Below are 54,853 nucleotides of genomic sequence, written 5' to 3'. Positions count from 1 at the left end.
TTCATAGTGTTTCGGTGGTCATAGCGTGAGGGAAACGCCCGGTTACATTCCGAACCCGGAAGCTAAGCCTTACAGCGCCGATGGTACTGCAGGGGGGACCCTGTGGGAGAGTAGGACACCGCCGAACTCCTTTTGAAGAAAGGCCCACACCTCAAGGTGTGGGCCTTTCTGTGTTTCGGGTTCGTTTTTCAAGGGGGCGCCTCGCGCCTCCTTTTTTTGTTTACAGGCGTCCGGCTGCTTTCAGTGCCAGATATGCGTCGGCCAATGCAGGAGCCAGGTCGTCAGGTGTTGCGTCGACGACAGTGACTCCGTGCCGGCGGAGCTGTTCTGCCGTGCGCTGGCGTTCCGTCTGGGCCTGTGCGGCGGCTGCGGCTTCGTAGATCGCGTCGGTGTCTCCGCGGGCTGTGGCCATGTGGGCGATGTGCGGGTCGGCGACGGAGGCCAGGAGGACCGTATGGCGCTGGGTGAGCTGGGGGAGGACGGGCAGCAGGCCTTCCTCGATCGGTGCGGCGTCGAGGCTGGTGAGCAGCACGATCAGGGAGCGGCGAGGGGCCGTGCGGAGGGCTGTGGCCGTGAGGCCTCGGGCGTTGGTTTCGACGAGCTCGGGTTCGAGGGGGGCCATCGCGTTGACCAGGGAGGGGAGGAGGTCGTTCGCTGTTCGGCCCTGGACCAGGGTGCGTACTCTGCGGTCGTAGGCGAGGAGGTCCACGCGGTCGCCGGCGCGGGATGCGAGGGCGGCCAGGAGGAGGGCCGCGTCCATGGAGGCGTCGAGGCGGGGGGCGTCGCCGACGCGGCCTGCTGAGGTGCGGCCGGTGTCGAGGACGACGAGGATGTGGCGGTCGCGTTCGGGGCGCCAGGTGCGTACGGCGACCGAGGTCTGGCGGGCGGTGGCTCGCCAGTCGATGGAGCGGGTGTCGTCACCGGGGACGTACTCGCGCAGGCTGTCGAATTCCGTGCCCTCGCCGCGGGTGAGGACGCTGGTGCGGCCGTCGAGTTCGCGCAGGCGGGCGAGCTTGGAGGGGAGGTGCTTGCGGCTGGTGAACGGGGGCAGGACGCGGACCGTCCAAGGGACTTTGTGGGTGCCTTGGCGGGCGAACAGCCGGAGGGGGCCGTAGGAGCGAATCGTCACTCGGTCGGCCTGGCGGTCGCCTCGGCGAGTGGGGCGTAGGCGGGTGGTGAGGCGGCGGCGTTCGCCGGCGGGGACCGTGAGACGGTGGCGGGAGGCCTCGATCTCCGTGCCGGGCTGCCAGCTGCTGGGGGGCCAGGCGTCGCGGATGTGGGCGCGGAGCGGGCGGCCGGACGGGTTGGTGACCGTGAGGGTCACGTCGGCCGTCTCGCCCAGGCGGGCGGAGGTGTCGCCGGAGCGGGTCAGGCCGAGTCGTCGTACGGGAGCCGCAAGGGCGAAGTCGCAGGCGCAGGCCACCGCCAAGGGGGCGTTGACCGCGAGGATGCCTGCCCAGCCGGGTTCCCAGATGCCGATCGGCACGGAACCCAGGGCCGCGAGGAGTGCGGCGCGTCCGGTGAGGGCCATCAGCGGGGGACCGGGACGTGGGAGAGGATCGCGTTGATGACGGAGTCGGCCGTCACGCCCTCCATCTCGGCTTCCGGGCGGAGCTGTACGCGGTGGCGGAGGGTGGGGAGGGCCAGGGCCTTCACGTCGTCGGGGATGACGTAGTCGCGGCCGGTGAGCCATGCCCACGCGCGCGAGGTGGCCAGGAGGGCTGTGGCGCCGCGCGGGGAGACGCCCAGGGTGAGGGACGGGGACTCGCGGGTGGCGCGGCAGATGTCGACGACGTAGGCGGTGATCTCGGGGGAGATCGTGGTCTTGGCGACTGCCGCGCGCGCGGCTTCGAGGTCGGCCGGGCCTGCCACGGGGCGTACGCCGGCGGCCTTGAGGTCGCGGGGGTTGAAGCCCTCGGCGTGGCGGGTGAGGACGTCGATCTCGTCCTGGCGGGAGGGGAGCGGGATCGTCAGCTTGAGGAGGAAACGGTCCAGCTGTGCCTCGGGGAGGGGGTAGGTGCCCTCGTACTCCACCGGGTTCTGGGTCGCGGCGACCAGGAACGGGTCGGGGAGGAGGCGCGGGGTGCCGTCGACCGTGACCTGGCGCTCCTCCATGGCCTCCAGGAGGGACGACTGGGTCTTGGGCGGGGTGCGGTTGATTTCGTCGGCCAGGAGGAGGTTGGTGAAGACCGGGCCGGGCTGGAAGGAGAACTCCGCGCTGCGGGTGTCGTAGACCAGGGAGCCGGTCACGTCACTCGGCATGAGGTCCGGGGTGAACTGGACGCGCTTGGTGTCGAGTTCCAGTGCGGATGCGAGGGCGCGGACGAGCAACGTTTTGGCGACCCCAGGGACTCCTTCTAGTAGGACGTGTCCGCGGCAGAGGAGGGCGACGACAAGACCGGTCACGGCGGGGTCCTGGCCGACCACGGCTTTGGCGATCTCGGCGCGCAGGGCTTCCAGGGAGGCCCGGGCGGTGTCCGGGGCCCCGGTGGTCCCGGCGTTGTCAGTGGTCGGGTCCATCATGAACGGCGTACCTCTCTTTCGAGGGCGTCTAGTTGGTCGGCCAGGGCGACGAGGGCTGTGTCGTCGCCGGGCGGCGGGCCGAAGAGGAGGGAGTGCAGGGACTGTCCGTCGCCGTCGTTGTGGAGATGGGCGGACAGGGCGGGGAGCAGGGCTTCGGGCGCGTGCGCCTGGGTGACGGGGACGCCTACGAGGGGGGCGAGGCGGGTGCGGGTGGTGGAGCGAAGAGCGGTGGCCGCGCGGTCGCGGGCGTTGGCCTTGCGGTAGAGGCGGGCGCGGCCTTCGACGGTTTCTGAGGCGCGGATCGCGACGGGGAGTTTCTCGGGCACGAGGGGGCCCAGCCGGCGTGCCCGCCACAGGGCGGCGAGTGCTGCCGCGATGAAGAGCTGGAGTGTGCCCCAGAGCCAGCCCGAGGGGAGCAGGTCGAGGAAGTCCTTCTCCTCGTCCGGGTTGGTCGCGGAGGTGTCGGAGAGCGAGGGGAGGTACCAGACCAGATGGGGGCGGGAGCCGAGGAGTTGGAGGGCGAGCGCGGCGTTGCCCTGCTCGTCGAGGGTGTCGTTGCGGAGGATGTCGGGCGCGCCGAGCACGACGGTGTCGCCGTCCCCGGAGGCCGCCGGGACACGCACCAGGGTGGGCAGGCGGTCGCTGGGGTAGCACTCGTCGTTGCCGGGGTGGGTGACGGTGTAGCGGATGCCTCCGGTGTCGGCGCTGCCCGCGCGCCGGGCGGCCGGGAAGGCGCAGTCGGGGGAGAGCGTCGAGTCGAGGCTGGTGGCGGGGTCTGCGACCACTCCGGGGGCCAGGCGCTCGACGGACCAGCTGCCGGGGGCGACCAGGACGGTGCGGCCGTCGGAGCCGATCGTCGAGGAGTGCAGCTGGGTCTGCTGGCGGTCCGTCAGGAGGTCGGGCACGGCGACCAGGAGCGTGGTGTCCGGGCCGGCTGCGGCGCGTGCCTCGTTCAGGGTGGTGACCACGCGTGTGTCGACGCCCCGCTCGGCGAGGAGTTCGGCGACGGCGCGGCTGCCGTAGGGGTCGGCGGAGCGCGGGTCGAGGTTGCCGTGGCGTTCGGTGGATCGGATCGCCGCGATCGCCACGGCCGCGGCGAGAAGGAGCACGAGAGCGAGTACGACGCCTCGCGCGCGGGTCCACACCTGGCGGGCGGTGGGCGAGGCCGAGGTGGTGGGGAGCGTGGCCTCGTTGGTCATTCGGCGGCTCCCGGGCGGGCGTCCTGGTCCGCGCTGTGGCTGCCGCTCGTGGCGCTGGTGCTGTTCGCGAGCAGGGGCTTGGTGCGTTCCAGGTCGTGGTCGAGTTCGGCGATGCGGTGGTACGACGGCTCGGACGCGGCCCGGCCGCCGTATGTGACGTCGTCGAAGTCCCGGGCGGCGGAGCGCAGTCGGTCCGCGTGGGAGGGCAGGGCGCGGCCCGCTTCCGCCGCGGCCTCGTCCGCGGTGCGGCCCGGGCGTATGTCGAGGAGGGTGCGTTCCTCCAGGGAGCGGACTATGGCGCGCATGCGCTCCTGGACGGCCTGGTTCCAGTGGCCCTGGGCGGCGTGGGCCTCGGCTGCGGCGCGGTGGTCGGCGGCGCTGCGGGGGCGGTCGTCGAACAGGGCGGCGGAGGAGGTGGCGCCGCGGTGGGGGGTGCCCAGGCGCCACCACAGCGCGCCGGCGACCAGGAGGACGGCCAGGATCACGACGACCAGGCCGAGCGGTCCTCCAGGGGTCGCGGACGCGGCGGTGTTGAACAGCTTGTCGACCCAGTCCCAGAAGGCGTTGAGGGCGCGCTGGAACCAGCTGGGGTCGTTCTCGTGGTACATCCGCTTGGACAGCTCGCGGCGGGCCGCCTCCCGCGCGGGGTCGCGCGGGATCGTCACCGGCGGCTCGTCGGACGACCGTGCCAGTGACAGCACCGAGATGCCGTCGGCGCGCAGCATGGTGAGCACTCCCCCCGGCACGTTCACCGCATCAGCTCCCGGGGGCGGGGTCGGTGCCGTAGCCCTGGACGCCTGCCGCGCGGGCCAGTTCGAGGTCGAGGGCCTCGCGGCGGATGCGCTGGTCGATGTAGAGGAGCACGGTGACGCCGGCCGTGATCGGGAAGGTGATCATGGAGCCGATCACCGAGCCGATGCCGCTGACGATGAGGAACGTCCAGCCGAGGTCGCCGGTGCCTTCGACGAAGCCGCCGACGCCTTCGCCGCTCAGTGCCGCGGCGAGGAAGGTGAAGGGGAGGACGACGATCGCGGCGACGATGTTCGCGATGATCGTGGCCAGCAGCTGGATGCCCAGGACCCGCCACCAGGAGCCGCGGACCAGCTTGACGGAGCGGCTCATCGACTTCACGATGCTCTGCTTCTCCAGCATCAGCGCGGGCGAGGCCAGCGAGAAGCGGATCATCAGCCACACCGCGACGACGGCGGCGCCGACGATGCCGAGGACGGCGAGGGCGATGCCGCCGCCGTTCGAGCCCGAGGCGGCGACGAGGATGCCGGGCAGGGCGCCCACGAGGATCACGCCGAAGGTGATGAGCAGCAGCAGGAAGATCAGGCCGAACAGCTTGGGCACCTGCGGGCGGGCGTCACGCCAGGCCTCGGAGGTGGTGACGGGCTTGCCGAGTACGGCCCGGCTGGTGACGGTCGTGAGCAGCGCGGTCGCGGCGACGGTGCCGATCAGGGAGATCAGGAAGACGACGCTGGTGCCGACCAGGGTCTCGCCCAGGGCGCGGCTCAGTTCCTCGGCGCTGGCGCTGGGGTCGTTGAGGGCCTCGGTGCCGGCGCTGTCGTTCAGGACGAAGCCCTGGAGCAGGATGACGAGGACCTGGGTCACGACCGCGACGGTCAGCGAGATGCCGAGGACCGTGCGCCAGTAGGTGCGCATGGTGGAGACGGCGCCGTCGAGGATCTCGCCCACGCCGAGCGGGCGCAGCGGGATCACACCGGGCTTGGCCGCGGGCGGGGGGCCGCCCCAGCCGCCGTAGCCGGGGTGGCCGTAGCCGCCGCCCCAGCCGGGGGGAGGGTTGTGGCCGCCGGGCGGGCGGGCGGGGGGCTGGGAGCCCCAGCCCGGGCCGGGAGGCGGGGGCGGCGGGGCCTGTGGGGGAGCCGCGGGGCCTGCGGGCGCGGACCACTGGCCGGGTGGCGGCTGTTCCTGGGACCACTTCGGGCCGGTGTCCTGCGGGGCGTCCTCCGGCTGCTGAGCGGTGTTCGCGTCGGCGGGCTCGGTGGGACCGGACGTGCCGGGCTCGTGTCCTTCGGACGGGGCGGATCCGGGCGAGGCCCAGCCCGGAGTGTCTTTCATCGTCGCTCCTTCACGGTGCCCGTCCGCGGTCGCGGCGGCAGGTTGGCAGCCATCGTGCCATGGGGTGGTCACCGAAGGACCAGCCGCGGTATGGGCTGCACACCTTCAATAGTCCGCCGGACAAGGGGCAGACTGACCGCATGGCTGATCAGTACGCGCAATCCGGCGAGGACAGCAAGCCCACCGAGATACCGGCGATCCGCTGGGAGGAGCCACCCGAAGGTCCCGTACTGGTGCTTCTCGACCAGACGAGGCTGCCGGCCGAGGAGGTCGAACTGGTCTGTACGGACGCGTCCGCGCTGGTGGAGGCGATCCGTTCGCTCGCCGTGCGCGGGGCGCCGCTGCTCGGGATCGCGGGGGCATACGGGGTCGCGCTCGCCGCCGCGCGTGGGTTCGACGTGGACGAGGCGGCGGCCGTACTGGCGGGCGCGCGTCCCACCGCGGTGAACCTCGCCGTGGGGGTGCGCAGAGCCCAGGCCGCGTACCGGGCCGAGCTCGGCAGGGCCGGCGATCAGGAGCGGGCGGCCGGGGCGGCGCTGGCGGCGGCGCGCGGGCTGCACCAGGAGGACGCCGCGGCCAGTGCCGCGATGGCCGAGCGTGGGCTGGCGCTGCTGGACGAGCTGCTGCCGGGCGGCGGGCACCGGGTCCTGACGCACTGCAACACCGGTTCGCTGGTGTCGGGCGGTGAGGGGACGGCGTTCGCGGTGGCGCTGGCGGCTCATCGCGCGGGGCGGCTGCGGCGGCTGTGGGTCGACGAGACGCGTCCGTTGTTGCAGGGCGCCCGGCTGACGGCGTACGAGGCGGCGCGCAGCGGGATGGCGTACACCCTGCTGACCGACAACGCGGCGGGCTCGCTGTTCGCGGCCGGGGAGGTGGATGCGGTGCTGATCGGGGCGGACCGGATCGCGGCCGACGGGTCGGTGGCGAACAAGGTGGGGAGCTATCCGCTCGCGGTGCTCGCCCGGTACCACCATGTGCCGTTCATCGTGGTGGCGCCCTTGACCACGGTGGACCAGGAGACGCCGGACGGTGCGGCGATCGAGGTGGAGCAGCGGGCCGGGCACGAGGTGACCGAGATCGCGGCGCCCCAGGTTCCGGTGGCGGGAGCGGAGGCGGGTGGCGGGATTCCGGTGGCGCCGCTGGGGACGCAGGCGTACAACCCGGCGTTCGACGTGACACCACCCGAACTGGTGACCGCGATCGTCACGGAGGAGGGAGTGGTGTCGCCGGTGACGACCGAGGCTCTCGCCGAGCTGTGCGCCAGGGCCCGGCAGGTGACAATCAGCTGATCCGGGTGCGGAGGCCACGCGACTCGCCTGACATCGACGGCTGACACCCACGGCGGCTGCCGAGGGCAGACAGTGACTGCCCGGTACGACTAAGGTCACTGGCCGGTGACCTATCTCACCACTGCCTTCGCCACTGTTATGAGAATGGGATGCTCTCGCCCTGATCAACGCCAACGGCCCCTCTGCCTGCGACGATGCGCGAGGCGAGGGGCCGTGACATCAGTTGGTGACATCAAGCGGCGGTTTTCAGGCTCGATGCAGCCTCCAGTTCGCGGAGCCGCGCCGGTTGCCGGAGCAGCCGGTCAAGCTGGCCGACAGCCTCGATGACGTCCGGGTCCAGAGCCTCAGCGTAGATGTCCAAGGTGGTCGCGATCCGGCTGTGCCGGAGGATCGCTTTGATGATCCTCGGATGCACACGGAGGTGGACCAGGAGCGTGCCGACGGACTTGCGCAGTCCCTTCGGGTTCATCTTGCCGAGCCCTTCCTTCGTGATGATCCGTTGCAGCACGAGAAAGAGGTGCGGCGCGGTGAGCGGACGGCCGGTGCGGGTGATGAACACGTGCGCGTCAGGGTCCTCGAACCAGAAGCGCCCTCGGCTGATCGCTCGCTCGCGGAGCCAGGCGGTGCGCATCCGGGTCCAACGCAGGGGAGCGATGCACTGAGCGGGCAGTGGTAGAGGTGCCTTCGACGTCTCGGTCTTGAGTTCCGCATCATCAATCGTGCCCGCGCTGCTGCGCTGGCGTTGCTGTTCCACCCACACGATCCGGTTGTCCAGGTCAAGGTTCTCCCAGCGCAGGCCGCACACCTCAGCACGGCGCAGGCCCAGAAGACAGATCAACAGGAAGGCCGGGAAGTACGGGCTGAGCCGACGAGCCGCCGCCAGGAAGCGGAGCACCGTCACCGCATCCCAGCTCTTGCCGCTGTCCGTGGACGCGCGGACGTGCACGAGCTTGGCGACGTTCCGGGTCACCCCGATGTCTTCGACCATCGCGGCCGTGAGCGCTGCCGAGAGGACCCGAAGAGCCCGCTTGGCGGTCTTGGCACCTTGCTCGTCTACGAGCGCCTGCATGGCCCCTCGCAGCTCCCTGACACCGAGCTTGAGCATCACCTTCGAGCCGAGACGTGGACGCAGGTGGTTACGTACGGCCGTCTCGTACGCCCGGTAGCTGTTCGGGGCGAGGTTGGGCTTCACGATGATCTCAAGCCAGTAGTCGAACCACTGACCAAGCGTCATGTCCCGCGTGGGCGTCGGGATGCCGCCGTTGGCACGATCGATCAGCTCTCGGCGCTTTCGGTCGCACTCCTCGAAGGTCTTGCCGTACGCGAACTTCCGCTTCGTGGTGCCGTCCGGCTGAGGGACGTACACCGCTGCCTGGTAGCGGCCATCAGCCCGCTTCGTGACCGTGCCCGCGCCATTCGGGTTCCGCTTGCGAGGGGGCATCAGGCTGCCTCCTCAAGTCGGGTGCGGATGTAGTCCTGAAGCGCGCTCTCGGGGATCCGGCGGCACCGTCCCTCGGTGAACGAGGCGAGCCGCTTCGAGCGGATCAGGTCGTAGACCTTGCTCCGGCCGTACTTCAGCCGCGTCATGACCTCCGGCACGGTCAGCAGCTCTACAGGGGCAGTTGTCATGCGGCCGCCCCTTCGAGTTCGAGCAGGGCGGGTAGTTCGTCGCGGGCGGTCTCGCGGTTGTGTTGGATGTCGCGGCGGATGTTGGCGGCGAGCCAGGATTCGCCGGGGGTGTGTCCGTGACCGGCGTAGGCCCAGTGCGCGAGGATGCGCGTGGTTGCCTCGGGGCTGTCGTCGGGGTCGGGCAGTCCGAGGGCTTGGCGTTGTTGTGCGGCGCGGTAGTCGGCGCGGACCTGCCGGAGGGCGCCCAACGTGGTCGAGTAGCGGCGGGACTTGGTGGAGAAGTGCCCGCGGAAGCCGAGCATGTGGGCCCAGTCGAGGAGCTTGCGTTCGGGGTAGAGCCGGTGGAGGTCGAGGCAGGCTTCGATCAGGCGGCGGGGGTGGTCCGGGACGCCGAGGAGCACGAGGGCTTCTTTGTTGCCGACGCGGCGGTCGACGGTGCCGGTGGTCTCGGCGGCTTTGGTGGCGTACTTGGCGACGTAGGAGGCAACGGCGGCTTCGGTGATCTCCTCGCCGTGGCCGAAGGCGCCGATGGGCTGTACGTCGAGCTGGGTGCCCCACCGCAGGGTGCGGGCCGGTTGGTCACCGGCCCGGGGGATGTCGACCGTGACACGGGCGGCGGCAGCCTCGATTGCGTCGGTGAGCAGGGTGAGGGTGGCCCAGGCTGGGGGCGAGTCGTCGGGCCCGTCCGGTCCGTCGAAGCGGATCACGGCGTGGAAGTGCACGGCGCCGCGTTTCTGGTATTCGGCGACCTTGCCGAAGGAGACACGAGACTGTTCACGGGCGGCTTTCTGGGTGAGTCCGGCCCGCTTGGCGATCTCGCGGCGGAGGTAGATCGTGAAGTAGCGCCACAGTTCGGAGGCGTGGTTGTTCCACAGCACCGCGCCCGCGTAGTCGTACGAGGCGGGGTTGAGCGGGGTGCCGAGTTCGGGAGCGTCCTCACGGTGCCGGGCCCCGCAGCGGCACGGCCTGTTGCCGGGCCGGTTGTGGACGGGTCCGAAGGAGGGTGCGGTGAGGGTGGCGAACACCCTCGGGTGGTCCCGCACGGTGGGCGGGGTGCCCTTGGCGGGGTCGCCGACGAGTCCGGCGCGGATGAGGTGGTAGGTGTCTCCGGCGTAGGTCCAGGCGCACGAGGGGCAGCGTGAGGCCCGCCGGTTGCCGCACGCGATCCGGAGGCGTCCACCGGGCTCGGTGTCCGTGGAGTAGGTGTGCAGGGCCTGCCCGGTGGCCCGGTCGCGGGTGACCGTCGAGCCCTGAAGGTGGATGGGGTCGGCGCAGCCGCCGGTGCGGCGGATCTGGTCTTGGATGCGGTCGAAGCCAGGGTGCCCGGCCAGCCTCAGCACGTCGGTGAGGGTGGCCGGGTCCAGGCCCGCCATGGTGGCGGTGTCGGTCAACGCGATCACTTCCCCGCGCGAGTGAGGGAGGCGGGGGCGTGGTGCGCGTGGCCGGTGCCCTGGCAGACGGGGCAGACGACGCGCAGCAGGACGCGGGAGCCGTCGACGCGGCGAGCGCCGGTGGTGATCGAGACGACCGGGAAGTCGTCGCAGTTGCGGCAGATCGGGCGGTTCGCAAGGCGAACAGGCATGATGGACGGAGCCCTTTCGGATCGGGAGATCTGGAAGCGGTTCAGGGCCGTCCGGGGCGGCGGAAACTTGGCGGTTGAGGCCGCCCCGGAGGGCTTCACTTGAAACGTCGGCGCGTTGAACGGGCCGGGTGCTTGCGCGGCGCGCGGGAGCGCCTGCGGGTGCCCGCGCGGGATAACTCCCGCTTCTTCTTGGCGCCCCGGTTGATCGTGTAGCTGAGTCCGCCCGTGGCCGAGAGGACCGCGACCGCGGACGCGGCAACGATCTGAGCGACGAACGCGATCACCAGCAGCACGACCACGGCCGAGGTGGCGACGACCAGGGTCAGGACGATCGGGCCCTTGTAGGAGCGCGGGGCTTCCTGCACGATCACGACCTTGCGCAAGTCGGAGCCGGGCGGGATGCGCCGGTAGACGTCGGCGGGGATATGACCGGCCTGAAGCTGGTCCTCGGGGAACTCCATGAGTCCAGTCCTCCCGGTCAGCCGGTGCAGCGGTGGGTGCGGGCGGCGAGTTCGGCCGCCGAACGGTCGCGGTGTTCGGTGGAGAACCCGCAGTTCGGGGCGGTGCATGCGGCGGTGTGCCGGGTCTGGCCGCGTCCGTTGTTGTAGGTGCCGACCCGGACCGGGCCGATACGGATCACGTCGTAGAAGCGGTTCGGTCGCACGGGTGAACCTCCTTATGTGTCAGGCGAGTTGGGCGACGATTGCTCCGGCGAGGGATTCGGGGACGCCGAGCCGGGCGCGCAGGGTGGCGGTGTCGATCTCACTGCCGGTCCGCGAGCGGTGATCGGCAGCGATCTTCCGGGCGTGATCCACCAGCGCCGGAGGCACCACCGGGGCCGGAGCTGCTTCGGGCAGGGCCGGGGTCGGCTCGGGAATGGTGATCTCGGGGGCCGGGGCGGACGGCTCGGGGCGGTCGAGGTCGACGACCGGCGCGGGCCGGGAGACCGGCTCAGGTGCCAACTCCGCTGTGAGGGCGGCGGGTTGGTGGGCGAGGAGAGTGCCGCCGAGGAAGGCCAGCGCGGGCCATCCGGCGACGAGGATGCGCAGCCAGGCCGGAACGTGGTCGAGGTCGAGGAGCCCGGCGGTGGCGATGTTCGCGCCGAGCGAGGCGACCAGGGCGATAAGGAACCAGAACCAGGCCAGCGTCGAGCGCTCGGTCCGCAGCCGTCGCCACACCGCGACCAGCAGCAGGTCGACGGAGATGGGGTAGGCCCAGGCCTTCCATCCGGTCTGTCCGGCAGCGGCGGCGAGGTCGTGCAGGTGGGCGAAGGACAACGCACCGGCGATCACGGCCTGAACAAGCACAGCGTCCACGTGGATCTTGCGGGACACGGGTCTTCACCTCCCTCTCAGAGGTCGGGCCGGGGGCGGGGCGGGGAATCGGTTCTCCGGCCGCCCGGCCCCGGCGAGTTCAGTCGGCGGCGGGGATCTCGCCGGAGCCCAGGCAGCCCAGGCAGATACCGGTCTGCTGTCCGGCGACCCGCTGCTTGCGGCCGACACGGACCGGGCGGGAAACCTCACCCGTGCCCTTGCAGGGCTCGCACGGCCGGGACTTGGCCTTGGGGTTGGGCTTGATGGTCTTGCGCGGTGCCATGGGCGAACTCCGCTCGATTTTCGGCATGGCTCGGGTAGGGACCCGGCGCGAGGTGGTCGCGCCAACCACGTTTCAAACGGGGGGAGTTACTCCGTGACCGGCTGGGGTCGTACCCGCGGCGGAGAAGCGGGCCGGGGCGGTACGGCGAGCTGGTCGACCGGCCGGAACGGGGCCAGGAACGGCAGCTCCGGGACGAGGTCGGCGAACGCGCGACAGACCGCGGCGGCTTCGTCGGGGGTGGTTTCCGGGGTGCGGATGCGGGACCAGCCGCCGGAGGTGTCTCCGGCCACCGCGACCCCGGGGCGGTCCGGAGCGATCGTGGTCACCGCGATGACCGCGTCGGGGGCGATGTCACCCAGGCCCATTTCAGCGGTCTGCTTGTCGTTGACCCGGTGCACCACCCGGCCGGTGAGCTGGGCTCGCAGGGCGGTGGCGCCCTTGCCGAGGTCGGAGCCGAAGCGCTGCCCGCAGACCTCCAGGTAGATGCCGACCGCGCGGGCCATCTGCCCGAGCCGCACCAGTTGCATGACCGTCTTGTCGCGGGCCGGTTCGTCCTTCTTCGAGGTCACGAAGAACAGTTCCGCGATCTCGTCGACCAGGACCACCAACGGCACCGGCCGCAGATCCGCAGGCAGCTCCCACAGATCCGAGACCTGATGCAGGGCCAGGAGATCGAAACGCTCTTCCATCTCACCGATCAGCGCGTCGATCAGCCGTCCGGCATCCTCCGGGCTCGTCACCAGCGCCGACAGCCGCGAGGCATAGCGGCCCTGCTCGACACCGCGCTTGCAGTCGATACCGATCAGGCCCACCGGCAACTGCGCCAGCCCCTTGATCAGGTTGCGCTGATACACCGACTTGCCGGACTGATTCGCCCCCAGCGTCAGCGCGTGCGGCACCTTGCGGTAGTCCCGCTCGAAGACCGTGCCGTCCTCCCGCAACGCGACCGGGACCACCAGGTCACGCGGGGTGGCCTTGCGCGGCAGCCGGACCCGGCTCAGGACGTCCCAACCGGTCATCCGCAGCTCGACATGGCCGGGCTTGGTCTCCGTCACGGTCACCGACCGCACCCCGAACGCGTGCCGCAACCGCTCCGACGACGCGGCGATGTCGGCAGGCTCCAGACCGGCCGGCAGACGCAGGGTGATGTGCAGACCGGTCGAGGTCGGGCGGACGCGCCGGATCTTCGGCGGGACCGGCCGCACCTCGCTGCGGGCCACGTTGCGCTTGACGAACGCGCGGAACCCGGACGGCTGCACGGTCAGCCCGCACACGTCCATCGTCGAGTTGTAGTTCCAGGCGAACCGGCCCCACGTGAGAGGCATCCCCACGAGCGACCAGTACACGCGCGGCGCACGGGCTTTGGCGTAGCCGAGACCACCGGCCCCGGCCGCAGCCCCGGCCAGCTCGATACAGGTGACCAGGTCGGCCATGATCAGGCCCCCAGCGGGGTGATCGCGACCGCACGGAAGCTGATGCCGTGCCGCTTCTGGCCGTTGAACTCGCTCTCCCAGTCCCGCGCCTTCAGCCCCGTCACCGCCACCGGCGTCCCCGGCATCATGCCCTCGGGGTAACCGGTCTCGGGGATCGTGACCTGGTAGAGGTTGCCCTCCCCCTCGTCCGAGACGAGCAGACCCACCGTCGACAGACCCACGTCCGGCCTGTCACGGTCCATCGCCCGCTCACCGGTCCGCTTGTTGATCACCTTCGGTTCCGGGGCGGTCGCGACGAACACCACAGCGGTCGAAAGGTCGATCTTGAAGACAGCCATGCGAATGCTCCCAAAGAGCCGGGTACGGGAAGCGGATTCAACCTCCCTAGGGAGATTGAACTCCAACCTCCCTAGGGAGGTCAAGAGGCTGTGCGGGATCGTCATCCCTCCAGGAGCTCCCGGGGCAGCAAAAAGGCCCACCGAAGTGGGCCCTACTGTTCCGCCGTTCAGTTTCTGACTAGGCGTCAGCTCCCAAATGAGTAGCGCAGCGCATAGGCGCCAGCGTCAAGGAACATCTGGTTCACCTCAACCGCCCTGCCGTCCGAGGTGTACGCCGTCCGACAGATCTCGATCAGGGGCGTACCGGGAAGAATCGCCAGCCGCGCCACTTCGTTGGAGTTGGGCATGCGCGCACGTAGATCCTCGCTGAAGTGCACAGGCTCAGCACCCAACTCGGCCAAGCGCTTGTAGGTTCCCCCCGGCCCCGTGTCGGGCTCTGCGATACGCGAGTCGCGCGTCAGGTCGGCGGGAAGGTAGGACACCGCCATCTGCACCGGCTCGCCATCCACGAGGAACAGGCGGCTACGCACGATGACGCGTGCACCTTCGTCGAGCCCCAGAACGCGAGCGACCCAGCGAGGCGCGTCCTCTTCACTCACTTCGACATCCGCCACGGTCATGGGTCGCTCGCCGACGTCAGCCGACCAGATTGATTTCCCGGCCGCCCACTGATCACGAGAAAGGCGCTTGGTTGCATCCCGCAGGATCGGCCTGAACTCCCGGACGTAAGTCCCAGAGCCGGGGCGCGAGACCGCCGCCCCCTCTGCAATCAGCAGCTTCAGTGCGCCACTCGCTGTCATCTTGGCTACGCCGTACTCCCTGACGAGCGCGGGTTCACCGGGTAGCCGAGCGCCAGGCCCAAACTCACCGTCGTTGATCCGTGCCCGCAGGTCGTCGGCGATCTGCCGCGCGTCGGCAGGCATTGATCAACCTCCAGTTCCCTAGGGTGGTTCCAGGCTAGTGGGTACCCACTAGGCGCGCGAACCCACGCCGGACGCTGAAGCCGAGCTGTTACAGGTTTCTCTACCTCATCAAGCCCCGCCGTTCCGGCGGGGGAGGGGGTGATCCCTCGGCGCAGCCTGGATGATCCGGCACAGCTCCAGCCGTCGCGCACTTGGGATAACAGGAGCCGACAGCAACCGTAAGGTTCCTCGGCTTCACCACGCTTCACAGCCCCTCAGGGCTTGAGCCTCCGTCCCTCTTCGGGCACCGGTCCTTTGGTGATGTTGGTCCAGGGTGGGGGCTCTTGGCCGTTCGGCCATCCGGTCGCTGTGTCCCGTCCGGCTTTCCGGCCGCCACTGCGTTGATCACACACCACCGGCCCGCACCGCGGGCCGCCGCGCGGCTCGGGGGCTCGGGGCTCCGCTCCTGCCTTCGGCCCGCGCGCCCCGGCCCCCGGCCCCGCGGCACCTCAAAGTTGCCACGGGGTGATCACGCTTTCCGCTCTGGCCCCGCCACGGGCCGACGCACCGGACCGAGCCTGATCCCCACCCATGACCCACAGCCACCAGGCCCAACCCGAGCAGAGGAAGACGGCACAGCCCCACGCGGCGATGTCGCTTGGTCCGCCACGGACCAACCGACGCACTGGGATCCAAAAGCAGGTGCGCGACGGCTGGAGCTGTGCCGGATCATGCAGGCCACGGGTGGAGGGATCGTAGGTGGCTGGGGAGGTCGGTGTAGCGACTTTAGGCAGCCACTTTGGGGGGAGCCTCGAAGATCATGGCCCCAACGTCGTGCTTTAACGGGCAGGTCCACAGACTGCCCGACGCGCCGGAAGCTTACGGGGCCATGATCACTCCCCCCAAAGCAGCTCCAGCCCAAAGTCGCTACACCGACCGCGTGGGCAGCGATCAGGTCTCACCTTCGAAGCTTAAGTACGGGCCCCGACGGAGCCGCCTTGAGTTTCAAATCATAGGCTGAAGGGCCTCTTTGCCTGCGAAGTTGTCCTTCGGGAGGGGAGTGAGGCACAATCAACGCACTCACGCGACCGCAACGGCGGGTGGGTTCAGCGTGACACTTCTGGCCTGTCGCCAAGTGAAGGTCGCTGAAGGCTAGTTGATGTGAAGGCGGTGCTAGAGTGTCGCCGCGCAACAACTGAAAAGTGACATGCCAAAGGAGCGCTCGCCACCTACCACAGCTGCAAGCGCCCAATGGCTAGGCAATCAACCCTCTATGCCAAGAAGTGAGGCCCTGTTGATCAAGAAGGAAGATTGGACCGTACCCACCCCGGCATTGCATCGCAATGCTCAGGACGGACTAGAAGGTAACGCCGACCTTGCGCGAGGCGCAAGTGCGTCGTCTAGGCGGCGGCGGGCCCTCTGGGACATCACGGCCCTGATTGCTGCCATCTCGCCAGTCATAGCGGCAGTGATCAATAAGCTGTGACGTGATGGGTGAGGGGCATCTGTGTCCCTCACCCGTACGTCCGGCAGACCCTTCCATCGGTCGTCGTGCTGACATCCGTTAGTGACATCAACGCCAGCGGACGGGGGCAGACAGTGACACTCCCATACGACTATCGTCACAGGTCGGTGACCTGTCTCACCTGTACCTTCGCCACTGTTATGAGAATGGGATGATGTCGTTTATGAAGGGACGAGTCCTTGTCGTCGACGACGACACCGCACTTGCCGAGATGCTGGGCATCGTGCTGCGTGGTGAAGGTTTTGAGCCGTCTTTCGTAGCGGACGGTGACAAGGCGCTGGCCGCGTTCCGTGAGGCCAAGCCGGATCTGGTGCTGCTGGACCTGATGCTGCCCGGAAGGGACGGCATCGAGGTGTGCCGGCTGATCAGGGCCGAGTCCGGGGTGCCGATCGTGATGCTGACGGCCAAGAGCGACACGGTCGACGTCGTCGTAGGGCTGGAGTCAGGCGCCGACGACTACATCGTGAAGCCGTTCAAGCCGAAGGAGCTCGTGGCCCGGATCAGGGCGCGGCTCAGGAGGTCGGAGGAGCCGGCTCCCGAGCAGCTCGCCATCGGTGACCTGGTCATCGACGTCGCGGGTCACTCGGTGAAGCGGGACGGGCAGTCGATCGCGTTGACGCCGCTGGAGTTCGACCTGCTGGTCGCGCTCGCGCGCAAGCCGTGGCAGGTGTTCACGCGCGAGGTGCTGCTGGAGCAGGTGTGGGGCTACCGGCACGCCGCCGACACCCGGCTCGTCAATGTGCATGTGCAGCGGCTGCGCTCCAAGGTCGAGAAGGACCCGGAGCGGCCGGAAATCGTGGTGACCGTCCGTGGTGTGGGATACAAGGCAGGACCCAGCTGACATGTCCGGAGACAGTGCCGCTTCGTCGCCCGGGCGGACCGGGGCGGGTGCGGGGCGGCCTGTCGGACGGGCGTCGGCGGGCTCCCGCTGGGGACGTCTCCTCGAGGGCGGGCTGCTCCAGGGCGGAGTCCAGGGCAGCCCGGTCCTGAGGCTGTTCATGCGCTGGGTGCGCCGTCCGATGCTGCCCGTGATGCGGCTGTGGCGGCGCAACATCCAGCTCAAGGTCGTCGTCACGACCCTGCTCATGTCGCTCGGTGTGGTGCTCCTGCTGGGCTTCGTCGTCATCGGCCAGGTGCGCAACGGCCTCCTCGACGCCAAGGTGAAGGCCTCGCAGAGCCAGGCCACCGGCGGTTTCGCGGTGGCCAAGCAGAAGTCGGACGAGGCCGCGGCCGGGACCGACGACACGTCCCCGGCGGACGGCCAGTCCGACCAGAACGTCATCGAGTGGATGAGCAACCTCGTCTACTCGCTCTCCAGCGGCGGCCAGGGCGCCTTCGACGTGGTCACCCTGCCCGTCGGCGGGGACAGCGGGAGCGGGCGCGGGCCGCGTGCCTCCGGTGACGTCGATCCGACGGCCAGCGTCCCCGAGGCGCTGCGCGAGAAGATCGACGACAGTACGACGGCCGCCCAGAGCTACACCCGCATCGTCTACGACGCCGACCAGGAGTCCCAGCCGGCCCTGGTCATCGGCAAGCAGGTCAACGACCCCAACGGCGACCCGTACCAGCTGTACTACCTCTTCCCGCTCACCCAGGAGGAGAAGTCGCTCAGCCTGGTCAAGGGCACCCTGGCGACCGCCGGGCTCTTCGTCGTCGTACTCCTCGGGGCCATCGCCTGGCTCGTGGTGCGTCAGGTCGTCACGCCGGTGCGGATGGCGGCCGGGATCGCCGAGCGGCTGTCCGCGGGGCGGCTCCAGGAGCGGATGAAGGTCACCGGTGAGGACGACATCGCGCGGCTCGGTGAGGCCTTCAACAAGATGGCGCAGAACCTCCAGCTGAAGATCCAGCAGCTGGAGGACCTGTCGCGGATGCAGCGGCGGTTCGTGTCGGACGTGTCGCACGAGCTCAGGACGCCGCTGACGACCGTACGGATGGCGGCTGACGTCATCCATGACGCGCGCGAGGACTTCGATCCGATGACCGCGCGGTCGGCCGAACTGCTCGCCGACCAGCTGGACCGGTTCGAGACGCTGCTGGCGGATCTGCTGGAGATCAGCCGGTTCGACGCGGGTGCGGCGGCGCTGGAGGCGGAGCCGATAGACCTCAGGGAGGTCGTACGGCGGGTGGTCGGCGGGGCCGCGCCGCTGGCCGAGCGCAAGGGTACGACGGTCCGGATCGTCGGCGATCAGCAGCCCGTCGTCGCCGAGGCCGATGCCCGGCGGGTGGAGCGGGTGCTGCGCAATCTCGTCGTCAACGCCGTGGAGCACGGCGAGGGCAAGGACGTCGTCGTCAAGCTGGCCTCGGCGGGCGGCGCGGTCGCCATCGCGGTGCGCGACTACGGCGTAGGACTGAAGCCGGGCGAGGCCACGCGCGTGTTCAGCCGCTTCTGGCGGGCCGACCCGGCACGCGCGCGTACCACCGGCGGTACGGGCCTCGGGCTGTCCATCGCCCTGGAGGACGCGCGGCTGCACGGCGGCTGGCTTCAGGCGTGGGGCGAGCCGGGCGGCGGCTCGCAGTTCCGCCTGACGCTGCCCAGGACGGCCGACGAGCCGCTGCGGGGCTCGCCGATACCGCTGGAACCCAAGGACTCGCGCCGTAACCGTGGACTTGATGACGCCGGTCTGCCGCGCGGGGGCGGGGACAAGGCCGCCACCGTGCCGGCCCAGCCGAACGGTGACCAGACGACCGCGCGGGACCCGATAGTGCCGCGTTCGGCGGCCGTGGTGCCCACCGCCGATCCGACGGCGTTGCCGGGCAACGGCGCGCGTGTGGTGCCCCGGCCCGGCTCGAACACGCGCCGGCAGGACGACACCACGGCTCCGGAGAGCGGGGCCGCCGGCCGCCCGGGCTCCGGGGCGAAGGACGCGTACGAACAGCAGGGGGAGGCATTCCGTGGACGCTGACCGCGAGGGTGGCGGCCGGCGCACGCCGGGGCGCGCGGTGGCGTACGCCGCCTGTGGCGTCGTACTGCTGGCGGGGTGTGCCTCCATGCCGGACAGCGGGGATCTGCGCGGGGTCGACTCCACGGCCCGGCAGGACACCCAGGTGCGGGTCTTCGCGATGCCGCCGCAGGAGGACGCCGAGCCCACGGACATCGTGCAGGGCTTCCTGGAGGCGCTGACCAGCGACGACCCGAACTACGAGACGGCGCGCAAGTATCTGACCGCGAGCGCCGCGAAGAAGTGGCAGCCGGAACTGTCCACTACGGTCCTCGACGACGGACCCGGTGCCACCTTCGTGCAGTCGGTCGACCGGGAGCAGCGGGACGACACGGCGTTCAATCTGACGGGCACCAAGGTGGCCGTGGTGGACGCGCAGCAGTCGTACACGCCCGCCTCCGGCGACTACCAGCAGACCGTGCACCTGGTGCAGGAGCCGAAGACCAAGCAGTGGCGGATCGACAGCCTGCCGCAGGGTGTCGTGATGGGGAAGTCGGACTTCCAGCGCAACTTCGTGTCCGTCAACAAGTACTACTACGCCTCCGACACGAAGGCGGCGACGGCCCCGCAGATGGTCGCCGTGGCCGATCCCGTGTACGTACGCGAGCGTGTGGACCCCATGACGCAGCTGGTGCGTTCGCTGCTCAGCGGGCCGACGAGCTGGCTCGACCCGGTCGTCAGGACGAGCTTTCCCACGGGTACGGCCCTCAAGGACAACAGTTCCTCGCTGACCCCCGACGACCGCAACACCCTGACGGTGCCGCTCAACGACAAGGTCAAGGGCATCAGTCAGAGCCGGTGCGAGGAAATGTCGGCCCAGCTGCTGTTCACCCTCCAGAACCTCACCCCTGCCGTGGACGAGGTCGAACTGCGCGCGGGCGGCAGGCAGTTGTGCTCCGCCAATGAGAGCCAGGCCGACCGGGTCGCCACGCGCGGGTCGGTCGAGGCGCCCGAGTTCCTGTACTACGTGAACGGCGAGCACCGGCTGGTGCGGGTCACGGCCAGCACTCGGGACGGCAGCGCGACGAAGCCCGTGCCGGTGCCGGTTCCCGGCGCGCTCGGTGACGGCGACAAGGACCTGCGCTCGGTGGCCGTCTCGCGGGACGAGCACATGGCCGCGGGTGTCGGCCTCGACGGCAGGTCGCTGTACGTCGGGTCGCTGGTGTCGGGCGGGTCGCTCGGGGAGGCGGTGCTGGTCAGTGACGGCAAGACGACCGGCGACCGGCTGACGACGCCCAGCTGGGACGTGGAGGGCGATCTGTGGGTGGCCGACCGCGACCCCGCCGACTCGCGGCTGCTGCTGTTCAAGGAGGGCGCGGGCAAGCCGCTGGAGGTGGCGATCCCCGGGCTCGACGGGCGCATCAAGGACCTCCGGGTGGCCGCCGACGGGGTGCGGATCGCGCTCGTCGTGGAGAAGGGCGGCAAGCAGTCGCTGCTCGTCGGGCGGATCGAGCGGGAGGGCACGACCGGGGACCCGCAGAGCGTCTCGGTGCGGGAACTGCGTGCCACGACACCGGACCTGGAGGAGGTCACGACCATGTCCTGGGCCGGCGACAGCAGGCTCGTGGTGGTCGGGCGCGAGCAGGGCGGCGTGCAGCAGACGCGGTACGTCCAGGTCGACGGGTCCACGCCGGAGGGGCCGCCGCCGGCCGCGCTGACGGGCGTGAAGGAGATCGCCGCGTCCGAGGACGCCGAGATGCCGTTGGTGGCGTACTCGGAGGACGGGATCGTACGGCTGCCGTCCGGGGCGCAGTGGCAGAAGGTGGACGCGGACGGGACGGCGCCGGTTTATCCGGGGTGACGGGGTGACCGGGGTGACCGGGGTGATGTGACGGCTCGCGCCGTCGGGAGCGGCTGCTTTTGCCGGGGAGGTCCTGGTGGGGGCGGCCGCTTTTGTCGTGGGGCGGAATGGCTTCGGGGGCGGGTGAATCACTGCCGGGGTGGGCGCGGTGGGTCGGATTCGGTGTGCGCGGGGTTGTGCGGAGGGCGTTGTGCAGCCGTTGTGCAGCCGTTGTGCGGTGGCCCGGTCGATTAGTTGTACGGGGCCGGGAATTGTGGTGGGAACGGTTGTTCGTGGCGGGCGCCGGGTTTTCCACAGGGGGTTATCCACAGGGGTGGTCGGTCGGCGTCGGCATTGGCACAGTGGTGGGCATGCGGGGGTGGTGGCAGGACCTCACCGATCTGGTGCTGCCGGCCGAGTGCGGAGGCTGCGGGAAGCCTCGCACGGTGCTCTGTCCGGAGTGCCGTGCCGCCCTGGACGGGGCCGTACCGAGCCGGGTGCGACCGGTGCCGGAGCCGCCCGGACTGCCGGTGGTGCATGCGGCGGCTCGGTATGCGGACTCGGTGCGGGCGGTGTTGTTGGCTCACAAGGAACGGGGGGCGTTGGGGCTTGCGGGGCCGTTGGGTGCGGCTCTGGCGGGGGCTGTGTGGGTGGGGGTGCGGGAGGGCTGTGGGGGTGTTCTGAGGAGTGGGGGTGTGAGTGCGGGTGCGGGCGGTGGGTGGCCCGCTGGTGGGCGGACGGGGGGTGGATGGCCCGGTGGTGGGCGGACGGGCGGTGGATGGCCCGGTGGTGGGCTCGGGGATGTGCTCGGTGTGCCGGTGCTGCTGGTTCCCGTGCCGTCCGCGCGGAGGGCTGTGCGGGCTCGTGGGCATGACCCGGCGCGGCGGATCGCGTTGGCGGCGGCTGGGGAGTTGCGGCGGGCCGGGGTGCCGGCGCGGGTGGTGGCCGTGCTGCGCCAGCGGCGGGGTGTGGCCGATCAGTCGGGGCTCAACTCGCGGGAGCGGCTGGACAATCTCGCGGGTGCGCTGAGCGTGGCTCCCGGGGGTGGGCGGTTGCTGGCTGAGGGGCTGGTCGTGCTGGTCGACGACCTGATGACCACGGGTGCGTCGCTGGCCGAGGCGGCTCGGGCCGTGCGGGAGGCGAGGGCGGGGGTGGGGGAGAGCGCCGGGAGGTGTGAGGAGTGGGTTGGAGAGCGTGACGGGTGGGCCGAGGGCGGTGAGGGGCGGGCCGAGGGCCGTGGGGGGTGGGCCGGGAGCCGGGAGGAGTGGGTCGGAGGCCGTGAGGGTTGGGTCGGAGGCCGTGAGGGTTGGGTCGGGGGCCGAGGTGGACAGGTCGGGTGTCGCGGTGAACGGACGGCGGCTCGACACCGTGATCAAGAGCAGCAGGACAGCGGCGTACGGCGTGGACCGGACCGGGCGGGGACAGGCGTACGGCGAGGGCAAGGGCAACCGGGGACGGACGCGCCGGGCGGGCGGTGGCAATGGCAACGGCAGCAGGAGATCGGGGCGTCGCCTGTTCAAGGTCGGCCGGACGTGGGCAGGTGGCCTGGTGAACCCCGTGGAGACGCGGGCGGGCGTCGTGGTGGAGCCACGGTGGCCGGATGTGGTGGGGAAGCGGTGGGTGCCGTGTATGCCGCCGCAACTCGGGAAAGCATGGGGAAACGGAGGACCGCGGTGACGGAGGAGGACACGGGCCGGGAGCGCCGTCCGGAGGCGGCGACGGGCGCCGTCGGCGTCCGTGACGTGATCTGCGCGGCTGTGGTCGCAGCCGCACCGGATTCTTTCGAAATAAACCGGAACTGACTGCGAACTTGCATCGTTGCAGGTAATGACAGGACCAATTCACCTGAACGGAGGTACGCCGCGGTAGAGGGTGACGACATCCGTCCAGGCGAGATATGTTCGGTTGTGAGGGAAAGGCGCAGGCCACACCTCGCAAATCCGAATGCCGTGCCGCGGGATTCGCCCCATCACCCGCGCCGGTGGAATGGAGATCTTGCCCGCGGGGGAGGAGGTGGAAGTCACCGAGTCCGAGGTTCCGGGGCTCACCGGAGCCTGGTGCAAAAGGGAGACGCTCCGCATCGCGGCGGAGCGATCCGGGAACGGAGTTCTGCGTGGACATCGTCGTCAAGGGCCGCAAGACCGAGGTGCCCGAGCGGTTCCGCAAGCACGTGGCCGAGAAGCTGAAGCTGGAGAAGATCCAGAAGCTCGATGGCAAGGTGATCAGCCTCGACGTCGAGGTGTCCAAGGAGCCGAACCCCCGACAGGCCGACCGCTGTGACCGAGTGGAGATCACGCTCCGCTCCCGCGGACCGGTGATCCGGGCGGAAGCGGCAGCCAGCGACCCGTACGCGGCACTCGACCTGGCGGCGGACAAGCTGGACGCCATCCTGCGCAAGCAGCACGACAAGCGTCACACGCGGCGCGGCGCACGGAGGCTCACGGCGGCCGAGGTCCCCGACCACGTCCCTGGCGCGGCGACGCTCAACGGCAATGGCCACACCGTCCACGAGGAAGAGTCGGACGGCGTGCCCACCAAGAAGATCGGCTCGCTGGAGATCAAGGGTGAAGGCCCCCTCGTCGTCCGCGAGAAGACCCACGTCGCCTCCCCGATGACCCTCGACCAGGCGCTCTACGAGATGGAACTGGTCGGGCACGACTTCTATCTGTTCGTCGACTCCGAGACCAAGGAACCGAGTGTCGTCTACCGGCGGCACGCCTACGACTACGGCGTCATCCACCTGAGCACGGACCCGATGGTCGCCCGGGCGCATTCCCCCGCGGCCGGTGGCACGACAGGGAGCTGACCCTCCCGGATGACAGCTGGGCCGGTGCCCCTGGAGCGCGTGTGCGCCCCCAGGGGCACCCGTGTGCGACCGGTTCGCGCCCCGCTCTGTCACCTCACTGTCGTCCGGGCATGGAATCATGGCCGCACCGGCCCAACCGGTGGGCCGGTGCCTTGGGTTGGCGATGGCACACGACCAGCCACAGCCTTCAGGGGGAGGAACGATGGCGGACAGCTTCGGACCGCTGCACGACGAGGGTGCCGGTGACGGCGCCGTCGGCATGGGCCCGGACGAGGGCTCACCACGCAAGGAACCGATCCGGGTCCTGGTGGTGGACGACCATGCCCTCTTCCGTCGTGGGCTGGAGATCGTGCTCGCGGCCGAGGAGGACATCCAGGTCGTCGGCGAGGCGGGCGACGGCGCGGAGGCCGTGGACAAGGCCGCCGACCTGCTGCCGGACATCGTGCTGATGGATGTCCGGATGCCCAAGCGAGGCGGGATCGAGGCCTGCACCTCCATCAAGGAAGTGGCTCCCAGCGCCAAGATCATCATGCTGACGATCAGCGACGAGGAAGCCGACCTCTACGACGCGATCAAGGCCGGCGCGACCGGATATCTCCTCAAGGAGATCTCCACCGACGAGGTGGCCACCGCCATTCGCGCGGTCGCCGACGGGCAGTCGCAGATCAGCCCCTCCATGGCGTCGAAGCTGCTCACCGAGTTCAAGTCGATGATCCAGCGCACGGACGAGCGCCGACTTGTCCCGGCCCCGCGACTGACCGACCGTGAGCTGGAAGTCCTCAAGCTGGTCGCCACCGGGATGAACAACCGCGATATCGCGAAGGAGTTGTTCATCTCCGAGAACACCGTGAAGAACCATGTGCGCAACATCCTGGAGAAGCTGCAGCTGCACTCCAGGATGGAGGCGGTGGTCTACGCGATGCGGGAGAAGATCCTAGAGATTCGCTAGTTCCCTGGTGAGCGGCTCGCGCAGGTCCGGCGCGTCCACCCGCTCCACCCGTACGTCGGTGCAGTCCACCCAGCTCGCCGCCTCGACCAGCGCCTGAGCCACCGCAGGGACCGCCTTCGGGCCGTCCAGGGTGACCTGCCTGGCCACCAGGGTGTGCCCCTCGCGCGCGGGGTCCACCCGGCCCACCAGCCGGCCTCCCGCGAGCACCGGCATCGCGAAGTAGCCGTGGATCCGCTTGGGCTTGGGGACGTAGGCCTCCAGCCGGTGTGTGAAGCCGAAGATCCGCTCCGTACGCGCCCGCTCCCAGATCAGGGAGTCGAACGGGGACAGCAGAGTCGTACGGTGACGCCCGCGCGGAGGTGTCTCCAGGGCCGCGGGATCGGCCCAGGCCGGCTTGGACCAGCCCTCGACGGTCACCGGCACCAGACCCGAGTCGGCGATCACCGCCTCGACCTGCTCGCCCTTGAGGCGGTGGTAGTCGGCGATGTCCCCGCGCGTGCCCACCCCCAGGGACTGCCCGGCCAGACGGACCAGGCGGCGCAGGCACTCGGTGTCGTCCAGCTCGTCATGGAGCAGATCGGCGGGGATCGCGCGCTCGGCGAGGTCGTACACCCGCTTCCAACCGCGGCGCTCCACGCAGACCACCTCGCCGTACATCAGGGCGCGCTCGACGGCGACCTTGGTGCCGGACCAGTCCCACCACTCGCTGGTCTTCTTCGCGCCGCCCAACTCGGTGGCGGTCAGCGGGCCTTCGGCGCGCAGCTGCTTGATGACCTGGTCGTAGGTGCCGTCCGGGAGCTGGTGGTTCCAGTGCGGGCGGCCGCGGTAGGCGCGGCGGCGGAACGCGAAGTGGGGCCACTCCTCGATGGGCAGGATGCATGCCGCGTGCGACCAGTACTCGAAGGCGTGGGGGCGGGCCGGAGAGGCGCCGGCGGGTGAGGCGGTCCAGTAGGCGCTCTCGACCTTCCTGCGGCCCACCGAGCCGAGACGGGCGTACGGGATCAGCTCGTGGGAGCGGGCGAGGACCGAGATGGTGTCGAGCTGGACCGCGCCGAGGTGCCGCAGGACGCCGCGGACTCCGGCCCGGCGGTCGGGAGTGCCGAGGAAGCCCTGGGCGCGCAGCGCGATGCGGCGGGCCTCGTCGGCCGAGAGGTCGGTGGCGGGACGCGGGGTCGTCATGGGTCCGAACGATAGAGGCCGGCACTGACAACGCGGGGTGACCTGCGGATCTAGTGCGGTGCGGGGAGATACGGCGCCGTCGACGGCAGGCCCAGGTCCGACGGGAGCAGGGCGCCCGTCCAGCAGTCCCGGCGTACGCCCTGGTGGACGATCCCCGCGCGCAGGACGCCCTCGACGACGAAACCGGCGCGCTCCGCCACCGCGCGCGAGGCCCGGTTGCCCACCTCCGCGCGCCACTCCACGCGGTCGACGGACAGCTCGGTGAAGGCCCAGCGGGAGGCGGCGCGGACGGCCTCGGTGACATAGCCGTTGCCGCGGTGCTCCTTGACGGCCCAGTAGCCGATCTCCGCGGTGCCCAGCGAGCGCATGGACAGGCCGAGCATGCCCACCAGGTCCTCCCCTTCGGGGAGGACTTCGGAGCGGACGTCGGAGTGGACTTCGGAGGGGGCTTCGGGGCGGAACAGGCCCCAGGTGAACGTCGTGTCCTGTGCCCAGCCGTCCGGGACCAGCTGTTCCGTGAAGCTCTGCGCGTGCTCGGGCAGGTACGGCGAGGGGATCGTGGTCCAGCGCAGGATGTCGGGGTCCTGGACGGCGGCGAGGACGGCGCCGGTGTCCCCCGGGGTCGGCATGCGCAGCAGAAGACGGTCGGTGGTGAGCGTGACGGGGTCCATCGGCCGATTCTGCTCAGGTGTTCGGGGAGGGCGCCATGATTTTCGCTGTGAGTGAGCGGGTGATCACAATTCGCGCAATTCGTGAGCGGGGCGCGGCACCATCGGTGTTCCCCGTCCGTTGTCCCCTTTGAAACAGATTTGAAGGAGCTGACAGTCGGCGTACCCGGCAGGCCTCCCGACGCGGCGGGGTCCTCGCATACGATGGCCGTTGCTCAGCAAGTCAAATGGAAACCGACCGTCCCAGGCCCGACCGGCAAGGAGACCAACCCCCGTGTCCGTCCTCTCGAAGATCATGCGTGCAGGCGAAGGCAAGATCCTGCGCAAGCTGCACCGCATCGCGGACCAGGTCAACTCCATCGAAGAGGACTTCGTCGACCTCTCCGACGCCGAGCTGCGGGCCCTCACCGATGAGTACAAGCAGCGGTACGCCGACGGTGAGAGCCTGGACGACCTGCTTCCCGAGGCCTTCGCCACCGTGCGCGAGGGCGCCAAGCGCGCGCTCGGCCAGCGCCACTACGACGTGCAGATCATGGGCGGCGCCGCCCTCCACCTCGGCTACGTCGCCGAGATGAAGACCGGTGAGGGCAAGACCCTCGTCGGCACCCTGCCCGCGTACCTGAACGCGCTGTCCGGCAAGGGCGTCCACCTCATCACGGTCAACGACTACCTGGCCGAGCGCGACTCCGAGATGATGGGCCGCGTCCACAAGTTCCTGGGCCTCGAGGTCGGTTGCATCCTCGCCAACATGACGCCGGCCCAGCGTCGCGAGCAGTACGCGTGCGACATCACCTACGGCACGAACAACGAGTTCGGCTTCGACTACCTGCGCGACAACATGGCGTGGTCCAAGGACGAGCTGGTCCAGCGCGGCCACAACTTCGCCATCGTCGACGAGGTCGACTCCATCCTCGTCGACGAGGCCCGTACGCCGCTGATCATCTCCGGCCCGGCCGACCAGGCCACCAAGTGGTACGGCGACTTCGCCAAGCTTGTCACCCGCCTGAAGAAGGGCGAGGCCGGCAACCCGCTCAAGGGTGTCGAGGAGACCGGCGACTACGAGGTCGACGAGAAGAAGCGCACGGTCGCCATCCACGAGGCCGGTGTCTCCAAGGTCGAGGACTGGCTGGGCATCGACAACCTCTACGAGTCGGTGAACACCCCTCTGGTGGGCTACCTGAACAACGCCATCAAGGCGAAGGAGCTCTTCAAGAAGGACAAGGACTACGTCGTCATGGACGGCGAAGTCATGATCGTCGACGAGCACACCGGCCGTATCCTCGCCGGCCGCCGTTACAACGAGGGCATGCACCAGGCGATCGAGGCGAAGGAAGGGGTGGACATCAAGGACGAGAACCAGACGCTCGCCACGATCACCCTCCAGAACTTCTTCCGCCTCTACAAGCGCCGCGACCAGAACGACAAGGAGCAGCCCGGTCTGTCCGGCATGACCGGTACGGCGATGACCGAGGCCGCCGAGTTCCACCAGATCTACAAGCTCGGCGTGGTCCCGATCCCGACCAACCGGCCGATGGTCCGCAAGGACCAGTCCGACCTGATCTACCGCACCGAGATCGCGAAGTTCGAGGCGGTCGTCGACGACATCGTCGAGAAGCACGAGAAGGGCCAGCCGATCCTCGTCGGCACCACGTCGGTCGAGAAGTCCGAGTACCTCTCGCAGCAGCTGTCCAAGCGCGGCGTCCAGCACGAAGTGCTGAACGCCAAGCAGCACGACCGGGAGGCGACGATCGTCGCCCAGGCCGGCCGCAAGGGCGCCGTCACCGTCGCCACCAACATGGCCGGCCGTGGTACCGACATCAAGCTCGGCGGCAACCCCGAGGACCTCGCCGAGGCGGAGCTGCGCCAGCGCGGCCTCGACCCCGAGGAGCACATCGAGGAGTGGGCGCAGGCCCTGCCCGCCGCCCTGGAGAAGGCCGAGCAGGCGGTCAAGGCGGAGTTCGAGGAGGTCAAGGACCTCGGCGGGCTCTACGTCCTCGGCACCGAGCGGCACGAGTCGCGCCGTATCGACAACCAGCTGCGCGGTCGTTCCGGCCGTCAGGGCGACCCCGGCGAGTCCCGCTTCTACCTCTCCCTCGGCGACGACCTGATGCGCCTGTTCAAGGCCCAGATGGTCGAGCGCGTCATGTCGATGGCGAACGTCCCCGACGACGTGCCGATCGAGAACAAGATGGTCACGCGCGCGATCGCGTCCGCCCAGTCGCAGGTCGAGCAGCAGAACTTCGAGACCCGCAAGAACGTCCTGAAGTACGACGAGGTCCTCAACCGGCAGCGCGAGGTCATCTACGGCGAGCGGCGCCGCGTCCTGGAGGGCGAGGACCTGCACGAGCAGGTGCAGCACTTCATGAACGACACCATCGACGCGTACATCGACGCGGAGACCGCCGAGGGCTTCGCCGAGGACTGGGATCTCGACCGGCTGTGGGGCGCCTTCAAGCAGCTCTACCCGGTGAAGATCACCGTGGACGAGCTGGAGGAGGCGGCCGGCGACCGCGCGGGCCTGACCGCCGACTTCATCTCCGAGTCCATCAAGGACGACATCCACGAGCAGTACGAGTCCCGCGAGACGCAGCTCGGCTCCGAGATCATGCGTGAGCTGGAGCGCCGGGTCGTGCTGTCGGTCCTGGACCGCAAGTGGCGTGAGCACCTCTACGAGATGGACTACCTCCAGGAGGGCATCGGCCTGCGCGCGATGGCCCAGAAGGACCCGCTGGTCGAGTACCAGCGTGAGGGCTTCGACATGTTCACCGCCATGATGGAGGGCATCAAGGAGGAGTCCGTCGGCTACCTGTTCAACCTGGAGGTCCAGGTCGAGCAGCAGGTCGAGGAGGTCCCGGTCGAGGACTCCGCGCCGTCGCTCGAGAAGCAGGACGCGGTCCCGGCGCAGGCCGGCTCGCGCCCCGAGATCCGCGCCAAGGGACTCGACGCCCCGCAGCGCCGGGACCTGCACTTCTCGGCGCCCACCGTGGACGGCGAGGGCGGTGTCATCGAGGGCGAGTTCGCCGACGACGACGAGCCCGTGCGCTCCGAGGCGGACGGCCTCACGCGCGCGGAGCGGCGCAAGCAGTCCCGTGGTCGGGGGCGGCGCAAGAAGTAGTCCGTACGGTGCGGTCGGCGCCGTGACGGTCGAGGTGACGGCGCCGGTGGTGCCGTAGCGGATCGTCGGCGGCGCTGTCCGAGGCACCGTACGGTGCGGTCGGCGCCGACCGAGGCGTCGTACCGGATCGGCGTGACGGCGCCTGTGGCGCTTTGTAGCAGTGGAAGGGCCGGGTCACCCCAGGGTGGCCCGGCCCTTCGGCGTGTGAGGGCGTGCGGGGCTTCCTGGGGGCCTGTCAGTCGTCGTCGGGGCGGGGAGCGCGGGGGCCGCCCAGTTCGACGGCTGTGCAGCGCCAGCGGAGGTCCTGGCCCTGTTCCAGGCGGAAGGCCATGGCGCGCAGCTGGTCGCCTGCGCCGATGCGGGCGAAGGCCTCCACGGCGCCCGCGCGGGGCACGTAATAGCCGATGTCCCGCACGACGGGGCGGGTGCCGCGGGCGCGCAGGGGACCGCGTTCGGCGAGCCGGGCGAGTTCGTCGTAGGCACGGCCCGCGGTGTGCCGGAGCATCGAGTGGACCGGGCGCTGGCCGCTCAGGACGGCCAGGAGGAGGTCGGCGAAGAGGTCGGTGGGGCGCTGCTGCGGGACCAGGGGGCGGCGCGGGGTCTGGGTGGGGACGACCGGGGGCGCGTGCGGTGCCGGAGCCGAGTCGAGGACGGCCGTACCGGCGGGGGCGGCCCTGAAGGCGGGCGTGGTGGTGAGGGTGCCGGTCGAGCCCGGCGCCGTACCGCCGCTGTCGAGGCTCGTCCTGCGGGCGGTGGCGTCGCGGTTGCCCGGGGCTGGCGTGGGGCGGCCAGGGGTGCCCTGGGGGCGGCTGTCGGCGGGGCCCGTGCGGGTGCGGGGGCCGCTGCCGGGGGAGCCCGGCGGGCGGCCGTCGCCCGGTGCCGTGCGGGACGTGCTGCCGCCCGGCGTGCGCGGCGGGGTGCCGCCCGGGCGGCGGGAGTCACGGCGGGCCGGCGGACGGGCGCCGGAGGGGTGCTGGGCCCTGGTCATGACCTTGTTCATGGGATCCCCGTTCTGTCCGCCCGGAAAGTACCGGGCAGTAACTTCTTGGTTGGGGATCTTGTACGGGGCCCTGGACCGCCGCCGCAAGGAAGCGCTGGGCCGGGTCGGAGGGCCCGGAATGTTCACCTATCAGAGTGACCACGGGGGTACGGGAGCCCGTGTTCCAGGGGGCGGGGCGGGTGAATTCCCGGCGCCGGGTGGACGCCTCCCGGGGTGGGGGCAGGAACCCGAAAGGGGACGCCCGCACGTATCCTGAAGCCCTTCCCGGAGACTCTCCGATCACGTTCTCCGACCACGAAAGCGGCCAGCCATGCGCGTCTACGTCCCCCTGACCCTCTCCGGTCTCGCCGAGGCGTACAAGACGGGTGAGCTGGAGGCCGGACCGCTCCTCGCCTACGCCGTCACCCCCGGCCTGCGCGAGTGGTACGTCTCCGACGACATCGAGGAGCTGGAGTACGCGGCGCTGAACCGGGCCGCGCAGGGCTCGCTGCGGCTGCTCGCGGCGGACGGCGGGGCCGTGCGGCGCCGGGTCGTGGTCGCCGTCGACGTGGCCGACGGGTCGGCGGTCGCCGATCCCGACCGGGCACTCGACCCCGCGGCGCTCGGCGAGGTGCGGGTCGACGGGACGGTGAAGCTGGCCAAGGCCGCCGCCGTGCACGTCGACTCGGACGACGCCGAGGAGGACGTCACCGCCGCCGTCGGCGCGCTGGAGGCGGCGGACGGCGGGGACGACGACGCGCAGTTCGTCGTGGACGGCGCCGAGGACCACGAACTGCTGTGGTACGCGACACAGGAGATCCCGAACCTCGTGGGACTCGGGGGCTGAGTGCCCTGCCCCACCGGCTTCACCCGCTGTGACCTGGTGTTCTCTTGATTGTCAGTGGGGGCGGGTACTTTTTTGGCATGGGGAAGCTGACAGGGGCGCACATCGTCTGGGACTGGAACGGCACGCTGTTCCACGACAACGACGCGATCATCGGGGCGACGAACGCGGCGTTCGCCGAGCTGGGGCTCGCGCCGATCACGATGGAGCGGTACCGGGCGCTGTACTGCGTGCCGGTGCCGAAGTTCTACGAGCGGCTGCTCGGGCGGCTGCCCACCGATGCCGAGTGGGAGGTCATGGACGAGACCTTCCACCGGTACTACACCGAGCACCGGGTGGGGTGCGGGCTGACCGCCGGGGCGGAGGAACTGCTCGCCGGGTGGCGGTCGGCGGGGCGCAGCCAGTCGATCCTCAGCATGTACGTGCACGACGAACTGGTGCCGTTGGTCCGGGGGTTCGGGATCGAGGCGCACTTCCTGCGGGTGGACGGGCGGACCGGGCCGTCCGGCGGGAGCAAGGCGGAACACATGGAGCGGCACCTCGCGGCACTCGCGGGAGTGGACGCCGCTCGGACCGTGGTGATCGGGGACGCCGCGGACGACGCGGTGGCGGCGATGCGGGTGGGGGCGCGGGCCGTGCTCTACACCGGCGGGTCGCATGGGCGCGCCAGCCTTGAGGGGGTGGGGGTGCCGGTGGTGGACACCCTCGCGGAGGCGGTCGCGGAGGCCGAGCGAATAGCGGCGTAGTGGGTCGCCTGGTGCGGGTGCGGGTGCGGGTGCGGGTGCGGGTGCCACGGGGCACTGCGGGGGCGCGGGGAACTGCGCGATCGGCCCCCACCGGCCCGCAGCCGAACGACACCGCGCGGCGCTTCCAGGCACCGCGCGCCTTTCCAGGCACCGCGCGCCCGCCCGGACACCACCGCCGCGCTACGTCACCGGCGCCTTCGCCCTGAGCACCGTCAGGAACTCCCGCATCCAGCCCGGGTGGTCCGGCCAGGCCCGGGAGGAGACCAGCGTGCCGTCGACCACCACCTCGGCGTCCTGGAAGGCGGCGCCCGCGGACTGCATGTCGGGCTCCAGGGCCGGATAGGCGGTGACGCGGCGACCGCGCAGTCCGTCGATCGCGGCGGTGAGCAGGGGCCCGTGGCAGATCTGGGCGACCGGCTTGTCGGCGTCGAAGAAGGACTTGAGGATCTTGCGGAGCTCGGGGTCGTTGCGCAGATACTCGGGCGCCCGGCCGCCGGGGACGACGAGGGCGGCGTACTGACCGGGATCGACCTCGGCGAAGGCCAGGTCGGCGGGCCAGGTGTAGCCGGGCTTCTCCGTGTAGGTGTCGAAGCCGGGTTCGAAGTCGTGGACGACGAACCGGAGCTGCTTGCGGGAAGGGGCCGCGACATGGACCTCGTAGCCCTCCTCGCGGAGGCGCTGGTAGGGGTACAGCACCTCCAGCGACTCCGCCGCGTCACCGGTGACGATCAGGATTTTGGCTGTCATGTCGGCAACGTGCATCCAGGGAACGGCCTTGCCAAGGGGGTGTGCATCATCGAGAACATGCCGGGACGACCGGTGCGGAAGCCGGCCGCGAGGAGGGCCGGGCGGGCCGGGCGGGCCGAACGAGCCCAGGCGGCGGTCGGTGGGACGACCCGGGTGCGGCTGACCGGACGGCCTGTCGCGTTACGACGGTTTCGTCCGTTGCGCCGCTGTGCAGACTGTCAAACTTCGACCCCTGGATTTGTACACATACGGCTCATGACGGGCCCCCCGTCCGGAGCGATAGCCTTGTGGCGTGATCAGCGCGATAGTTCGCGGGGGTGCTGTTGCCCCTGCCCTGCGCCCGGTGAGCACGGACGACATCCGTGGCCGGGCGGCAGCCGCTGGTCCTCGCGGGCGGGACGGTGCCACAGAGGCTCCCATGACGCCACACACACCCTCGTCACCAGCACGGCAGAGAGCAGTGTCACACCTGCCGTACAGCTCAAATGTGGCTCATATCCACCCGCCCATCTCACCTTGCGGCATAGCGTCGGAGCAGACCGGAGACCCCGGGCCGTGGCGTCGAGCCGCAGGGGGAGAGGCCGTACTTCCTTCTACGTCACGCAACGGCGCGCGACAGGAGTCAGAGGACAATGCAGACCAAGCTGGACGAAGCCAAGGCCGAGCTGCTCGAGAGGGCCGCCCGGGTAGCTGAGAACAGTCCGGTCGGGGGACACCTACCGACCGGGACCACCGACGAGGACACCCCCCGCACCCCGGACACCCCGGACGGCGAGACCGTACTCGCGTTCCTCCAGCGCTACTACCTGCACACCGCCCCGGAAGACCTCGCCGGCCGCGACCCGGTCGACGTCTACGGCGCCGCGCTCTCCCACTTCCGGCTCGGCGAGACCCGCCCCCAGGGCACGGCCAACGTGCGGGTCCACACGCCCACCGTCGAGGAGAACGGGTGGACGTGCACCCACTCGGTCGTCGAGGTGGTCACCGACGACATGCCCTTCCTCGTCGACTCCGTCACCAACGAACTGACCCGGCAGGGACGCGGCATCCATGTCGTCATCCACCCCCAGGTCATCGTGCGCCGAGACCTCACCGGCAAGCTGATCGAGGTCCTCACCACCCCGCCCGCCGCCGGTGACCTCCCGCACGACGCGCACACCGAGTCCTGGATCCACGTCGAGATCGACCGCGAGACCGACCGCTCCGACCTGAAGCAGATCACCGCCGACCTGCTGCGCGTCCTGTCCGACGTCCGCGAGGCCGTCGAGGACTGGGAGAAGATGCGGGACGCGGCCCTGCGCATGGCCGACGAACTGCCCGCCGAACCCGTCGCCACCGATCTGCGCGACATGGAGATCGAGGAGGCCCGCGAGCTGCTGCGCTGGCTCGCCGCCGATCACTTCACCTTCCTCGGCTACCGCGAGTACCAGCTCCGCGAGGACGACTCCCTCGCCGCCGTCCCCGGCACCGGCCTCGGCATCCTGCGCTCCGACCCGCACCACGAGGGCGAGGAGGGCCACCCGGTCAGCCCGTCCTTCGAGCGGCTGCCCGCCGACGCGCGCGCCAAGGCCCGCGAGCACAAGCTCCTCGTGCTGACCAAGGCCAACAGCCGGGCGACCGTGCACCGGCCGTCGTACCTCGACTACATCGGCGTGAAGAAGTTCGACGCGGACGGCAACGTCGTCGGCGAGCGCCGCTTCCTCGGCCTATTCTCCTCCGCCGCCTACACCGAATCGGTGCGCCGGGTTCCGGTCATCCGCCGCAAGGTCGACGAAGTGCTGGAGCGCGCCGGGTTCTCGCCCAACAGCCACGACGGACGCGACCTCCTCCAGATCCTGGAGACCTACCCGCGCGACGAGCTCTTCCAGACCCCGCCCGACGAGCTCGAGTCCATCGCCACCTCCGTCCTGTACCTCCAGGAGCGGCGCCGGCTGCGCCTCTACCTGCGCCAGGACGAGTACGGCCGCTACTACTCGGCCCTCGTCTACCTGCCCCGCGACCGCTACACCACCGGCGTCCGCCTCAGGATCATCGACATCCTGAAGGAAGAACTCGACGGCACCAGCGTCGACTTCACCGCCTGGAACACCGAATCCATCCTGTCCCGGCTGCACTTCGTGGTCCGCGTCCCGCAGGGCACCGAGCTGCCGCAGCTCAGCGACAGCGACAAGGAGCGCATCGAGGCCCGCCTCGTCGAGGCCGCCCGCTCCTGGGCCGACGGCTGGACCGAGGCGCTCAACGCCGAACTCGGCGAGGAACGCGCCGCCGAACTGTCCCGCCGCTACGGCACCGCCTTCCCCGAGGGCTACAAGGCCGACCACACCCCGCGCTCCGCGGTCGCCGACCTCGTCCACCTCGAAAAGCTCACCGAGGCCGAGGGCAACGACTTCGCACTGAGCCTGTACGAACCCGTCGGCGCCGCCCCCGAGGAGCGCCGCTTCAAGATCTACCGCAAGGGCGACGCCATCTCCCTGTCCGCGGTGCTCCCGGTGCTCAGCCGGCTCGGTGTCGAGGTCACGGACGAGCGGCCCTACGAACTGCGCTGCTCCGACCGCAGCATCGCCTGGATCTACGACTTCGGCCTGCGCATGCCCAAGTCGCAGAACGGCAGCGGCGACTACCTCGGCGACGACGGCCGAGAGCGCTTCCAGGAGGCCTTCGCCGCCACCTGGACCGGCAAGGCCGAGAACGACGGCTTCAACGCCCTCGTTTTGAGCGCCGGCCTGAGCTGGCGGCAGGCCACCGTGCTGCGCGCATACGCCAAGTACCTGCGTCAGGCGGGCTCCACCTTCAGCCAGGACTACATGGAGGACACCCTCCGCAACAACGTCCACACCACCCGGCTGCTCGTCTCCCTGTTCGAGGCGCGGATGTCGCCCGACCGGCAGCGCGCCGGACACGAACTCGTCGACGCCCTCCTGGAAGAACTCGACGCGGCCCTCGACCAGGTGGCCAGCCTCGACGAGGACCGTATCCTCCGGTCCTTCCTCACCGTCATCAAGGCGACCCTGCGCACCAACTTCTTCCAGGAGGCCGAGGGCGGCAAGCCGCACGACTACGTCTCCATGAAGTTCGACCCGCAGGCCATCCCCGACCTCCCGGCCCCGCGCCCGGCGTTCGAGATCTGGGTCTACTCCCCGCGCGTCGAAGGCGTCCACCTGCGCTTCGGCAAGGTCGCCCGAGGCGGCCTGCGCTGGTCCGACCGGCGCGAGGACTTCCGCACCGAGATCCTCGGCCTGGTCAAGGCGCAGATGGTCAAGAACACCGTCATCGTGCCCGTCGGCGCCAAGGGCGGCTTCGTCGCCAAGCAGCTGCCCGACCCCAGCGTGGACCGGGACGCGTGGCTCGCCGAAGGCATCGGCAGCTACAAGACGTTCATCTCGGCGCTCCTCGACATCACCGACAACATGGTCGCCGGCGAAGTGGTCCCGCCCGCCGACGTCGTACGGCACGACGAGGACGACACCTACCTGGTCGTCGCCGCCGACAAGGGCACCGCCACCTTCTCCGACATCGCCAACGGGGTCGCGGAGTCGTACAACTTCTGGCTCGGCGACGCCTTCGCCTCCGGCGGCTCGGCCGGCTACGACCACAAGGGCATGGGCATCACCGCGCGCGGTGCCTGGGAGTCCGTCAAGCGGCACTTCCGCGAACTGGACCTCGACACCCAGTCCGAGGACTTCACCGTCGTCGGCATCGGCGACATGTCAGGCGACGTGTTCGGCAACGGCATGCTGCTCAGCGAGCACATCCGCCTCGTCGCCGCCTTCGACCACCGGCACATCTTCATCGACCCGAAGCCCGACGCGGCCACCTCCTACGCCGAGCGCCGCCGCATCTTCGACCTCCCGCGCTCCAGCTGGGCCGACTACAACACCGAGCTGATCTCGGCGGGCGGCGGGATCTTCCCCCGCAGTGCCAAGTCCATCCCCGTCAACGCCCACATCCGCGAGGCCCTCGGCATCGAGGACAAGGTCGCCAAGATGACCCCGGCCGACCTGATGAAGGCGATCCTCCAGGCACCGGTCGACCTGCTGTGGAACGGCGGCATCGGCACGTACGTGAAGGCGTCGACGGAGACCCACGCCGACGTCGGCGACAAGGCCAACGACCCGATCCGCGTCGACGGCGCCGACCTGCGCGTCAAGGTTGTCGGCGAGGGCGGCAACCTCGGCCTGACCCAGCTCGGCCGGATCGAGTTCGCGCTGCACGGCGGCAAGATCAACACCGACGCCATCGACAACAGCGCGGGCGTGGACACCTCCGACCACGAGGTGAACATCAAGATCCTGCTCAACGGCCTGGTCACCGAAGGCGACATGACCGTCAAGCAGCGCAACAAGCTGCTCGCCCAGATGACCGACGAGGTCGGCCGCCTCGTCCTGCGCAACAACTACGCGCAGAACACCGCCATCGCCAACGCGCTCGCCCAGTCCAAGGACATGCTCCACGCCCAGCAGCGCTTCATGCGCCACCTGGTGCGCGCGGGCCACCTCGACCGGGCCCTGGAGTTCCTGCCCACCGACCGCCAGATCCGCGAACGCCTCGGCGCCGCACAGGGGTTGACCGGCCCGGAGACCGCCGTCCTGCTGGCGTACACGAAGATCACGGTCGCCGACGAACTCCTCCAGACCTCCCTGCCCGACGACCCCTACCTGCGCAACCTGCTGCACGCGTACTTCCCCGCCGCACTGCGCGAACAGTTCGCCGACCGCATCGACAGCCACCCGCTGCACCGCGAGATCACCACGACCGTCCTGGTCAACGACACCGTCAACACCGGCGGTACGACCTACCTCCACCGCCTGCGCGAGGAGACCGGCGCCTCCCTGGAGGAGATCGTCCGCGCGCAGACCGTGGCCCGCACCATCTTCCGCGCGGCCACCGTGTGGGACGGCGTCGAGTCCCTCGACAACCAGGTCGAGGCCGCCGTACAGACCCGCATCCGGCTCCACTCGCGCCGACTGGTCGAGCGCGGCACCCGCTGGCTGCTCAACAACCGGCCGCAGCCGCTCCAACTCGCCGAGACCATCGAGTTCTTCGGCGACCGCGTCGAACTGGTCTGGTCGCAGCTGCCGAAGCTGCTGCGGGGCGCCGACCTGGAGTGGTACCAGAAGATCTACGACGAACTGACCGCCGCCGGCGTCCCCGACGAACTCGCCACCCGCGTGGCCGGGTTCTCCTCCGCCTTCCCGACGCTGGACATCGTCTCGGTCGCCGACCGCATGGGCCGCGACCCGATGGACGTCGCCGAGGTCTACTACGACCTCGCCGACCGCCTCCACATCACCCAGCTCATGGACCGCATCATCGAGCTCCCCCGCGCCGACCGCTGGCAGTCCATGGCCCGCGCCTCCATCCGCGAGGACCTCTACGCGGCCCACTCCGCCCTCACCGCCGACGTCCTGGCGGTCGGCAACGGCACCTCCACCCCCGAACAGCGCTTCAAGGCCTGGGAGGAGAAGAACGCCCCCATCCTCAGCCGGGCCCGCACCACCCTGGAGGAGATCCAGGGCTCGGACGCCTTCGACCTCGCCAACCTGTCGGTGGCGATGCGCACCATGAGGACACTGCTGCGCCAGCACTCATAAGGGGTACGACCATGAGGGCGCCCGGGACCGTGAAGTCCCGGGCGCCCTCGTCGTCGTAGCGCCGAAGCCGTGGTGTCAGGCCGCGACCTTCGGCTTCGCCTTGTCCTTGTCCGGGCCGCCCGTGAAGTCCTCGTAGGCCGCCAGAACCTCGTCCGTCGGGCCGTCCATGCGCAGCTCGCCGCGCTCCAGCCACAGCACCCGCTCGCAGGTGTCACGGATCGACTTGTTGCTGTGGCTCACCAGGAACACCGTGCCCGCGTGCTTGCGCAGCTCCCGGATGCGCTCCTCGGAACGCTTCTGGAAGGACCGGTCACCCGTCGCCAGGGCCTCGTCGATGAGCAGCACGTCGTGGTCCTTGGCCGCCGCGATCGAGAAGCGCAGCCGGGCCGCCATGCCGGAGGAGTACGTCCGCATCGGCAGGGTGATGAAGTCGCCCTTCTCGTTGATGCCGGAGAAGTCCACGATCCCCTGGTACCGCTCCTTGACCTGCTCGCGGGACATGCCCATCGCGAGACCGCCGAGATAGACGTTGCGCTCGCCGGTCAGGTCGTTCATCAGCGCCGCGTTGACGCCCAGGAGGGAGGGCTGGCCGTCGGTGAAGATACGGCCGTTCTCCACCGGGAGCAGGCCCGCGACCGCCTTCAGCAGCGTCGACTTGCCCGAGCCGTTGGTGCCGATCAGGCCGATCGCCTCGCCCTTGTACGCCACGAACGACACGTTCTTCACGGCGTGCACCTTGCGCACACCCGCCGCCTTCTCGGCCTGGCCCCGGCGCAGCATGCGGTTGAGGGCGGCGGTGGCCGAGCCCCGGCCGGCGCCGGTGCCGTTGACGCGGTAGACGATGTCGACGCCGTCGCAGACGACAGTGGGGATCTTGCTCTGCTCGATGTCAGCCACGGCCGTACGTCTCCTCAGCCTTCCAGAAGTAGATGAAGCCGCCGACGCCGGCGACCAGCGCCCAGCCCGCCGCGATCGCCCACACATGGTGCGGCAGCTGGCTGGCGTGGAAGCTGTCGATCAGGGAGTAGCGCATCAGGTCGATGTAGACGGCGGCAGGGTTGGCCTGCAGCACCGGCACCACCCAGGACGGCCAGTTGTGGTGGCCCTTGGCCAGCTTGTCGATGCTCCACATCACGCCGGAGACATACATCCAGGTGCGCAGGACGAACGGCATCAGCTGCGCGATGTCCGGTGTCTTGGCACCCATCCGGGCCATGATCATCGAGACGCCGGTGTTGAAGATCGACTGCAGCACCAGCGCGGGGACCGCCAGCAGCCAGGACGCGGCGATCGGCACACCGAAGCAGAGCAGGATGACGACCAGCGCGGCCATCGAGAAGAGCAGCTGCTGGAGCTGCTGCAGGGCGAACGAGATCGGCAGCGCGGCCCGCGGGAAGTGCAGGGCCCGCACCAGGCCCAGGTTGCCGGAGATCGCGCGAGTGCCGGCCATGATCGAGCTCTGCGTGAACGTCCAGATGAACACGCCCGTGACCAGGAACGGCACGTAGTCCGGCACATTCCTCTTGGTGCCCAGCAGCACGCCGAAAATGAAGTAGTACACCGCCGCGTTCAGCAACGGCGTCATGACCTGCCAGACCTGGCCCAGCTTCGCCTGGCTGTACTGCGCGGTGAGCTTGGCGGTCGCGAACGCGGTGATGAAGTGCCGCCGCGCCCACAGCTGGCGGACATACTCGGGCAGGGAGGGACGGGCACCGCTGACGGCGAGGCCGTGACGGGCGGCCAGGGCCGTGAGATCGTCGTCGGCCGGGACCGCCGTCGGGGGCGGTGTGTCGAGAACCTGGCTCACATCCGCTGCTTTCGCTCGGGGGGTGGGGGTGAGGCGCGTGCGGCCGGCGGGTCCGTCACCCGATGTTTCCTTACGTGACTCTTCACGTTCTCTTACGTCGGGACGGGACCGTATCGTCGCAACGTGAGCGTAGGACGAGTGAGCGTCGGAACGCAACCGTTTCGTCGTCACGAATGACGCTGGAACGTAACCGTATCGTCGTAACGGCGTTGTGCAGGACGGCACGGTTTCGTCCTAACGGGTCGCGTCGGAACGGGACCGTTTCGTCGCTACGCCCTATGCTGGTCCGCATGACGACCAACGCCGACACGCCGCAGACCCGTCCGCGCCGCCGTGCCCCGGCGGGAGCCGCCGTACTCCGCGAGGATGTGACGGAAGCCATTCGGGGCGCGGTCTTCGAGGAGCTCGCGGCCGTCGGGTACGCGCGGATGTCGATCGAGGGCATCGCGCGCCGGGCGGGTGTCGGCAAGACGGCGGTGTACCGCCGCTGGCGTTCCAAGCTGCACCTGGTCCTCGACGTCGTCTCGGAGATCGCGGTGCTGGGCCTGCCGGTGCCGGACACGGGCAGTCTGGAGGACGACCTGCGGATGCTGTACGAGGTGACGTCGCGGGCGTTGCGGCACCCGGTGGCCTCGCAGATCATCCCGGACCTCCAGGCCGAGGCGGCCCGGAACCCCGAGATCGCCGAGGCGCTGCAGAACGCGCTGCAGAAGGGCCAGGAGGGCGTGGCCAGCAAGATCATCGTGGCGGCGGAGCAGCGCGGTGAGCTGCGGGTGGGCTTCAACGACGAGTTGGCGCTCGATCTGATCTCCGGCCCGCTGTACTGGCGTTCGGTCGTGATCCGTGCCCCGAAGCTGCCCAAGGGGTATCTCGCGGCGCTGGCGCGCGCGACGACGGAGGCGCTGAAGGCGCTCTGAGGCTCAGCGGCGGGAGTCCGGGCCGGTGCCGGGGTCCGGTGCCGCGCGCAGGGCGAGGAGTTCCGGGGCGAGGACCCGGATCAGGCCGCCGTTCTCCGCGGGGCCGATGAGCCCGTCGCGCCGGAGCCGGGACAGTGCCCGGTTGACGGTGACGCGGGTGACGCCGAGCAGGTCGGCGAGTTCACGCTGGCTCCCCGGGAGGGCGACCAGGCCGTCGGTGCCGCCGTCGCTGCCGCTGCCGCCGGCCAGTCCCTCCAGCAGCCAGGCCGCCAGGCGGGCCTCGCAGGGCAGGGCGACCGTGTCGGTGAGGCGTTCCTGCTGGGCGCGGGCCTGGGCGGCCAGCAGGCGCAGTACGTGGGCGCGTACCGCTGTGGAGTCGTCGAGCAGCGTGGTGAAGCGGGCTTGCGGCAGGGCTCGTACAGTGCACGGCGTGAGCGCGGTGCAGGTCGCGGTGTGGCCGGCTCCGTCCAGCAGGGCCACCTTGTCGAGCGCGCACGGGCCGGCCCAGGTCCCGAACCGTATGACGCGTCCGGCGGCGGTGGTGACGGACGCCGAGACGGTGCCGTCGAGCAGGACGAGCAGGTGGTCGGCGGGGCTGCCGTGGTGGCGCAGGGTCGATCCGGTGTCGTAGCGACGTGGGATCGAGGTGTCCCACAGGCGGCGCAGGTCGGGGTCGGGGAGTGCGGCGAACAGCGGTACGTCCCGCAGCCGCGGCCAGTCGTGCACGGGCGCGGCGGCTTCCTCCCGCTCGGACGCGGGCACGGTGGCTCCTTCCCGCTGTATCGGCCGATACAGCCCTGTGCGGCGCGCCGAGCATAGTCTCGCCGGGTCGGTCCGCAACCAAGGGAAGGGGCTCTCGTGCTCGTCGTGGAACTCGTCTTCGCTCCCGCTCCGGAACGTCTCGCAGCCCGTCCCGCCCACCGTGCGGCTCTCGCTGGTCTGCATGCCGAGGGGCAGCTCTTCGCGGCCGGTCCGTGGGCCGACGACCAGGGGGCGCTGCTGGTGTTCGTGGTGGGGCGCGAGCGGTTGGAGGAGATCCTGGAGGAGGACCCGTACTACCGGCGCACGCCTGGTGTGGAGGTGCGTTCGGTGCGGGAGTGGTCGCCGGTCGTGGGGTTTGGGCCCCGTCGGCGGGTCAGCGGCGCCGGGTGTTGAGGCGGGCGGCCTGGCGGGTCAGGTGGTCGCGTTCGGCGAGGTTGGGGGCCTGGCGGGCGGCCTCGGCGTAGAGGCGGGCGGCGGTCTCCAGGTCGCCGTCGCGTTCGTGGAGGTGGGCGGCGACCGCGGAGTGGCGGGGCAGCGCGGTGTCCAGGGCGGCGAGTGCGGCTAGGCCGGCGCGGGGACCGTCGGCCTCGCCCACGGCGACCGCGCGGTTGAGCAGGACCACGGGGCTGTCGGTCAGGCGGGCGAGTTCGTCGTACCACTCGACGATCTGCACCCAGTCCGTCTCCTCGGCGGTGGGGGCGTCGGCGTGCAGGGCGGCGATGGCGGCCTGGGCCTGGAACTCGCCCAGCCGGTCGCGGGAGAGGGCGTGCTGGAGGATCCTGACGCCCTCGGCGATGGCGGTGGTGTCCCAGCGGGCGCGGTCCTGTTCGGCGAGCGGGACGAGGCTGCCGTCGGGTGCGGTCCGGGTGGTGCGGCGGGCGTGGTGGAGCAGCATGAGGGCGAGCAGTCCGGCGACCTCGGGGTGGTCGATGGCGGCGGCGAGCTGCCGGGTGAGGCGGATGGCCTCGGCGGCGAGGTCGAGGTCGCCGGAGTAGCCCTCGTTGAAGACCAGGTAGAGGACGCGCAGCACGGTGGCGACGTCGCCCGGCTGGTCGAACCGGATGCCGGAGACGGTGCGTTTGGCCCGGCTGATGCGCTGCGCCATGGTCGCCTCGGGCACGAGGTAGGCCTGGGCGATCTGGCGGGTGGTGAGGCCGCCGACGGCGCGCAGGGTGAGCGCGACGGCGGAGGAGGGGGTCAGCGAGGGGTGGGCGCACAGGAAGTAGAGCTGGAGCGTGTCGTCCGCGCCGGGCGCGGCGCCGGCCGCCGGTTCCTCGTCGATCCGGTCCTCGCGCCGGCGGCGGGCGGTGTCCGCGCGGGTCTGGTCGAGGAACTTCCGCCAGGCCACGGTGACGAGCCAGCCCTTGGGGTCCCGCGGCGGGTCGTCCGGCCAGCCGCGGACGGCCTCGACGAGCGCGTCCTGCACGGCGTCCTCGGCCGCCGCGAAGTCGGCTCCGCGGCGGACGAGGACGGCGAGCACGCCCGGGGTGAGACCGCGGACGAGTGACTCGTCCATCAGTGGGGGCACTCCGTGGTGTCGGGCTCGGCGGCCAGGAAGGGGCGCAGTTCGAGCCACTCGTGGATCGGCTTGCCGCCCGCGCCGGGCGCCGCGGACAGTTCCCCGGCCAGCTCCACGGCCCGCTCGTAGGTGTCGACGTCGATCACCATCCAGCCGGCGATCAGGTCCTTCGTCTCGGCGAACGGCCCGTCCGTCACCGGCGGCCGCCCCTCCCCGTCGTAGCGGACCCACGCCCCCTCGGGCGCGAGCGCCTGCCCGTCCACGAACTCGCCGGTCTTCTCCAGCCGGTCCGCGAAGTCACGCATGTACGTCAGGTGCGCGGTGATCTCCTCCGGCGTCCACTGGTCCATCCGAACGTCGTTGACGGCGGCCGGGGCGCCCCGGTAGTGCTTCAGCAGCAGGTACTTGGCCATGGTGGTCTCCTCGATACCGGTGCGACCCATTGTGGCCGCGCTCACCCCTGGGACGGAGCGGGCGACGGATTCTCGACATCGTCGCGCGAAGTTTTCCGGATTTCTTCGTTCTCCGAGGTCAGCCGGTGGGTGAGGGCGGCCGGTCGGCCGTGCGCGGGACGCGTGGGCCGCGTCCCGGCCCTATCCCCGTCCCGCCTCCGGATGCAGCCGTACCCATCCCTCCCACGCCGAGGCGATCATGTCCTGGACGTCGTGTTTGGCCTTCCAGCCCAGTTCTGCCGTGGCTCGGTCGGCGGAGGCGACCACGCGGGCCGGGTCGCCGGGGCGGGGGGGGTGGACGGTCGGGGGGCGGTGGTGGCCGGTGAGGGTGTTGATGTGGTCGATCATCTCGCGGACGGAGACGCCCTCGCCGCGGCCGATGTTGAGGGTGAGGTCGCGGCCGGGGGCGCACTGGAGGGCGCGGGCGGCGGCCACGTGGGCCTCGGCGAGGTCGGCGACGTGGATGTAGTCGCGGACGCAGGTGCCGTCGGGGGTGGCGTAGTCGTCGCCGAAGACGCGCGGGGCGGCGTTCTCGGTGAGCTTCTCGAAGACCATCGGGATCAGGTTGAAGACGCCCGTGTCGGCGAGCTCGGGGGCCGCGGCGCCCGCCACGTTGAAGTAGCGCAGGGAGGCGGTGGACAGGCCCGTCGCGCGGCCCGTGGCGCGGACCAGCCACTCGCCGGCCAGCTTGGTCTCGCCGTAGGGGGACATCGGCGCGCACGGGGTCTCCTCCGTGACGAGTTGGACGTCCGGCATGCCGTAGACGGCCGCGGAGGAGGAGAAGACGAAGGAGGCGACCCGGGCCGTCGTCACCGCCTCCAGGAGGACGCGCAGGCCCTCGACGTTCTCCCGGTAGTAGTGCAGCGGCCGGTCCACCGACTCGCCGACCTGCTTCTTGGCCGCCAGGTGGACCACACCGGTGACCTCGTGGTCGGCGAGGGTGTGCGCGATCCGCTCGGCGTCCAGCGTGGAGCCCGTCACCAGCGGCACGCCGGCCGGCACGCGCTCGGCGATGCCGGTGGACAGGTCGTCGTACACGACCGCCTGTTCGCCCGCCTCGGTCATCGCCCTCACGACGTGCGCCCCGATGTAGCCGGCGCCGCCGGTGATCAGCCAGGTCATGTACGGCCGTCCCCTCGTCGGTTGACCCGTGTCCTGTGTCGCCCCGTGTCCGCGTATCAGTGAAGCAGGCGGTCCGGCACCGCGGGCGCGGGAGGGGTGACCCGGTGTGGAGCGGGGGACACGCGCGGTGCCGTCGTCGAGCGCCACACGCGTGTGAAGGACAGTACGGCGGCGGTGCCGAGCAGTCCGTTGCGTACGACCATCAGCGCGCAGCCCGTCCAGGTGGCGTTCGCGACCTCGCCGTACAGGACCGGGTACACCACGGCGCTCACCGCGGTCGCCGCCAGGACCAGCGCGGCGACCGGGCGCTGGGTGGTGTGCCGGGAGGTCAGGCACACGGCGGCCAGGCCCACGAGCCAGATCATGTACTGCGGGCTGATCACCCGGCTGGTGACGGTGAACAGCAGCACGGCGGCAAGGGCCGCGTCGTACGGCGTGGCCTCGTTCCACCGCCGGGCCCTGGCCCGCCACAGCAGCACGAGAGCCAGGGCTACGACGGTCAGCGCGAGCGAGACGTGGGCGACCGTGGAGACGTACGGTCCCGTGTACTCCAGCGCCCCGTACTGGTAGCGCACCTGTCCCGGCCAGCCGGCGTGCCGGGCCAGGGCGAGCGCGGTGCCGCCGAAGGACTCGATCTGCACGCCCCGGCCGCCCTGTTGGCGCAGGAAGGCGAAGGGGTGGTCGAAGAGGGTCGCGAGGAGCGCGAGGGCGGTCGTGCCGGTCACCGCCGCCGAGGTCCACGCCGATCGCGTGGCCCGGCCCTTCGGCAGGCCGGTGAGGACCAGGACCGGCCATACCTTCACCAGGGCGCCCAGCGCCGCGAGCGCCCCGCACACGCGCGTGGAGCGCGTCGACGTGAGCAGGGAGAGGACCGCGAGGGCGGTGACCTGGACGTCGTAGCGGGCGAGCGGGACGTGCAGGAGGAGGGGGAGGCCGCCGACCCAGACGGCGGCGCCGAGCAGGGTGCGGCCGGGGCGGGTGCCCGCGCGCGTGAGGGCGACGGCGACGACCGCGTCGGTGGCGAGGGTGAGCGCGACGAACGCCTGGAAGTACGTCAGGCCCGGCAGCAGCCCGGGAGAGAGCAGCAGGGGGCCCGCGCCCGGCGGGTACTGCCAGAGGGTGTCGTGCACCGGGAAGGCGCCGTGCGCGAGGACGCCGTACCAGTGGTGGTAGAGCCGCCACACCTCGCGCGCGACGTTGCCGCCGCCCAGCAGGGGCAGGCTGTCGTGGGCGAGCAGCCACAGCATCAGGGCGCGGGTGGCGAGCCAGGCGGCGGCGAGGGCGGCACGGGGATGTCTCATCACGGCGGATCGTAGGCGGGCATATGCCGTGCAAGCCCTGAAGCAGTCCTAAAGTGACGCTAGTTTTCGGTAAGCGCGGCCCTGTCGCCCGCCGCCTCGGCCCGGGCCGCGCCGTCCAGCATCGAGGTGAGTTCGTCCAGCCGGGCGCGCAGGGAGCGGATCTCGTCGACGTCGAAGCCGGTCGCGGCGGCGATGCGGCGGGGCACCTGAAGGGCGTGCTCCCGCAGTGCCGTCCCCTCGTCGGTGAGCTTGACCTCGACCGAGCGCTCGTCGCGGGCGCTGCGTTCCCGGCGTACCAGACCGGCCGCCTCCAGCCGTTTGAGCAGGGGGGACAGCGTGCCGGAGTCGAGGCGCAGGTGTTCGCCGAGCGTCTTCACCGGCAGGTCGCCGTGCTCCCACAGGACCAGCATCACCAGGTACTGGGGGTAGGTGAGCCCCAGGTCCTTGAGGATCACGCGGTAGACGCCGTTGAAGGCGCGGGACGCGGCGTGGAGGGAGAAGCAGATCTGCTGGTCGAGTCGGAGCCAGTCGGTCGCGGGCGTGGTCATGTCCTCCAGGGTAGCTCTTACCCGCCATTCAGTTGTACACAATTGAATTGTGTGCTCTACTTGTGGCAACGACAGGACTCACTCCAGAGGGATGGTTTTCCATGGACGCGCTCTACACCGCCGTCGCCACCGCCACCCACGGCCGTGACGGCCGCGCCTACACGAACGACGGCAAGATCGACGTCGCTCTGGCACCGCCGGCGGAGCTGGGCGGCAACGGTCAGGGCACCAACCCGGAGCAGCTGTTCGCCGCCGGTTACGCCGCCTGTTTCGGCAGCGCCCTCGGTCTCGTCGGTCGCCAGGCCAAGGTGGACGTCAGTGACGCCGCCGTCACCGCCGAGGTCGGCATAGGCAAGCAGGGCGAGGGGTTCGGCCTCAAGGTCACCCTCCGCGTCGAGCTGCCCGACACCGTGGACCAGGAGACCGGCCGCAAGCTCGTCGAGACCTCCCACCAGGTCTGCCCCTACTCCAACGCCACCCGCGGCAACATCGAGGTCGACCTCGTCATCGAGTAAGTCCGGAAAGCGAACTCGCCCGGACCGAGTCAGGTCCGGAAAACCAACTCACCCCACCCGCCCCGCCCCCGCGTGCGCGGTCGGCATGTCCCAGGCGCCCGGGCGTCCCGTAGGGCGCCAGGTCGTCGGGCGGGTCGGCGTGGGGTGGGACGGGCTGGAGGGCATGCGGGGCTCCTAGCGGGACACCGTCGGCAGTGGGGGATGGTCGAGCGTCGCCGCCGCCGACGGCACCGGATGGCGGTCGGACAGCGGGGTCACCGGGGGCAGGTCCGTCTCGCCGAGGACCACGTGGCGTACGACCCGTTCCGCGGCGCGGCCGTCGTCGTACGGGCAGAACCGCTCGCGGAACGCCGAGCGCAGCTGGGTGGAGCGGGAGCCGCGCCAGTGGCCGGTGGCGAAGATGTCGGTCAGTTCGTCCTCGCTGCGGGCCACCGCGCCCGGCGCGAAGGAACGCAGGTCGAAGTAGGTGCCGCGGGCCGCCTCGTACGCCGCGTGGTCGTCGTCGCCCGCGTGGATGACGATCGGGCGGTCCAGGTTGGCGTAGTCGAACATCAGGGACGAGTAGTCGGTGACCAGCGCGTCCGAGGCCAGGCACAGGGCCTCCACGCTCGGATGGTCGGTGACGTCGACGACCCGGGCCGGGGCGGGGGAGGCCAGCGGGCCGCCGTGCCGGTGGTGGGCGCGGGCCAGCACGACGAAGCGCGGGCCGAGTCGGCGCAGGAAGCGGTCCAGATCCAGGGCGGCGCGCTGGGTGCGGCGGTAGTCGCGGTGGGTGGGCGCGTACAGGATCGCGACCGTGCCCTCCGGGATGCCGAGGGACTCGCGCAGCCGCCGTACGTCCTCCGAAGTCGCCTTCTGGAACACGTCGTTGCGGGGATAGCCGTAGGGGAGCGTGGTGTAGCCGCCGGGGTAGACCCGCTCCCAGGTCAGGGTGGTGTGCCGGTTGGGGGACAGGACGTGGTCCCACTGCGCGACCCCGGCGAGCAGCTCCTCGAAGTCCAGGTCCCTTGCCGCGGCGGGGCGTTCGAGGAGGTCGAGGCCCATGTGCTTGAGGGGCGTGCCGTGTTGGGTCTGGACGAGGACCTGGCCGGGGCGCTTGACGAGGGGGCGGCCGAAGTCGTCGTTGGTGACGAGGTACTTGGAGCGGGCGAGAGCCGTCCAGTGGGCGGCCGTGCCGGGGGTGAGGCGGCGGGTCGCGGTCGGGATCGTGTGGTGGTGCTCGGGGCGGGCGATCCACGCGGTGCGGATGTGCGGGGCGAAGGCGCGGAACGCCTCCTCCAGCGCGCCCGGGTTGCAGCCGTGGCCGCGGCCCCCGTACGCGGCGAAGACGGCACGGTCCGCGCGCAGCGGCAGCCGGAGCTGGACGCGGTAGTGGAGCCGGAGGGCCGCCGAGCGCAGGGAATCGGCGAGGCGAACGACCGGCCTGGTGGTGCGGTGGCTGATCCTCTTGGCCAGTTCCACGAGCCGGTAACTGCGGTACAGGCCCCGGCGGATCAGTGCGTGCCGCAGCCGGGAGCGCGGCGGGACCGGGTGGCCGGGGACGCGGTGCACGCGGTACTGGACCCGCGCCCGCTTCAGGAACTCCGCGTGGCTGCCCCGCGGCAGACGGCCCCGCCCGGTGAACAGCGCCGCCAGCTCGTCGACCATGGCGCGGAACAACACCGGCCGCCACTGGGCGAGTTCGGGGCGCGAGTCGACGTACGCGAAGACCCGGTCGTACTGGTCGAAGACGTCGAAGTGGTCCGGGCAGCCCGGCCCTGCCTGGGCGGGTACGCAGCGCCTGCGCTGCCGGTGGTGGACGCAGACCCGGTCGAGGGTGGCGATCGACTCGGCGGCCATCAGCACCGGGTAGGTCCAGGCCACGGCCTCGTGGGAGCCGGCCGGGAAGGCGAAGCCCTCGCGCTCCACGAACTCCCTGCGGCACACCTTGTTCCAGGCCGCCGCCGGCACCCGCAGCAGCCCCCGGCGGTCCTCCAGGCGGAACGGCGCCGGGCCCTGCTCGGTCAGCAGGCCCGCGGCGGCGTCGGGGACGGTCTCGCCCGACCAGTGGGCGAGCGCGTGGCCGTGGACCAGGACGTCCGGCTCGCCCGTCTCCTTCAGCCGGTCGGCGATCGCCCGCAGCGCGTGCGGGGCGAGGACGTCGTCGCCGTCGAGGAACACCAGGTAGTCGCCGGTCGCCTCGGCGATCCCGGCGTTGCGGGCCTGGCCGACGCCCTTGTTGCGGGCCAGGTGCACCGGCCGTACACGCGGGTCGCGGGCCGCGAACTCGTCGACGATCTCGCCGCAGACGTCCGGCGAGCGGTCGTCGACCGCGATCACCTCCAGATCCTCGTACGACTGCGACAGCACCGATTCCAGGCATGCGGGCAGGTACGCCTGCACCTTGTACGAGGGGACGATGACACTGAACCTGGGCACGGCACATCCATGGGTCGGCGCGGGAGTTCTGCCCGGGAACGGCCCCTGACGGCGCTTGGTTACGGTCCGTACGGCATTCGGGCGAACGCGAAGGGGCGGGCCGGTGCAGGCCCACCCCTCAAGTCGGCTGCCGTGCGCGCTACTTGACCGCGCCCGCCATCACACCGGACACGAACTGCCGCTGGAACGCGAAGAACACGATCAGCGGGATCACCATCGAGATGAACGCGCCCGGGGCCAGCACGTCGACGTTGTCGGCGAAGGCGCGCATCTGGGTCTGGAGGGCGACCGTGATGGGCTGGCTGTCGGCGTTGGTGAACACCAGCGCGATCAGCATGTCGTTCCACACCCACAGGAACTGGAAGATGCCGAGGCTCGCGATGGCGGGCCCGCCGAGCGGCATCACCACCCGTGCGAACAGGCGCAGTTCGCCCGCGCCGTCCAGCCGCGCCGCCTCCAGGAGCTCACGGGGGATCTCCGCGAAGAAGTTCCGCAGCAGGAACACCGCGAACGGCAGGCCGAAGCCGGTGTGGAAGAGGACCACGCCGAAGATGTTGCCGAACAGGCCGATCTTCCCGAAGAGTTCGGCGATCGGGATCAGCGCCACCTGCACCGGCACCACCAGCAGCCCGACCACGCCCATGAACCACCAGTCGCGGCCCGGGAACTCCATCCACGCGAACGCGTACCCGGCGAGCGCGCCGATGACGATCACGAGGAGCGTCGCCGGGACGGTGATCAGGACGGTGTTGAGGATGGAGCTGGTGATGTCGCTGTTCTGGAGGAGCTTGTCGTAGCTGGAGAAGGTCAGTTGGGAGGGCTTGCTGAAGACCTGCCACCAGCCGCTGGCGCTCAGGTCCTGCGGGGAGCGCAGCGAGGAGATCAGCAGGCCGATCGTCGGCACCAGCCAGAACAGGCCGACGATGACGAGGAACACGCTGATCGCACCACCGCTGACCCGCTCGACGAGGCGCGAGCCGAGGGACTGCCTCGCCTTCGCCCCGTCGGCCGCCGCCGTCTCGGGGAGCCTTTCGGCCTGGGTCGTCATCGCCGTACCTCCCGCCTGAGCCGACGAATGTTGAACCACATCACCGGGATCACCAGCAGCAGCAGGAACACCGAGATGGCGCTCGCGATGCCCGGCTGGTCCTCGGAGAACCCCTTGCGGTACAGCTCCAGCGCGAGGACGTTCGCGTCGTCCTGCGAGGAGCCCGGGGCGATGATGAAGACCAGGTCGAAGATCTTCAGGACGTTGATCATCAACGTCACGGTGACCACCGCGAGGACCGGCGCCAGCAGCGGGACCGTGACACTGCGGAACACCTGCCACTCGCTCGCGCCGTCCACCCGGGCCGCCTCCAGCAGCTCCCGGGGGATGCCCGCGAGCCCGGCCGCGATCAGCACCATCGCGAAACCGGCCCACATCCAGATGTACGACCCGATGATCGCCGGTGTGACCAGCGACGGGCCGAGCCAGTCCAGGCCGTTGTAGGCCTCCTTGAAGTTGCTTGCCGGGAGCCGCAGTTGGGCTCCGTCGGCCTTCTCGGAGAAGGAGAACGTGCCGTCGTCGCCGGCCTTGGTGGTCTCGACGACCTTGCCGTCCTTGACGGCCTCGATCTTCATGCCGGGGTAGCCGACCTCGGTCGGGTCGACCCCGCCGAGCGTGCCGACGCCCTTGCCGCGGGTGAAGTCCTGCCAGGTGGTGCCGGTGATCCGGCCCGGGTCCGCCTGCGGTGCCACGGCCTTCTTCGCGTCGCCGGGCATCTGGTCCGGTGCGACGCCCACCAGGGGCAGCGTGACGGTGCCGCCGGTACGGACCGTGGCCTTGGTGATGAAGCCGCCGCCCTGCGCCACCAGCGGCGACTCCCGGCCCGGGTGGGCCTTCGGGAACGCCGAGGACTGCGCGAACGTGTCGTGCACGCCCACCCACACCGCGTTCGCGAACCCCTTGTCCGGGTCCTGGTCGTAGACGAGGCGGAAGATGATGCCCGCCGCCAGCATCGAGATCGCCATCGGCATGAAGACGACCAGCTTGAACGCCGTTCCCCAGCGCACCCGTTCGGTCAGCACCGCGAAGACCAGACCGAGCGCGGTGGCGATCGTCGGCGCGAACACCACCCAGATGATGTTGTTCTTCAGGGCGGTGCGGATGCCGTCGTCGGTGAACAGCGCCTTGTAGTTGTCGAATCCGGCGAAACCGTCGCCGGACTGGTCGTAGAAGCTGCGGACCAGCGAGTACCCGATCGGGTAGACCACGAGCGCGCCCAGCAGCACGAGGGCGGGCAGCAGGAACAGCGCCGCCACGGTCCTTCGGGTGCCGGTCACGCTCTTGCGCGACTTGGGGGAGACAGGGGCCGGTGGGACCCCTGCCTCCGTGGCCGACGTCATCGCGTCAGTTCCCGTAGGCGGCCGCCGCGTCCGCCTCCAGCTTCGCCTGGGTGCCCGCGATGTTCTTCGGGTCGGTCAGGAAGTCCTGGAGCGCCTTCCACTCACCCTTGCCCGGGGTGCCGCCGAAGGCCTGCGGAGCCTGGTCGGACATGTCGAAGCGGAAGTCGTCGCCGGAGTCGATCAGCGCCTTGGCGATCTTCTGCTGCACCGGGTTCGGGTACGACGAGACGTCCACGCTCTTGTTCGGCGAGAGATAGCCGCCCAGCTTGGCCTGGATCGTCGCCGCGTCCGGGGAGGCCAGGAAGGTCGCGAGCGCCTGCGCCGCCTTGGAGTCCTTCAGGATGACGGCCGCGTCGCCGCCGGAGACCACGGGGGCGGTGTCGCCGACCTTCGGGAACGGGAACACCTTCGCGTCGGTGCCGACCTTCGCCTTCGCCGTCTGGATGTTGACCTGCGCGAAGTCGCCCTCGTAGACCATCGCGGCCTTCGGCTGGTCGCCGCCGGTGAAGGTCTGGGTGACGGAGGCCGGGAAGTCGACCTGGAGAGCGCCCTTCGCGCCGCCCGCCACATAGTCCTTCTTGCCCCACACCTGGGCCAGCGTGGTCAGCGCGTCCTTCACGGACGGGTCCGTCCACTTGATCTCGTGCTTGGCCAGCTGGTCGTACTTCTCCGGGCCCGCCTGGGAGAGGTAGACGTTCTCGAACCAGTCCGTCAGGGTCCAGCCCTCGGCGCCGCCGACGGAGAACGGGGTCACGCCCGAGTCGTAGACCGTCTGCGCGGTGGTGAGCAGTTCGTCCCAGGTCTTGGGCTCGGTGGCGCCCGCGTTCTCGAAGACCTTGGCGTTGTACCAGATCAGGGACTTGTTGGCGGCCTTGTAGTAGACGCCGTACTGCTCGCCGTCGACCTTGCCGATGTCCTGCCAGCCCTGCGAGTAGTTCTTCGCGAGCTCTGCCTTGGCCTCCGCGCCGAGCGGCTTGGCCCACTTCTTGTCCACGGCCTGCTTGATCGCGCCGGGCTGCGGGAGCATCGCGATGTCCGGGGGCTGGCCGCCCGCGACCTTCGAGCCCAGGAAGTTGATGATCGGGTCCTGCGCGGGCACGAACGAGACCTTGGCGCCGGTGCGCTTCTCGAACTCCGCGAGGACCTTCTTGAAGTTGTCCTGTTCCGCACCGCTCCAGACGGCGGCGACCTCAAGGCTCTGGCCGTTCAGCTTGGGGAGGGTGAGGGTGCTGCCGCTGTCCTTGCCGCCGGTCGCACCGGTGTCGTCCTTCTTGTCGTCGCTTCCGCCGCATCCGGTGACGGCGAGGGCGAGGGCTGCCGCGAGGACGGCGGCTGCGGTCTTCGCGGCCCTGGGCTTTCGGTTTGTGCTGCTCGTGCTGCGCATCACGTCCCCGTTCTTCGTTCCTCGTCGAACGTTGAGGGCTGTCCCGTGCGAACTGGTCTACGCCGGGAGAACTGGGTCGGCAAGGGCGCGTCGGCTGTCAAGCGGGCGATCGTTGCTGCCTCGTGACCAGTGCCGGTGCGTCGGGGCACACGAGGGAGGAGGTGCCGCTGATTTCGGCTACAGCAGCGACGGCACCTCTGTTGCCGCTACTTCCCGCGCTGCCCGTTCCAATGCGCTCGCCAGCAGGGCGAGGTCCGTCGGGCCGTTGCCCAGCTCCCGCACCGGGCGGCGGGCCGGGGGATCGCCCATGCGCTCCCACTCCAGCGGGACGACGGTGGGGCGCAGGGTCGCCGTACGGGGGATGCGGCCGGTGACGCGGCCCGCCTGGAAGGCCGTGACCCGGCTGTCGGGCCGGCTCAGCCTGCCGCGGCCCGGCGCCGGTTCCTCCGGGCCGGTGGCCGGGGCGTCCAGGGTGACGCGGAGGGTGGCCCGGCGGGCCGGCTCCGACTCGGCCGTACGGCCGCCCGGGCCCGTCGCGGCCACCAGGTGCACGCCCAGGCGCTCGCCCTCGCGGGCCACCGCCTCCAGCGCGCGTATGACCGAGCCTGCGGCGGGCCTGCCGGGGGAGCCGAGGGGCGGGGAGACCAGGGCGTCCAGGTCGTCCACGACCACGACCAGGCGGGGCAGCGGAGGCGCCGTCTCGGTCCGGCGGCGGGCCGCCGCGGGGCGCAGCCGGATCGTGGAACTGGGCGGGGAGTCCAGGTCGCCGGCGGCCGGGTCGCCGGGGGCGCTCGCGGTGCCCCTGGGGGGCGCCGTGCGCTGGGCGACCATACGGCCGGACAGCTCGCGGCCGGTGTGCCACTCCGTGAAGTCGGAGCGGCCGAGCAGCTCCGCGCGCCGCTTCAGCTCGGCGCTCAGCGACTGGGCGAACTCCCGCATCTGCGCCGGGTCGTCGGCGGTCAGATAGGTGGTCACGTGCGGGACGTCGGTGCACACGCGCAGGCCCTCGCCGTGGCCGCCGCCCGCGCCCACGGTGTCCCGGCCGTCCATCAGGACGACGCTGAGCCGGTCGGGGCGCTCGGCCGCGGCCAGCGCGGCGACCAGGGCCCGCAGCAGTTCCGTACGGCCGCTGCCCGCCGGTCCCTCGATCAGCAGGTGCGGGCCGTCGGCCACGAGGTCGGCGCAGACCGGGCCGCGCGGGCCCGCCCCGAGCACCGCCCAGGCCCGCCCGCCGAGCGACTCGGGGTCGTCGGCCGCGTCCGCCCAGCGGGTCATCAGG

Annotated in this window: 46 protein-coding genes, 1 rRNA gene and 1 pseudogene; 15 read left to right on the top strand and 33 right to left on the bottom strand. The window is 70.6% G+C overall.

Annotation, left to right across the window (positions count from 1 at the left end):
- The first annotated feature begins 10 nt into the window (after positions 1–10).
- Positions 11–127 (top strand): 5S ribosomal RNA (rrf, locus tag G3I78_RS44910).
- 93 nt (positions 128–220) lie between these two features.
- Here the strand turns inward: rrf and G3I78_RS44905 are convergent.
- From G3I78_RS44905 to G3I78_RS44885, 5 genes are read right to left on the bottom strand one after another with little or no spacing between them, the layout of a single operon-like run.
- Positions 221–1,531, bottom strand: coding sequence for a DUF58 domain-containing protein (locus tag G3I78_RS44905; RefSeq protein WP_164435946.1), 1,311 nt, complete (start codon positions 1,529–1,531; stop codon positions 221–223).
- Positions 1,531–2,520: a MoxR family ATPase gene (locus tag G3I78_RS44900; RefSeq protein ID WP_203616402.1), complete on the bottom strand. Its 990-nt coding sequence runs from the start codon at positions 2,518–2,520 to the stop codon at positions 1,531–1,533. Before G3I78_RS44900 ends, G3I78_RS44905 begins: the two co-directional genes overlap by 1 nt.
- Positions 2,520–3,722 (bottom strand): DUF4350 domain-containing protein, encoded by a 1,203-nt coding sequence (locus tag G3I78_RS44895; protein ID WP_164435942.1) that lies wholly within the window; start codon positions 3,720–3,722, stop codon positions 2,520–2,522. Before G3I78_RS44895 ends, G3I78_RS44900 begins: the two co-directional genes overlap by 1 nt.
- On the bottom strand, positions 3,719–4,447 hold the full coding sequence (locus G3I78_RS44890; protein WP_164435948.1) for a DUF4129 domain-containing protein: 729 nt from the start codon (positions 4,445–4,447) through the stop codon (positions 3,719–3,721). The genes G3I78_RS44895 and G3I78_RS44890 overlap by 4 nt, the downstream gene beginning before the upstream one ends.
- Before the next feature lie 31 nt (positions 4,448–4,478).
- Positions 4,479–5,804, bottom strand: a complete 1,326-nt coding sequence (locus G3I78_RS44885) for a glycerophosphoryl diester phosphodiesterase membrane domain-containing protein (RefSeq protein WP_164435940.1) — start codon at positions 5,802–5,804, stop codon at positions 4,479–4,481.
- Positions 5,805–5,944: 140 nt separating this feature from the next.
- On the opposite strand from G3I78_RS44885, the gene mtnA reads away from it, so the two are divergent.
- Positions 5,945–7,093: an S-methyl-5-thioribose-1-phosphate isomerase gene (gene mtnA, locus G3I78_RS44880; protein ID WP_164435938.1), complete on the top strand. Its 1,149-nt coding sequence runs from the start codon at positions 5,945–5,947 to the stop codon at positions 7,091–7,093.
- A 232-nt stretch (positions 7,094–7,325) separates the two neighbouring features.
- Here mtnA and G3I78_RS44875 read toward each other — a convergent pair whose 3' ends face one another.
- The 11 genes from G3I78_RS44875 to G3I78_RS44825 all read right to left on the bottom strand — a co-directional run bounded on the left by G3I78_RS44875 (position 7,326) and on the right by G3I78_RS44825 (position 14,594).
- Positions 7,326–8,534, bottom strand: a complete 1,209-nt coding sequence (locus G3I78_RS44875; RefSeq protein ID WP_164435936.1) for a site-specific integrase — start codon at positions 8,532–8,534, stop codon at positions 7,326–7,328.
- Positions 8,534–8,722, bottom strand: coding sequence for a helix-turn-helix domain-containing protein (locus tag G3I78_RS44870; RefSeq protein ID WP_164435933.1), 189 nt, complete (start codon positions 8,720–8,722; stop codon positions 8,534–8,536). Before G3I78_RS44870 ends, G3I78_RS44875 begins: the two co-directional genes overlap by 1 nt.
- The gene (gene repSA / locus G3I78_RS44865; protein ID WP_164435931.1) at positions 8,719–10,113 is read right to left on the bottom strand and encodes a replication initiator protein RepSA; all 1,395 of its coding nucleotides are present in this window, start codon (positions 10,111–10,113) and stop codon (positions 8,719–8,721) included. Before repSA ends, G3I78_RS44870 begins: the two co-directional genes overlap by 4 nt.
- A gap of 5 nt (positions 10,114–10,118) precedes the next feature.
- Positions 10,119–10,304: a hypothetical protein gene (locus G3I78_RS44860; RefSeq protein ID WP_164435929.1), complete on the bottom strand. Its 186-nt coding sequence runs from the start codon at positions 10,302–10,304 to the stop codon at positions 10,119–10,121.
- A 95-nt stretch (positions 10,305–10,399) separates the two neighbouring features.
- Entirely contained in the window at positions 10,400–10,765 is a 366-nt protein-coding gene (locus tag G3I78_RS44855) for a hypothetical protein (protein WP_239158422.1), read from the bottom strand.
- 17 nt (positions 10,766–10,782) lie between these two features.
- The gene (locus G3I78_RS44850; RefSeq protein ID WP_164435927.1) at positions 10,783–10,968 is read right to left on the bottom strand and encodes a mobile element transfer protein; all 186 of its coding nucleotides are present in this window, start codon (positions 10,966–10,968) and stop codon (positions 10,783–10,785) included.
- Between the two features lie 19 nt (positions 10,969–10,987).
- On the bottom strand, positions 10,988–11,638 hold the full coding sequence (locus G3I78_RS44845; RefSeq protein WP_164435925.1) for a DUF2637 domain-containing protein: 651 nt from the start codon (positions 11,636–11,638) through the stop codon (positions 10,988–10,990).
- Positions 11,639–11,717: 79 nt separating this feature from the next.
- Positions 11,718–11,900, bottom strand: coding sequence for a hypothetical protein (locus G3I78_RS44840; RefSeq protein ID WP_164435923.1), 183 nt, complete (start codon positions 11,898–11,900; stop codon positions 11,718–11,720).
- Positions 11,901–11,986: 86 nt separating this feature from the next.
- Entirely contained in the window at positions 11,987–13,333 is a 1,347-nt protein-coding gene (locus tag G3I78_RS44835) for an FtsK/SpoIIIE domain-containing protein (RefSeq protein ID WP_164435921.1), read from the bottom strand.
- Between the two features lie 2 nt (positions 13,334–13,335).
- The gene (locus G3I78_RS44830) at positions 13,336–13,671 is read right to left on the bottom strand and encodes a hypothetical protein (protein ID WP_164435919.1); all 336 of its coding nucleotides are present in this window, start codon (positions 13,669–13,671) and stop codon (positions 13,336–13,338) included.
- Positions 13,672–13,856: 185 nt separating this feature from the next.
- A complete protein-coding gene (locus tag G3I78_RS44825; RefSeq protein WP_164435916.1) occupies positions 13,857–14,594 on the bottom strand; it encodes a GntR family transcriptional regulator in 738 nt (245 codons plus the stop codon).
- A 1,655-nt stretch (positions 14,595–16,249) separates the two neighbouring features.
- Here G3I78_RS44825 and mtrA point away from each other — a divergent pair.
- The 6 genes and pseudogenes from mtrA (at position 16,250) to G3I78_RS44800 (ending at position 24,572) form a co-directional block, all read left to right on the top strand.
- Positions 16,250–16,939 (top strand): two-component system response regulator MtrA, encoded by a 690-nt coding sequence (gene mtrA / locus G3I78_RS44820; protein ID WP_187283109.1) that lies wholly within the window; start codon positions 16,250–16,252, stop codon positions 16,937–16,939.
- A 1-nt stretch (position 16,940) separates the two neighbouring features.
- Positions 16,941–19,001 (top strand): MtrAB system histidine kinase MtrB, encoded by a 2,061-nt coding sequence (gene mtrB / locus G3I78_RS44815; RefSeq protein WP_164435914.1) that lies wholly within the window; start codon positions 16,941–16,943, stop codon positions 18,999–19,001.
- A complete protein-coding gene (locus tag G3I78_RS44810) occupies positions 18,991–20,838 on the top strand; it encodes an LpqB family beta-propeller domain-containing protein (RefSeq protein ID WP_164435912.1) in 1,848 nt (615 codons plus the stop codon). The genes mtrB and G3I78_RS44810 overlap by 11 nt, the downstream gene beginning before the upstream one ends.
- Before the next feature lie 350 nt (positions 20,839–21,188).
- Positions 21,189–21,959 (top strand): annotated as a pseudogene (locus G3I78_RS52495) (ComF family protein); the annotation flags it as partial.
- A gap of 971 nt (positions 21,960–22,930) precedes the next feature.
- Positions 22,931–23,623, top strand: a complete 693-nt coding sequence (gene raiA / locus G3I78_RS44805; protein WP_164435910.1) for a ribosome-associated translation inhibitor RaiA — start codon at positions 22,931–22,933, stop codon at positions 23,621–23,623.
- A 202-nt stretch (positions 23,624–23,825) separates the two neighbouring features.
- Positions 23,826–24,572, top strand: coding sequence for a response regulator transcription factor (locus G3I78_RS44800; protein WP_164435908.1), 747 nt, complete (start codon positions 23,826–23,828; stop codon positions 24,570–24,572).
- Here G3I78_RS44800 and G3I78_RS44795 read toward each other — a convergent pair.
- Together G3I78_RS44795 and G3I78_RS44790 are read right to left on the bottom strand one after the other, a co-directional pair.
- Positions 24,558–25,751 carry a crosslink repair DNA glycosylase YcaQ family protein gene (locus G3I78_RS44795; RefSeq protein ID WP_164435906.1) on the bottom strand — a complete coding sequence of 398 codons (1,194 nt, stop codon included), beginning with the start codon at positions 25,749–25,751 and terminating at the stop codon, positions 24,558–24,560. The genes G3I78_RS44800 and G3I78_RS44795 overlap by 15 nt on opposite strands.
- 50 nt (positions 25,752–25,801) lie before the next feature.
- On the bottom strand, positions 25,802–26,422 hold the full coding sequence (locus tag G3I78_RS44790; RefSeq protein WP_164435904.1) for a GNAT family protein: 621 nt from the start codon (positions 26,420–26,422) through the stop codon (positions 25,802–25,804).
- A gap of 271 nt (positions 26,423–26,693) precedes the next feature.
- On the opposite strand from G3I78_RS44790, the gene secA reads away from it, so the two are divergent.
- Positions 26,694–29,534 carry a preprotein translocase subunit SecA gene (gene secA, locus G3I78_RS44785; RefSeq protein ID WP_164435903.1) on the top strand — a complete coding sequence of 947 codons (2,841 nt, stop codon included), beginning with the start codon at positions 26,694–26,696 and terminating at the stop codon, positions 29,532–29,534.
- 235 nt (positions 29,535–29,769) lie between these two features.
- On the opposite strand, the gene G3I78_RS44780 is transcribed toward secA, so the two are convergent.
- Positions 29,770–30,534 carry an Rv3235 family protein gene (locus tag G3I78_RS44780; protein WP_164435894.1) on the bottom strand — a complete coding sequence of 255 codons (765 nt, stop codon included), beginning with the start codon at positions 30,532–30,534 and terminating at the stop codon, positions 29,770–29,772.
- A 310-nt stretch (positions 30,535–30,844) separates the two neighbouring features.
- Here G3I78_RS44780 and G3I78_RS44775 point away from each other — a divergent pair, with 310 nt between their 5' ends.
- A complete protein-coding gene (locus G3I78_RS44775; RefSeq protein WP_164435892.1) occupies positions 30,845–31,360 on the top strand; it encodes a hypothetical protein in 516 nt (171 codons plus the stop codon).
- Between the two features lie 77 nt (positions 31,361–31,437).
- Positions 31,438–32,103: an HAD hydrolase-like protein gene (locus G3I78_RS44770; RefSeq protein WP_164435890.1), complete on the top strand. Its 666-nt coding sequence runs from the start codon at positions 31,438–31,440 to the stop codon at positions 32,101–32,103.
- 180 nt (positions 32,104–32,283) lie between these two features.
- Here the strand turns inward: G3I78_RS44770 and G3I78_RS44765 are convergent, their stop codons facing one another.
- Positions 32,284–32,850 carry a DJ-1/PfpI family protein gene (locus G3I78_RS44765; protein ID WP_164435888.1) on the bottom strand — a complete coding sequence of 189 codons (567 nt, stop codon included), beginning with the start codon at positions 32,848–32,850 and terminating at the stop codon, positions 32,284–32,286.
- Between the two features lie 632 nt (positions 32,851–33,482).
- Here G3I78_RS44765 and G3I78_RS44760 point away from each other — a divergent pair.
- Positions 33,483–38,441, top strand: a complete 4,959-nt coding sequence (locus G3I78_RS44760) for an NAD-glutamate dehydrogenase (protein ID WP_164435886.1) — start codon at positions 33,483–33,485, stop codon at positions 38,439–38,441.
- Between the two features lie 75 nt (positions 38,442–38,516).
- On the opposite strand, the gene G3I78_RS44755 is transcribed toward G3I78_RS44760, so the two are convergent.
- Both G3I78_RS44755 and G3I78_RS44750 read right to left on the bottom strand, forming a co-directional pair.
- On the bottom strand, positions 38,517–39,338 hold the full coding sequence (locus tag G3I78_RS44755; RefSeq protein WP_164435884.1) for an ABC transporter ATP-binding protein: 822 nt from the start codon (positions 39,336–39,338) through the stop codon (positions 38,517–38,519).
- The gene (locus G3I78_RS44750) at positions 39,331–40,248 is read right to left on the bottom strand and encodes an ABC transporter permease (RefSeq protein ID WP_164435882.1); all 918 of its coding nucleotides are present in this window, start codon (positions 40,246–40,248) and stop codon (positions 39,331–39,333) included. Before G3I78_RS44750 ends, G3I78_RS44755 begins: the two co-directional genes overlap by 8 nt.
- A gap of 278 nt (positions 40,249–40,526) precedes the next feature.
- Between G3I78_RS44750 and G3I78_RS44745 the strand changes: the two genes are divergently transcribed.
- Complete coding sequence (locus G3I78_RS44745; protein ID WP_203616400.1) at positions 40,527–41,165, top strand: TetR/AcrR family transcriptional regulator; 639 nt, start codon at positions 40,527–40,529, stop codon at positions 41,163–41,165.
- Positions 41,166–41,168: 3 nt separating this feature from the next.
- Here G3I78_RS44745 and G3I78_RS44740 read toward each other — a convergent pair whose 3' ends face one another.
- Complete coding sequence (locus tag G3I78_RS44740; protein ID WP_343244004.1) at positions 41,169–41,927, bottom strand: Crp/Fnr family transcriptional regulator; 759 nt, start codon at positions 41,925–41,927, stop codon at positions 41,169–41,171.
- 96 nt (positions 41,928–42,023) lie between these two features.
- On the opposite strand from G3I78_RS44740, the gene G3I78_RS44735 reads away from it, so the two are divergent.
- Complete coding sequence (locus tag G3I78_RS44735) at positions 42,024–42,320, top strand: YciI family protein (protein WP_164435876.1); 297 nt, start codon at positions 42,024–42,026, stop codon at positions 42,318–42,320.
- On the opposite strand, the gene G3I78_RS44730 is transcribed toward G3I78_RS44735, so the two are convergent.
- The 5 genes from G3I78_RS44730 to G3I78_RS44710 form a co-directional block, all read right to left on the bottom strand.
- The gene (locus G3I78_RS44730) at positions 42,301–43,443 is read right to left on the bottom strand and encodes a DUF6596 domain-containing protein (protein ID WP_164435874.1); all 1,143 of its coding nucleotides are present in this window, start codon (positions 43,441–43,443) and stop codon (positions 42,301–42,303) included. The genes G3I78_RS44735 and G3I78_RS44730 overlap by 20 nt on opposite strands.
- On the bottom strand, positions 43,443–43,859 hold the full coding sequence (locus G3I78_RS44725; RefSeq protein WP_164435872.1) for a YciI family protein: 417 nt from the start codon (positions 43,857–43,859) through the stop codon (positions 43,443–43,445). The genes G3I78_RS44730 and G3I78_RS44725 overlap by 1 nt, the downstream gene beginning before the upstream one ends.
- Positions 43,860–44,039: 180 nt before the next feature.
- On the bottom strand, positions 44,040–45,020 hold the full coding sequence (gene galE / locus G3I78_RS44720) for a UDP-glucose 4-epimerase GalE (RefSeq protein ID WP_164435870.1): 981 nt from the start codon (positions 45,018–45,020) through the stop codon (positions 44,040–44,042).
- Between the two features lie 56 nt (positions 45,021–45,076).
- The gene (locus tag G3I78_RS44715) at positions 45,077–46,321 is read right to left on the bottom strand and encodes a glycosyltransferase family 87 protein (RefSeq protein ID WP_164435868.1); all 1,245 of its coding nucleotides are present in this window, start codon (positions 46,319–46,321) and stop codon (positions 45,077–45,079) included.
- Positions 46,322–46,380: 59 nt separating this feature from the next.
- A complete protein-coding gene (locus tag G3I78_RS44710; protein ID WP_164435866.1) occupies positions 46,381–46,869 on the bottom strand; it encodes a MarR family transcriptional regulator in 489 nt (162 codons plus the stop codon).
- Between the two features lie 101 nt (positions 46,870–46,970).
- On the opposite strand from G3I78_RS44710, the gene G3I78_RS44705 reads away from it, so the two are divergent.
- A complete protein-coding gene (locus tag G3I78_RS44705; RefSeq protein WP_164435864.1) occupies positions 46,971–47,384 on the top strand; it encodes an organic hydroperoxide resistance protein in 414 nt (137 codons plus the stop codon).
- A 174-nt stretch (positions 47,385–47,558) separates the two neighbouring features.
- Here the strand turns inward: G3I78_RS44705 and G3I78_RS44700 are convergent, their stop codons facing one another.
- The 5 genes from G3I78_RS44700 to G3I78_RS44680 form a co-directional block, all read right to left on the bottom strand.
- Positions 47,559–49,802 carry a bifunctional glycosyltransferase family 2 protein/CDP-glycerol:glycerophosphate glycerophosphotransferase gene (locus G3I78_RS44700; RefSeq protein ID WP_164435862.1) on the bottom strand — a complete coding sequence of 748 codons (2,244 nt, stop codon included), beginning with the start codon at positions 49,800–49,802 and terminating at the stop codon, positions 47,559–47,561.
- A 139-nt stretch (positions 49,803–49,941) separates the two neighbouring features.
- Complete coding sequence (locus G3I78_RS44695; protein ID WP_164435860.1) at positions 49,942–50,850, bottom strand: carbohydrate ABC transporter permease; 909 nt, start codon at positions 50,848–50,850, stop codon at positions 49,942–49,944.
- The gene (locus G3I78_RS44690) at positions 50,847–52,190 is read right to left on the bottom strand and encodes a sugar ABC transporter permease (RefSeq protein WP_164435858.1); all 1,344 of its coding nucleotides are present in this window, start codon (positions 52,188–52,190) and stop codon (positions 50,847–50,849) included. Before G3I78_RS44690 ends, G3I78_RS44695 begins: the two co-directional genes overlap by 4 nt.
- A gap of 4 nt (positions 52,191–52,194) precedes the next feature.
- Complete coding sequence (locus G3I78_RS44685; protein ID WP_164435856.1) at positions 52,195–53,574, bottom strand: extracellular solute-binding protein; 1,380 nt, start codon at positions 53,572–53,574, stop codon at positions 52,195–52,197.
- Between the two features lie 177 nt (positions 53,575–53,751).
- The coding region (locus G3I78_RS44680) for an FtsK/SpoIIIE domain-containing protein (RefSeq protein WP_275424915.1) at positions 53,752–54,853 on the bottom strand (1,102 nt) is incomplete at its 5' end.

Source organism: Streptomyces sp. SID13726, from assembly GCF_010548375.1.
GTDB lineage: Bacteria > Actinomycetota > Actinomycetes > Streptomycetales > Streptomycetaceae > Streptomyces.
Note: the sequence above shows the minus strand (reverse complement) of the source record. Positions and strands in the feature narration are given on the sequence as shown.

What these genes read in the sequence shown, in the direction of transcription:
- mtrB (WP_164435914.1), top strand. Translation starts at nt 16,941, where the DNA reads ATGTCCGGAGACAGTGCCGCTTCGTCGCCCGGGCGGACCGGGGCGGGT.
- G3I78_RS44730 (WP_164435874.1), bottom strand. Translation starts at nt 43,443, where the DNA reads ATGGACGAGTCACTCGTCCGCGGTCTCACCCCGGGCGTGCTCGCCGTC.
- G3I78_RS44770 (WP_164435890.1), top strand. Translation starts at nt 31,438, where the DNA reads ATGGGGAAGCTGACAGGGGCGCACATCGTCTGGGACTGGAACGGCACG.
- G3I78_RS44715 (WP_164435868.1), bottom strand. Translation starts at nt 46,321, where the DNA reads ATGAGACATCCCCGTGCCGCCCTCGCCGCCGCCTGGCTCGCCACCCGC.
- G3I78_RS44690 (WP_164435858.1), bottom strand. Translation starts at nt 52,190, where the DNA reads ATGACGTCGGCCACGGAGGCAGGGGTCCCACCGGCCCCTGTCTCCCCC.
- G3I78_RS44790 (WP_164435904.1), bottom strand. Translation starts at nt 26,422, where the DNA reads ATGGACCCCGTCACGCTCACCACCGACCGTCTTCTGCTGCGCATGCCG.
- G3I78_RS44705 (WP_164435864.1), top strand. Translation starts at nt 46,971, where the DNA reads ATGGACGCGCTCTACACCGCCGTCGCCACCGCCACCCACGGCCGTGAC.
- mtnA (WP_164435938.1), top strand. Translation starts at nt 5,945, where the DNA reads ATGGCTGATCAGTACGCGCAATCCGGCGAGGACAGCAAGCCCACCGAG.
- G3I78_RS44830 (WP_164435919.1), bottom strand. Translation starts at nt 13,671, where the DNA reads ATGGCTGTCTTCAAGATCGACCTTTCGACCGCTGTGGTGTTCGTCGCG.
- G3I78_RS44745 (WP_203616400.1), top strand. Translation starts at nt 40,527, where the DNA reads ATGCTGGTCCGCATGACGACCAACGCCGACACGCCGCAGACCCGTCCG.
- G3I78_RS44695 (WP_164435860.1), bottom strand. Translation starts at nt 50,850, where the DNA reads ATGACGACCCAGGCCGAAAGGCTCCCCGAGACGGCGGCGGCCGACGGG.
- G3I78_RS44870 (WP_164435933.1), bottom strand. Translation starts at nt 8,722, where the DNA reads ATGACAACTGCCCCTGTAGAGCTGCTGACCGTGCCGGAGGTCATGACG.
- G3I78_RS44885 (WP_164435940.1), bottom strand. Translation starts at nt 5,804, where the DNA reads ATGAAAGACACTCCGGGCTGGGCCTCGCCCGGATCCGCCCCGTCCGAA.
- G3I78_RS44795 (WP_164435906.1), bottom strand. Translation starts at nt 25,751, where the DNA reads ATGACGACCCCGCGTCCCGCCACCGACCTCTCGGCCGACGAGGCCCGC.
- G3I78_RS44905 (WP_164435946.1), bottom strand. Translation starts at nt 1,531, where the DNA reads ATGGCCCTCACCGGACGCGCCGCACTCCTCGCGGCCCTGGGTTCCGTG.
- G3I78_RS44765 (WP_164435888.1), bottom strand. Translation starts at nt 32,850, where the DNA reads ATGACAGCCAAAATCCTGATCGTCACCGGTGACGCGGCGGAGTCGCTG.
- G3I78_RS44710 (WP_164435866.1), bottom strand. Translation starts at nt 46,869, where the DNA reads ATGACCACGCCCGCGACCGACTGGCTCCGACTCGACCAGCAGATCTGC.
- G3I78_RS44725 (WP_164435872.1), bottom strand. Translation starts at nt 43,859, where the DNA reads ATGGCCAAGTACCTGCTGCTGAAGCACTACCGGGGCGCCCCGGCCGCC.
- G3I78_RS44890 (WP_164435948.1), bottom strand. Translation starts at nt 4,447, where the DNA reads ATGCTGCGCGCCGACGGCATCTCGGTGCTGTCACTGGCACGGTCGTCC.
- G3I78_RS44900 (WP_203616402.1), bottom strand. Translation starts at nt 2,520, where the DNA reads ATGGACCCGACCACTGACAACGCCGGGACCACCGGGGCCCCGGACACC.
- G3I78_RS44895 (WP_164435942.1), bottom strand. Translation starts at nt 3,722, where the DNA reads ATGACCAACGAGGCCACGCTCCCCACCACCTCGGCCTCGCCCACCGCC.
- G3I78_RS44780 (WP_164435894.1), bottom strand. Translation starts at nt 30,534, where the DNA reads ATGAACAAGGTCATGACCAGGGCCCAGCACCCCTCCGGCGCCCGTCCG.
- G3I78_RS44685 (WP_164435856.1), bottom strand. Translation starts at nt 53,574, where the DNA reads ATGCGCAGCACGAGCAGCACAAACCGAAAGCCCAGGGCCGCGAAGACC.
- G3I78_RS44835 (WP_164435921.1), bottom strand. Translation starts at nt 13,333, where the DNA reads ATGGCCGACCTGGTCACCTGTATCGAGCTGGCCGGGGCTGCGGCCGGG.
- G3I78_RS44840 (WP_164435923.1), bottom strand. Translation starts at nt 11,900, where the DNA reads ATGGCACCGCGCAAGACCATCAAGCCCAACCCCAAGGCCAAGTCCCGG.
- G3I78_RS44825 (WP_164435916.1), bottom strand. Translation starts at nt 14,594, where the DNA reads ATGCCTGCCGACGCGCGGCAGATCGCCGACGACCTGCGGGCACGGATC.
- G3I78_RS44800 (WP_164435908.1), top strand. Translation starts at nt 23,826, where the DNA reads ATGGCGGACAGCTTCGGACCGCTGCACGACGAGGGTGCCGGTGACGGC.
- galE (WP_164435870.1), bottom strand. Translation starts at nt 45,020, where the DNA reads ATGACCTGGCTGATCACCGGCGGCGCCGGCTACATCGGGGCGCACGTC.
- G3I78_RS44860 (WP_164435929.1), bottom strand. Translation starts at nt 10,304, where the DNA reads ATGCCTGTTCGCCTTGCGAACCGCCCGATCTGCCGCAACTGCGACGAC.
- G3I78_RS44855 (WP_239158422.1), bottom strand. Translation starts at nt 10,765, where the DNA reads ATGGAGTTCCCCGAGGACCAGCTTCAGGCCGGTCATATCCCCGCCGAC.
- G3I78_RS44775 (WP_164435892.1), top strand. Translation starts at nt 30,845, where the DNA reads ATGCGCGTCTACGTCCCCCTGACCCTCTCCGGTCTCGCCGAGGCGTAC.
- G3I78_RS44875 (WP_164435936.1), bottom strand. Translation starts at nt 8,534, where the DNA reads ATGCCCCCTCGCAAGCGGAACCCGAATGGCGCGGGCACGGTCACGAAG.
- G3I78_RS44760 (WP_164435886.1), top strand. Translation starts at nt 33,483, where the DNA reads ATGCAGACCAAGCTGGACGAAGCCAAGGCCGAGCTGCTCGAGAGGGCC.
- mtrA (WP_187283109.1), top strand. Translation starts at nt 16,250, where the DNA reads ATGATGTCGTTTATGAAGGGACGAGTCCTTGTCGTCGACGACGACACC.